At 61.5% G+C, this 57,671-nt stretch carries 45 protein-coding genes and 1 tRNA gene (2 of these 46 running past the window's edge); 18 read left to right on the forward strand and 28 right to left on the reverse strand.

The features are described from left to right. The 4 genes from J2Z31_RS09980 to J2Z31_RS09995 form a co-directional block, all read right to left on the reverse strand. Positions 1-1,027 carry the 5' portion of a tripartite tricarboxylate transporter permease gene (locus tag J2Z31_RS09980; RefSeq protein ID WP_209601734.1) on the reverse strand. Its footprint begins 479 nt before the window's first position, so only the first 1,027 of its 1,506 coding nucleotides appear in the window; it begins with the start codon at positions 1,025-1,027; its stop codon lies beyond the left edge, outside the window. Positions 1,028-1,036: 9 nt separating this feature from the next. After that, on the reverse strand, positions 1,037-1,537 hold the full coding sequence (locus J2Z31_RS09985) for a tripartite tricarboxylate transporter TctB family protein (RefSeq protein WP_209601735.1): 501 nt from the start codon (positions 1,535-1,537) through the stop codon (positions 1,037-1,039). 220 nt (positions 1,538-1,757) lie between these two features. Then, positions 1,758-2,864, reverse strand: coding sequence for an AbrB family transcriptional regulator (locus J2Z31_RS29755; protein ID WP_209601736.1), 1,107 nt, complete (start codon positions 2,862-2,864; stop codon positions 1,758-1,760). A gap of 66 nt (positions 2,865-2,930) precedes the next feature. Continuing rightward, on the reverse strand, positions 2,931-3,836 hold the full coding sequence (locus J2Z31_RS09995; RefSeq protein WP_209601737.1) for an alpha/beta fold hydrolase: 906 nt from the start codon (positions 3,834-3,836) through the stop codon (positions 2,931-2,933). A 171-nt stretch (positions 3,837-4,007) separates the two neighbouring features. Here J2Z31_RS09995 and J2Z31_RS10000 point away from each other — a divergent pair, with 171 nt between their 5' ends. Both J2Z31_RS10000 and J2Z31_RS10005 read left to right on the forward strand, forming a co-directional pair. Continuing rightward, positions 4,008-5,987 carry a 3-hydroxyacyl-CoA dehydrogenase NAD-binding domain-containing protein gene (locus J2Z31_RS10000; RefSeq protein WP_209601738.1) on the forward strand — a complete coding sequence of 660 codons (1,980 nt, stop codon included), beginning with the start codon at positions 4,008-4,010 and terminating at the stop codon, positions 5,985-5,987. A 96-nt stretch (positions 5,988-6,083) separates the two neighbouring features. Continuing rightward, positions 6,084-6,818, forward strand: coding sequence for an alpha/beta fold hydrolase (locus J2Z31_RS10005; protein WP_209601739.1), 735 nt, complete (start codon positions 6,084-6,086; stop codon positions 6,816-6,818). A gap of 783 nt (positions 6,819-7,601) precedes the next feature. Here the strand turns inward: J2Z31_RS10005 and J2Z31_RS10010 are convergent. From J2Z31_RS10010 to J2Z31_RS10020, 3 genes are read right to left on the reverse strand one after another with little or no spacing between them, the layout of a single operon-like run. Next, positions 7,602-8,747, reverse strand: a complete 1,146-nt coding sequence (locus J2Z31_RS10010) for an L-idonate 5-dehydrogenase (protein WP_209601740.1) — start codon at positions 8,745-8,747, stop codon at positions 7,602-7,604. A gap of 12 nt (positions 8,748-8,759) precedes the next feature. After that, entirely contained in the window at positions 8,760-9,527 is a 768-nt protein-coding gene (locus J2Z31_RS10015) for an SDR family oxidoreductase (protein WP_209601741.1), read from the reverse strand. A 12-nt stretch (positions 9,528-9,539) separates the two neighbouring features. Next, positions 9,540-10,739, reverse strand: a complete 1,200-nt coding sequence (locus J2Z31_RS10020; RefSeq protein WP_209601742.1) for a mandelate racemase/muconate lactonizing enzyme family protein — start codon at positions 10,737-10,739, stop codon at positions 9,540-9,542. 140 nt (positions 10,740-10,879) lie between these two features. Between J2Z31_RS10020 and J2Z31_RS10025 the strand changes: the two genes are divergently transcribed. From J2Z31_RS10025 to J2Z31_RS10040, 4 genes are all read left to right on the forward strand, one after another. Then, the gene (locus tag J2Z31_RS10025; RefSeq protein ID WP_234939351.1) at positions 10,880-11,710 is read left to right on the forward strand and encodes a GntR family transcriptional regulator; all 831 of its coding nucleotides are present in this window, start codon (positions 10,880-10,882) and stop codon (positions 11,708-11,710) included. Between the two features lie 39 nt (positions 11,711-11,749). Further along, complete coding sequence (locus tag J2Z31_RS10030) at positions 11,750-12,769, forward strand: TRAP transporter substrate-binding protein (protein ID WP_234939352.1); 1,020 nt, start codon at positions 11,750-11,752, stop codon at positions 12,767-12,769. 62 nt (positions 12,770-12,831) lie between these two features. Next, positions 12,832-13,410: a TRAP transporter small permease subunit gene (locus J2Z31_RS10035; protein ID WP_209601745.1), complete on the forward strand. Its 579-nt coding sequence runs from the start codon at positions 12,832-12,834 to the stop codon at positions 13,408-13,410. Positions 13,411-13,413: 3 nt separating this feature from the next. Next, positions 13,414-14,742, forward strand: coding sequence for a TRAP transporter large permease (locus tag J2Z31_RS10040; RefSeq protein WP_209601746.1), 1,329 nt, complete (start codon positions 13,414-13,416; stop codon positions 14,740-14,742). A 777-nt stretch (positions 14,743-15,519) separates the two neighbouring features. On the opposite strand, the gene J2Z31_RS10045 is transcribed toward J2Z31_RS10040, so the two are convergent. Together J2Z31_RS10045 and J2Z31_RS10050 are read right to left on the reverse strand one after the other, a co-directional pair. Further along, complete coding sequence (locus J2Z31_RS10045; protein WP_209601747.1) at positions 15,520-15,885, reverse strand: hypothetical protein; 366 nt, start codon at positions 15,883-15,885, stop codon at positions 15,520-15,522. Positions 15,886-15,970: 85 nt separating this feature from the next. After that, positions 15,971-17,110: a fumarylacetoacetate hydrolase family protein gene (locus tag J2Z31_RS10050; protein WP_209601748.1), complete on the reverse strand. Its 1,140-nt coding sequence runs from the start codon at positions 17,108-17,110 to the stop codon at positions 15,971-15,973. A gap of 264 nt (positions 17,111-17,374) precedes the next feature. On the opposite strand from J2Z31_RS10050, the gene J2Z31_RS10055 reads away from it, so the two are divergent. Then, complete coding sequence (locus J2Z31_RS10055; protein ID WP_209601749.1) at positions 17,375-17,683, forward strand: hypothetical protein; 309 nt, start codon at positions 17,375-17,377, stop codon at positions 17,681-17,683. An 83-nt stretch (positions 17,684-17,766) separates the two neighbouring features. Next, complete coding sequence (locus tag J2Z31_RS10060) at positions 17,767-18,324, forward strand: MgtC/SapB family protein (protein WP_209601750.1); 558 nt, start codon at positions 17,767-17,769, stop codon at positions 18,322-18,324. A 108-nt stretch (positions 18,325-18,432) separates the two neighbouring features. Here J2Z31_RS10060 and J2Z31_RS10065 read toward each other — a convergent pair whose 3' ends face one another. The 3 genes from J2Z31_RS10065 to J2Z31_RS10075 all read right to left on the reverse strand — a co-directional run bounded on the left by J2Z31_RS10065 (position 18,433) and on the right by J2Z31_RS10075 (position 20,606). Next, positions 18,433-18,699 carry a hypothetical protein gene (locus tag J2Z31_RS10065; protein WP_209601751.1) on the reverse strand — a complete coding sequence of 89 codons (267 nt, stop codon included), beginning with the start codon at positions 18,697-18,699 and terminating at the stop codon, positions 18,433-18,435. Positions 18,700-18,939: 240 nt separating this feature from the next. Beyond that, positions 18,940-20,193, reverse strand: coding sequence for an NAD(P)/FAD-dependent oxidoreductase (locus tag J2Z31_RS10070; RefSeq protein ID WP_209601752.1), 1,254 nt, complete (start codon positions 20,191-20,193; stop codon positions 18,940-18,942). A gap of 248 nt (positions 20,194-20,441) precedes the next feature. Further along, a complete protein-coding gene (locus J2Z31_RS10075; protein ID WP_069459427.1) occupies positions 20,442-20,606 on the reverse strand; it encodes a DUF1328 domain-containing protein in 165 nt (54 codons plus the stop codon). A gap of 209 nt (positions 20,607-20,815) precedes the next feature. Between J2Z31_RS10075 and J2Z31_RS10080 the strand changes: the two genes are divergently transcribed. Then, on the forward strand, positions 20,816-21,010 hold the full coding sequence (locus tag J2Z31_RS10080; RefSeq protein WP_209601753.1) for a hypothetical protein: 195 nt from the start codon (positions 20,816-20,818) through the stop codon (positions 21,008-21,010). Positions 21,011-21,335: 325 nt separating this feature from the next. Next, complete coding sequence (locus tag J2Z31_RS10085; RefSeq protein WP_209601754.1) at positions 21,336-21,584, forward strand: glycine zipper domain-containing protein; 249 nt, start codon at positions 21,336-21,338, stop codon at positions 21,582-21,584. Between the two features lie 122 nt (positions 21,585-21,706). Here J2Z31_RS10085 and J2Z31_RS10090 read toward each other — a convergent pair whose 3' ends face one another. Beyond that, positions 21,707-21,901 (reverse strand): NepR family anti-sigma factor, encoded by a 195-nt coding sequence (locus tag J2Z31_RS10090; RefSeq protein WP_209601755.1) that lies wholly within the window; start codon positions 21,899-21,901, stop codon positions 21,707-21,709. Positions 21,902-22,082: 181 nt separating this feature from the next. Between J2Z31_RS10090 and J2Z31_RS10095 the strand changes: the two genes are divergently transcribed. Next, the gene (locus tag J2Z31_RS10095; protein ID WP_209601756.1) at positions 22,083-22,880 is read left to right on the forward strand and encodes a response regulator; all 798 of its coding nucleotides are present in this window, start codon (positions 22,083-22,085) and stop codon (positions 22,878-22,880) included. A gap of 138 nt (positions 22,881-23,018) precedes the next feature. Here the strand turns inward: J2Z31_RS10095 and J2Z31_RS10100 are convergent, their stop codons facing one another. From J2Z31_RS10100 to rirA, 8 genes are all read right to left on the reverse strand, one after another. Beyond that, a complete protein-coding gene (locus J2Z31_RS10100; protein WP_209601757.1) occupies positions 23,019-24,149 on the reverse strand; it encodes an AI-2E family transporter in 1,131 nt (376 codons plus the stop codon). 350 nt (positions 24,150-24,499) lie between these two features. Beyond that, entirely contained in the window at positions 24,500-24,844 is a 345-nt protein-coding gene (locus tag J2Z31_RS10105; RefSeq protein ID WP_209601758.1) for a RidA family protein, read from the reverse strand. Positions 24,845-25,022: 178 nt separating this feature from the next. Continuing rightward, on the reverse strand, positions 25,023-25,850 hold the full coding sequence (locus J2Z31_RS10110; protein ID WP_209601759.1) for a dipeptide ABC transporter ATP-binding protein: 828 nt from the start codon (positions 25,848-25,850) through the stop codon (positions 25,023-25,025). After that, positions 25,847-26,701: an ABC transporter ATP-binding protein gene (locus tag J2Z31_RS10115; protein WP_209601760.1), complete on the reverse strand. Its 855-nt coding sequence runs from the start codon at positions 26,699-26,701 to the stop codon at positions 25,847-25,849. Before J2Z31_RS10115 ends, J2Z31_RS10110 begins: the two co-directional genes overlap by 4 nt. Before the next feature lies 1 nt (position 26,702). Further along, positions 26,703-27,611 (reverse strand): ABC transporter permease subunit, encoded by a 909-nt coding sequence (locus tag J2Z31_RS10120; RefSeq protein WP_209601761.1) that lies wholly within the window; start codon positions 27,609-27,611, stop codon positions 26,703-26,705. Between the two features lie 10 nt (positions 27,612-27,621). After that, on the reverse strand, positions 27,622-28,626 hold the full coding sequence (locus tag J2Z31_RS10125) for an ABC transporter permease subunit (RefSeq protein WP_209601762.1): 1,005 nt from the start codon (positions 28,624-28,626) through the stop codon (positions 27,622-27,624). Positions 28,627-28,731: 105 nt separating this feature from the next. Next, complete coding sequence (locus J2Z31_RS10130; RefSeq protein ID WP_209601763.1) at positions 28,732-30,327, reverse strand: ABC transporter substrate-binding protein; 1,596 nt, start codon at positions 30,325-30,327, stop codon at positions 28,732-28,734. A 441-nt stretch (positions 30,328-30,768) separates the two neighbouring features. Next, positions 30,769-31,233 (reverse strand): iron-responsive transcriptional regulator RirA, encoded by a 465-nt coding sequence (gene rirA, locus J2Z31_RS10135; protein ID WP_209601764.1) that lies wholly within the window; start codon positions 31,231-31,233, stop codon positions 30,769-30,771. 192 nt (positions 31,234-31,425) lie between these two features. Here rirA and J2Z31_RS10140 point away from each other — a divergent pair, with 192 nt between their 5' ends. Together J2Z31_RS10140 and J2Z31_RS10145 are read left to right on the forward strand one after the other, a co-directional pair. Further along, positions 31,426-32,466 carry a Fe(3+) ABC transporter substrate-binding protein gene (locus J2Z31_RS10140; RefSeq protein ID WP_209601765.1) on the forward strand — a complete coding sequence of 347 codons (1,041 nt, stop codon included), beginning with the start codon at positions 31,426-31,428 and terminating at the stop codon, positions 32,464-32,466. 213 nt (positions 32,467-32,679) lie between these two features. Continuing rightward, entirely contained in the window at positions 32,680-33,150 is a 471-nt protein-coding gene (locus J2Z31_RS10145) for an acyl-CoA thioesterase (RefSeq protein ID WP_209602289.1), read from the forward strand. 6 nt (positions 33,151-33,156) lie between these two features. On the opposite strand, the gene J2Z31_RS10150 is transcribed toward J2Z31_RS10145, so the two are convergent. The 3 genes from J2Z31_RS10150 to J2Z31_RS10160 form a co-directional block, all read right to left on the reverse strand. Then, positions 33,157-34,212, reverse strand: a complete 1,056-nt coding sequence (locus J2Z31_RS10150; RefSeq protein ID WP_209601766.1) for a M48 family metallopeptidase — start codon at positions 34,210-34,212, stop codon at positions 33,157-33,159. Further along, complete coding sequence (locus J2Z31_RS10155; protein WP_209601767.1) at positions 34,202-35,320, reverse strand: YjgN family protein; 1,119 nt, start codon at positions 35,318-35,320, stop codon at positions 34,202-34,204. The genes J2Z31_RS10150 and J2Z31_RS10155 overlap by 11 nt, the downstream gene beginning before the upstream one ends. A 199-nt stretch (positions 35,321-35,519) precedes the next feature. Beyond that, positions 35,520-37,016, reverse strand: a complete 1,497-nt coding sequence (locus J2Z31_RS10160) for a CoA-acylating methylmalonate-semialdehyde dehydrogenase (protein ID WP_209601768.1) — start codon at positions 37,014-37,016, stop codon at positions 35,520-35,522. A gap of 125 nt (positions 37,017-37,141) precedes the next feature. On the opposite strand from J2Z31_RS10160, the gene J2Z31_RS10165 reads away from it, so the two are divergent. From J2Z31_RS10165 to J2Z31_RS10175, 3 genes are all read left to right on the forward strand, one after another. Next, positions 37,142-38,023: a LysR family transcriptional regulator gene (locus tag J2Z31_RS10165; RefSeq protein ID WP_209601769.1), complete on the forward strand. Its 882-nt coding sequence runs from the start codon at positions 37,142-37,144 to the stop codon at positions 38,021-38,023. A 222-nt stretch (positions 38,024-38,245) separates the two neighbouring features. Next, positions 38,246-40,306 (forward strand): O-linked N-acetylglucosamine transferase, SPINDLY family protein, encoded by a 2,061-nt coding sequence (locus J2Z31_RS10170; protein WP_209601770.1) that lies wholly within the window; start codon positions 38,246-38,248, stop codon positions 40,304-40,306. Next, positions 40,303-41,484 (forward strand): UDP-galactopyranose/dTDP-fucopyranose mutase family protein, encoded by a 1,182-nt coding sequence (locus J2Z31_RS10175; RefSeq protein WP_234939353.1) that lies wholly within the window; start codon positions 40,303-40,305, stop codon positions 41,482-41,484. Before J2Z31_RS10170 ends, J2Z31_RS10175 begins: the two co-directional genes overlap by 4 nt. Before the next feature lie 225 nt (positions 41,485-41,709). Here the strand turns inward: J2Z31_RS10175 and J2Z31_RS10180 are convergent, their stop codons facing one another. From J2Z31_RS10180 to J2Z31_RS10190, 3 genes are all read right to left on the reverse strand, one after another. After that, positions 41,710-49,017: a beta strand repeat-containing protein gene (locus J2Z31_RS10180; RefSeq protein ID WP_209601771.1), complete on the reverse strand. Its 7,308-nt coding sequence runs from the start codon at positions 49,015-49,017 to the stop codon at positions 41,710-41,712. A 286-nt stretch (positions 49,018-49,303) separates the two neighbouring features. Then, positions 49,304-49,380, reverse strand: a tRNA-His gene (locus J2Z31_RS10185). A 160-nt stretch (positions 49,381-49,540) separates the two neighbouring features. Continuing rightward, positions 49,541-49,987: a phasin gene (locus J2Z31_RS10190; RefSeq protein ID WP_209601772.1), complete on the reverse strand. Its 447-nt coding sequence runs from the start codon at positions 49,985-49,987 to the stop codon at positions 49,541-49,543. Positions 49,988-50,215: 228 nt separating this feature from the next. Between J2Z31_RS10190 and J2Z31_RS10195 the strand changes: the two genes are divergently transcribed. Together J2Z31_RS10195 and J2Z31_RS10200 are read left to right on the forward strand one after the other, a co-directional pair. After that, a complete protein-coding gene (locus J2Z31_RS10195; protein ID WP_209601773.1) occupies positions 50,216-53,611 on the forward strand; it encodes a PAS domain S-box protein in 3,396 nt (1,131 codons plus the stop codon). Positions 53,612-53,691: 80 nt separating this feature from the next. Then, the gene (locus J2Z31_RS10200; RefSeq protein ID WP_209601774.1) at positions 53,692-55,374 is read left to right on the forward strand and encodes an ABC transporter permease; all 1,683 of its coding nucleotides are present in this window, start codon (positions 53,692-53,694) and stop codon (positions 55,372-55,374) included. A 386-nt stretch (positions 55,375-55,760) separates the two neighbouring features. Here the strand turns inward: J2Z31_RS10200 and J2Z31_RS10205 are convergent, their stop codons facing one another. Beyond that, positions 55,761-57,671 carry the 3' portion of an acetoacetate--CoA ligase gene (locus tag J2Z31_RS10205; protein ID WP_209601775.1) on the reverse strand. It continues 42 nt past the right edge of the window, so 1,911 of the gene's 1,953 nt are visible here — the last part of the coding sequence; its start codon lies beyond the right edge, outside the window; the stop codon is at positions 55,761-55,763.

Raw genomic sequence — 57,671 nt, forward strand, 5'->3', positions numbered from 1 at the left:
GCCCCGGCTGAATGCCCTGGATCATCAGGGCGCCGATCATCACCGCCGTCGTCGGGGAACCGGGAATGCCGAGCGCAAGCAAAGGTGCCATCGCACCGGAGACGGCAGCGTTGTTCGCCGCTTCCGAGGCCGCGACACCCTCGATAGATCCCTTGCCAAATCGCTCCGGAGTCTTGGAAGTTTTCTTGGCCACCGCATAGGCAATAAAGGAGGCAATGGACGCGCCCGCACCGGGAATGATGCCGATGATGTAGCCGAGCACCGAGCTTCTAAAGACGACGCCGTTGAGCGACCATAGGCCCTTCCAGTTCCAGGTGCGCCAGCCGCCAAGCGGCGCGCTCTTGATCTTGGCTGTCACGCCCTCTTCGACGAGGAAGAGGACCTCCGAAAGCGCATAAAGCCCCAGCAGCACCGGCACGAGGGGCAGTCCCTCGAAGAGCTCTACCGACGCGGCAAAACGTGGCGTGCCGGTCTGCGTATCCAGCCCGACCGTCGCGAGCGCGAGACCGATGCCCATCGCGACCGCGCCCTTGACAACCGAGCCCTCCGCAAGGCCGACCACCAGGCTGAGCCCGACAAGCGCCAGAGCGAAGTATTCACCGGGTCCGAACCGCAATGCGAATTCCGAGAGCGGAACGGCGGTAAACAGCAGGAACAGGGCACTGATGAAGATACCGATGCCGGATGTGACGATCGACACCAGGAGGGCTTCGCCCGCCTTTCCCTGCTGGCTCAGCGGATAGCCGTCCCAAGCCGTCGCGACTGCGGCCGACGTGCCGGGCGAGTTGATGAGAATGGCGGTGATCGCGCCGCCATATTCTGCCGCGGCATACAAGGCCACCAGGCCAACGATCGAGACGACGGGGTCAAGCCCGTAGGTGAATGGGATGAGCAATGCGACGCCGAGACTGGGGCCGAGACCAGGAATCGCCCCGATGAGATAACCGACGAGCGAGCCGAAGATGAGGCTCAGCCACACCAGCGGATCGCCGAACGCCGAGAAGCCTGAGAGAAGGTTTTCAATCATGGCAGCCCCTCAAGGAAAGACAACGTTCAACGCAAGCGCGAACACAACATAGATGAATGCGACCAAGCCGATGGACACGCCCAGCACATGCAGGATGCGGCGCTCGCCAGCCGCCACCATGATCGCAGCGGAGAAGAGCGCGGTGCAGAGATAGACACCCAGCGTTTCAAAGGTCACGGCCTGACCGACAAGGAGTAGAGCGACGGTCAGAACAAAAAGCGGTCGCCGCCAACGGCTGTCGGCTTTCCCCATCTTGCCCATATGCCGCGCGACCGCGAGACCGATCATCGATAAGGTTGCAATACCAGTCCCGAAGGCAACGAGAAGCGGGAAGCCGCCTGCGCCGACATCCGTTGAATTGAACGGCTTCGGCAAGTGGTACGCCTCGACGACGTACCAGGAGAGAATCGCGAGCACGATCAGGCCAGTCGCGATTTCTAGTATCGACAAAGGTATGCGGACATAGCCCTGCACGGGCTCCTCGCCCTTGTTGAGAGCCTCATTCTCCATTGGTCTCCTCCTTGCTGCCGTCTTTCGGCAAGTGCCGCGCGACAGCCATATCCTCCAGCGCCGTTCGATGTGTTGTGAGATGACGGCGCAAAGAGGCACGCCCTGCGGCACGGCCTCGATCTTCGTTATGGGCAATGAGAGCAGTGAATTGAACTGAGTATATATTGGGCAGAATGTTCATTCGCTTTGGTCAAGCTGGCCACGCACGCGAAGGCGGACGTCACGGCCGCCGATCCGAACCGTTGCGGCCGTCGCGGCAATTTCGGCGACGCTCAAATCTGTGGATCATCCGGATGATCCAGGGAATGTTCGGCATCAGGATGAAGATGCGGGTCAAATGAAAGGCTGTGATCAGCGCGACATCCTGGCCCAGAAACTTCGCTGTCAGCGCCATCTCGGTGACGCCGCCCGGTGCAGTGCCCAGCACCATCAGCTCCCAGCTCAGTCCGGCCATCCTGGAGACGATGACGGCGATCATCGCCGTAAGAGCGAGCATGAGAAGCGTCGTGCCGATGGAAGCCGTGACGAGTCGCCCGGCCGCAGCGAAGAGTGATCTGCGGAAGGTCGAGCCAAGCCAGACGCCAAGAATGATCTGCGCGCCGGAAAGAACGACTGACGGATAGAAGGACGGGGCAACGCCAAGCGCCGAAATGGCCGAGGAGGCAGCCAAGGGACCAAGGAAGAAGGGATTGGGCACACGACATGCTCGGGCCAGCAACGCCCCGGCCATTCCTATACCGGCGAGAAGGACAACACCAATTGCCTCGAGCTCGGGCGTTGTCCGCACCATGTCGCGAGTTGGCCATCCATCGATTATGTAGATGGCGACGGGAACCAGGACCACAACGGACGCGATCCGCACGGTCTGCGAGAGTATGACCGGTCCCGGATTGCATTTGTAGCGTTCGGCCATCACGGCTGCCTCCACCGGACTTGTCGGCAAAGAGGAGAGAAAGGCTGCGGTCAGATTCAGATTGGCCACACGCGTGAGCAAGAGAGCGACCACGAGCGCGCAGCATGCCGTGGCGAGTGCCATCCCGATCAGGAGCGGTGCGAAAGCCAGGAGCATGGCGAATGCGGCGGGTGAGAAATACACGCCCACCTGCGACGCAATGACGATCTGGCCGATCGGCCGTGTCTTGACGGGTATGGTGATGTCGACCACGCCCGTCAGGTAGAGCGATGCCGTGGCAAGCAGCGGTCCGATCATCCATGGCAGCGGCGAACCGATCCATGCCGCAAACGCCCCAGCGCCAGCACCGAACAGGTACACAGCGACAAGGCGCGCCAGAAGCTGGCGGTCGGCGGTTTCACCCGATGGCGGCACGCGCGTGGCCCCCGCTCGACAGGTCTTCGCTGTTCCGCACCGCGCAGCATAGGCATCGAGATGACGTCATTTCGCCTGCCATTGCGTACCGAATTGCCACGCGGGGCCTCGTTCTCGCGCGGACAGGAAGTCGACTACCGCGGCGTCGAACTCTTGTGGACGTTCGATATTGATCGAATGTCCGCCTTCGATGTCGATGATGGCGATGTGGGGATGCGCCTCGGATAACCAATTCCGGGCAGGCTGGAATTGGTTTTCCCAGCGGCCGTTAATGAGAAGCGTCGGGGTGCGCAGATCGCCGAGTCGTCCACGTACCGAAAGCACCGGTGTCGCCTGTTCGAGAAGCAGGGCAATTCCTGTAGCATCCGTCGCGTCTGCATCCTTGCTGAGCATGTCGCGAACGTCCGGCGGAAACCGCTTGGCATGGCATGGGTGATAGGTCATCCGGCGCATGGCGGCATGTCCATTCCTGCGGATGTCTTCGATAGATGCCCGATTGCGCTGGTCGTCCGTTTGCGTCCAGTCGGCACGCAAGGCGCCGTTTGCATTCGTGAAGATCTGCGCGAGGACGCGCTTGGGGTACGTCAGGGCATAGCGCAACGTCAGTGCCGCACCGAAACTCTGACCGCAGATATGCCACTTGTCGATCTGCAGACGCTCGCGAACCGCATCGATCGCCTTCACGACCGCCTCCGGGGTTGCGGCGCTCGGCTCGCCTGGAGTGGGTGAAAGCCCATGAGCGGGCAAATCAATTCGGACGCGCCGGAAATGCTTGGCGAGTTCCAGATTCGGAATCCAATGGTTCCGGCTCGACAACAGGCCGTGAACCAGCAGCAGCGGCGGTTGCCCGCGGTCAGGATCAGCTTCAAAATAGAGTTTCATGGAGTGCCGATGTTTCCCCGCTCCAGCCGAGAACTTACCGGTTAAAGCGGCGGAGTTGCACCTGCGTATTGGCAAGTCCAGATCAAACAATTGGTTATGTTACTGCCCATTCATTCCTCGCTATAGACGCAGTTCACAAGGCGCATGCTGTCGGGCCGCAAAAGTGGCGCCCGAAATTTGCCGGTCCCGCGGCTCCGCGGTTGTGGCGGTACACCGCCCTAGAGAGCGGCAGCGCCATCCTTGATTGGAAGTGGAGGACTTATGACATCCTTTGTCAGCTACGAATGCCGCGACGGGCTCGCGATCGTCACCATCGACAATCCGCCGGTCAACGCGTTGAGCCACGTCGTCAGGGCGGGTCTCATCGATGCGGTGCACGCAGTGGAAGAGGATGCGGCCGTCAGAGCCGTGGTTCTGCGATGCGCCGGTCGAACCTTCGTGGCCGGCGCCGACATTCGCGAACTGGGGCAGCCGCCGCAGGCGCCGATCCTGCCGGAAGTGATAGAGGCGATCGAAGGCGCGCGCGTGCCGTGGATTGCAGCAATTCATGGAACGGCCCTCGGCGGAGGATTGGAGTTGGCGCTCGGCTGCCACGTAAGGATCGCCGACCCAGGAACGAAGCTCGGTTTGCCCGAGGTGAGCTTGGGCACGATCCCCGGCGCTGGCGGTACCGTGCGCCTATCGAGACTGGTGCCGATCGCTGATGCCGTCGAACTCGTGACGAGCGGCAAGCCAATTGATGCCGATCGGGCCCTGAAGATCGGGCTCGTCGATCGCATCGCCGAAGGTGATCTGCTGGAAGCTGCAGAAGCGCTCGCGCGCGAGCTGCTGACCCACCCCATGCCTGCACCCTTGGTCGATCGGCCCTGCCCGGATGCGGAGACGGTCGATTGGAATTCGACCGCGACGGCGCTCGCCCGAAAGGCGAGAGGTGCGCAGGCGCCACTGGAAGCCTTGGAGGCCGTTCGCGAGAGTATTTCCCTCTCGGGCCGCGACGCCTTGAGGAAGGAAAGGGAGCGTTTCCTGAGGCTCGTTGCTTCCGAGGAGGCCGCGGCTCTTCGCTACGCCTTCTTCTCGGAACGGAATGCGGGCAAGAGCCTTGCAGCCATCAAGGCCGAACCAGCGGATCTTTCTCACGTGGGTGTCGTTGGCGGCGGCACCATGGGAGCCGGCATCGCGGTCGCGCTGCTCTTGTCAGGCACCGCCGTAAGCTTGCTCGAGCGGGACGAGGCTACAGTTGCGGCGGCGCGGCAGCGGGTTCTCGAGACCCTGCAGGCAAGCGCTGCGCGGGGCGCGATCACGCTGACGCAGGCAGACGACGCTCTCGAACGGCTGACGGCGACACACGATTACGTCTCGCTGTCCGCCTGCCCCCTCGTGATCGAGGCGGTGTTTGAGGATGTCGACGTCAAGAAACAGGTGTTCGCTCAACTTGATGCGGTCATGCCGCCCGAGGCAGTTCTGGCGACCAACACGTCCTACCTCGACGTCGACGCCTTGGCAGAAACGACGGCCGACCCAGCCAGGGTGCTTGGTCTGCACTTTTTCGCACCCGCCCACGTCATGAAGCTGTTGGAAATCGTCCGCGGCAAGCGCACGATTGATCGCGCTCTGGCGACCGGCTCGGCTCTTGCCAAGCGGCTGAAAAAAATTGCGGTGGTGTCGGGCGTCTGCCATGGCTTCATCGGCAACCGGATCCTGGCCGCCTATCGGCGGGACTGCGAGTTCATGCTTCTCGAGGGGGCTTTACCGGCACAGATCGATAGCGCCATGAAAGCGTTCGGTTTCCCCATGGGCATCTTCGCGGTCCAGGACCTGAGCGGACTTGATATTGCCTGGGCGCAGCGCAGGGCCGCTCGCGCGACGCGAGACAGGTCGCAGCCGTACTGCCACATATCAGACAGGCTGTGCGAGCTTGGACGATTGGGACGTAAGGCGACGAAAGGCTGGTACGATTACAGTACAGGCGAGCCCCAAACCGATCCGGCAGTCACGCGCATCATCGAGGACGAGAGGGTAAGGACAGCTTCGACCGTCCGGGGATTTTCGGACGGGGAGATCATTCGGCGGATCATCAGAGTGATGCAGCAGGAGGGCGAGGCGCTTCTTGCCGAAGGAATTGCCGAAAGCGCTGCCGATATCGATGTTGTGATGGTCTCAGGCTATGGCTTTCCCCGCCATCGCGGCGGGCCCATGTACATGTCGGGAAGCAAAGCACTGCAAGCGGCTGATGCTCCATAAGTATCCAGCCACTCCGTTTCAGCGTTGTTTCGATCTTGGCACACCCTCGCGCGCGAAGGTTCACTCACGATTGCTTCCCAAGGCGGAGATCAAACCATGACAACAATCGTAACCATTCCGGGCATCATGTCTGATGCTCGCACCTGGAGCACCATCGCGGATGCGTTGAAATGCGAGGGAACAACCGTGCATGTGGCCGATACAAGCAGCGATATGACGTTGGAAGGGGTGGCAGCACGCGCGCTGTCTGAAGCACACGGCGAGTTGATTGTCCTGGCACATTCGATGGGTGGTCGCGTAGCCATGGAAATGGGCCGCCAAGCACCAAAACGTATCCGGGCCATGGTTCTCGCCAGTACGAATGCCGAAGGCCCAGATGTACATGAAGCCCCTCAGCGCGAGGCCCGCATCGCAGAAGCGAATGCCGACATGATTGCCTACGCGCGTGGTTGGATTCCGAAAGTGATCTCGGCTGCAAGTATGCGGAACGCGGACTTGGTGTCTCGTATTCAAGAGGTGGTCGAAGATTGTCCGCCTGAGGTGCACGAGCGGCAGAACCGTGCACTGCTCGTGAGACCCGATGCTACTACATACTTAGGCACGTTCGAGTTTCCGGTGTTGCTGATTACCGGTTCAGAAGATCGTTTGTCGACAGCCGTCGCGCACGATGCCATCGCAGGGATGCTGCAGGACGCCGAATCCGTGATCATAGAAGATGCTGGTCATCTGCTTCCCCTCGAACAGCCACGAAGAGTTTTCGAGACCATCAAAGACTGGCTTTCCCGCAAGGCCTTGCACCGACCTGAGTACAGTACTCGAAAGATACGCTAAGAATCAGGCCATGCCGGCGGTGAACACCTGCTGGATTTCTGGTAGCAATCCGGCACACCCTGATCCAAGAGGCTGCGTCGCCTTCGAACCGCGACGCCCTTCGGAGCGCCCTGGTTGCCGACCGGGCGATACTGGACTGCGACGTTCTCAAACGCCAGCCAGTGTGTTGAGACTGAGCAGAAATCGCGGGCTGTGCGGCGCGCAAATGCGCCCGTTTCGGGCTCGACCGCAATGGCTTCCGCGCGCATTGCCGTCACTCAGCAGTTGGCTGTCCAAGCTCGCGCTTAGGCCCCAGAAGCGGAAATTATTGCCGCTCGCCCGCCCTGTTGACTGAGGCCCAAAGCCAGGGCACAAAGATGGCATCCACGGTCGCTCGCGATGGGAAAACGTAGGGAATTTCAAGGCTTTTCCGCTAAGCCTTTGAAATCATGTGAGAATCCAAGGTCCCCAGGCAGGCAAAATTTACGCCTGTAGCACCTCGTTCTCATCTGCCGATCGTCCGAAAAAATTCCGCAGGTTTTACAGCTACATGCTCCCTTTTCCGCGCTGGTAGCTGCAGCTTCCCGCTACGCCGATGTCGCAATCTACGATCGCACGAAAACTGGCTGGGGACCCAAATTTGTCAGGGGCAAATTCTTCCGCTTTGCGCCTAGGAGCTGTCATCTGCCGCCCCGTCGGCGCTGGCACGTTTCGACCCAATGCTGTCACTCAAGGATAGCGGTCGGAGTTTCCGGTGTCAGCTTCAAAAGCGGGCACCCAGTTGTGCTCGCTGGATCTGCTCTCTCAGTTTGCCCCTGCTGGGCCACTGAACTTCCGGGGAATGAGTTTTGGTGCGGAGACACGAATGCGATCGTCGCCAGAACGGTCTCGCTGGAGAGCTGATCTCTGCTGCGTGGCGAAATTCAACTGAACCTTCATAGCGCTCCGGCGATCTCCAGCGAGATCGAAGGCAGCGATCGCCTCATCGACGGGCAAGCTGTGGCTGATCAATTCTGACAGGTCCACTTTGCCGCGGGAGATGAGATCGACAGCTTGGCCAAACTCCTCATCGAAGCGGAAACTGCCGATTACTTCGATTTCCTTGGTGACGACCGAAGGTAGCGCAAATTGCATTGGCCCGCCCAGGCCGACGGCGACCAGCCGACCCCGCGGCCGCAAGCAGTCCAAAGCCGTTGCAATTGCAGATGGATGACCGGAGCAGTCGAAAGCCACGTCGATTTTACCCTTGCCGGCCTTGTAGCGATCGAGACCGCTCGCATCGGGGGCCACCACGACAAGCTCGTCAGCGCCGAGACTCGCGGCCACCGCAAGCGGCTCCTGGACGACATCGCATGCGATGATGTAGGAGGCGCCGGCATGGCGCGCCGCCGCAACGGTCAAACAACCGATCGGCCCGCAACCGGATACCAGAACCGTTGCCCCGAGCAGCGGGCCCGCGCGCTTGACCGCGTGCAGGCAAACGGCAAAGGGCTCCGCGAGCGCGGCAGGGCCGGCATCAGTGCCGGGACCAACAGGAAACACCCGTTTCTCGGGAACGATGATGCTGTCACGGAACATGCCCTGTGCATGCGGAAAACGCATGGCGCTACCGCTGAACACCATGTCGTGGCACTCGTTGCGGAGACCTCGGCGGCATTCTTCGCATTTGCCGCAGGGCATGGATGGGTTGATCGCGGCGAGATCACCCGGCCCGACGCGCGTCACGCCTTTGCCGACCGCCGTGATCACCGCGGACACCTCGTGGCCGAGGATCATCGGCTCCCTGAGGCGTACGGTGCCAAAGCCGCCGTGATGATAGTAATGCAGGTCCGATCCGCAGATTCCGCCTGCGACGACGCGAACGAGTACCTCTCCTTCGCCAGGATCGGCGACCTCCGGTAGCCGTTCCAGACGGAGGTCATGGGGAGCGTGAGCGACGACAGCGCGCATGAATGTACCTCCTTAAAGCACGGACAGCATGCCGCCGTCGACGTAGATGATTTGGCCGTTGACATAGTCGGATGCCGAGGAAGCAAGGAAAACCGCCGTGCCGACGAGTTCTTGCGGCTCACCCCAGCGGCCGGCCGGCGTGCGGCTCTTCACCCAGCCATCGAACTGCGGATTGTTGACAAGCGCCTCGTTCATGTCGGTCAGCATGTAGCCGGGCCCGATGGCATTTGCCTGAATGCCGAACTTGGCCCATTCGGCCGCCATCCCCTTCGTCAGCAGTTTCACGCCGCCCTTTGCCGCGGTATAGGGAACGACCGTAGCGCGCGCGACTTCGCTCGTCAGCGAGCCGATATTGATGATCTTGCCGTGGCCACGGGGGATCATCCGACGCGCCGCCTCCCGGCCGACGAGGAAAGCGCTGGTCAGATTGGTGTCGATGACGCGCTGCCAATCGGCAAATGAAAGCTCGACAATCGGCTGCCGGTGCTGAATGCCGGCATTGTTGACGAGGATGTCGACCTCCAGGCCTTCGCCGTCGAGCCGTTCAAAGGCGTTCCTGACGGCCGCCTCACTTGTCACGTCGAAGGCCGCCTCCGATACCTGGTATCCCGCCTTCCGCATTTCTTCCGCGACGGTCGCCACGGGCTTTTCGGTTCGGCCGTTGAGGACGAGCCTGGCGCCGGCGTCGCCGAGGCCCTGCGCGATGGCGCGGCCTAGTCCGCGCGACGATCCGGTCACCAAAGCCGTGCGGCCCGTAAGGTCGAAGAGTTTGCTGGTCATCGGGTATCTCCCTCAAAGCTCCGAGCGGCGGCAGATCAGATCCGGACGCTGATAGACCTCGGGCAGCAGATCCGTGCCGAGCCCCGGACCTTCCATCGGCAGGACGTAACCGTCCGTGATCGTCGGCACGACGGTCACGAGTTCCTTGTACCAACCGGTATAGAAAGCCCGGACCGACTCCTGGATCAGCGTGTTCGGCTGGCTGAAAGAGGCATGGATTGCCGCTGCAAAACCGACGGGGCCGGTGCAATCATGCGGCGCGAAGGGGCGATGATAGGTGTCGGCAAGAGAAGCGATCTTGCGCCCCTCGGTCAGGCCGCCCGTCCAGCAGAGATCGACCATCACCACGTGGGTGGCGTTCCGGTCCAACATGTCCTTATAGGGGAAGCGCGATCCGAGGGTCTCGCTCGCACAGACCCAGACATCCGTTGCCGCCGCATATTCGGCCAGCGCCTGCGGTGAGTTCATGCGGATCGGGTCCTCGTACCACGTCGGGGCGTAGGGCTCCAGTGCCCGGGCGATCTTCTTGGCAGTGGGAAGATTCCATAGCGAATGGAACTCCACCATGACTTCCATCTTGTCACCGACGGTCTTGCGGATCTTCTCGAAGGGCTCGGTCGCCTTCTTCATTTGCTCCGCTGTGATGAAGAGGCCCCTGTTTTCTTGTGCCGGCGGGTCGAACGGCCAGATCTTCATTGCCGAAATGCCGCTTTCAAGCAGATTCTCGGCGAGCGCACCGGCGTCGCCCATGAAGCCGGCCAGATCTTCATAGGGTCCCTCGCCGGCGCCGATGTTCCAGGTGTCCACCGGGCGGATATTGTGGCTGCGGACATAACCGTAACCGGCACAGGTGTTGTAAACGCGCAGCTTGTCAGCGGCCAATCCGCCGAGCATCTGGTGTACCGGCTGACCGCACACCTTGCCGAAGAGATCCCAGAGCGCGATGTCGATCGCAGAAGCGGCCCGATATTCAACGCCCGTCGAAGCCTGCGCCATCGGGAGGTCCGTCATAACCCGATTGAGCGCCTCGATGCGTAACGGGTTCTGGCCGAGCAAGCGGCTTGCCAGCGTGTCGTGAATATGGGCCTCGACGGCACCGGCACCGTAGAAGGTCTCTCCGAGGCCAATCGTCCCCTCATCGGTGTGAACGCGGACCCAGAGAACGTTCGAAAACTCTTCCGTTCTCAGCGTCTCCAGTGCGGTGATCCTCATGCGCTCCTCCCTTTGGCAGTCTGAACCCCGCTCCGGCCTGCCGGCCTGGCCTCCGCTCAGGAACGCCGGATGGGAATTGACATATCATGATATTCTGTGAAATATCACATGCGAATTGCAATACGTGTTCGGAGCGAATTTTGCAAGAGAGACCACTCAAGGAGAGGAGCAAAGTCGCCAAGCCTTCGGCAACTGCCGAGGTTGAAGGCGTTTGGCCGCTCGAGCATGGGCGCGATCTGACCGCGCTCGCCTACGATCGGATAGAGGCGCTGTTCGTTTCCATGCGCATCGCGCCGGGCGCGGAAATCCGCACGCAGGACCTTCAGGCAATGGTTGGCATCGGCCGCACGCCGGTGCATCAGGCCGTACGCAGGCTCGCGGCCGAAACGCTTCTGGAAATTCGCCCGCGCAACGGCCTTCGTGTTGCGCCGATCGACCTCTCTCGGGAAAAGCGCCTTGCGGAACTCAGACGCGATCTCGACCGCTTCGTCACGGCGGCCGCCATTCGCAACATGACCTCCAATGATCGGGCCGCCCTTCATCACCTGAAGAGGAAGCTCGAAGCCGAGGGGCCGGCGATGACGGTCGACAGTTTCAATTTCATCGATAAATCGTTCGACGACCTCCTGATCCGAGCGTCGGGTGAGCGATTTCTTGAACGGATACTGAGCCCGCTTCACGCCATCGGCCGGCGTAGCGGCTACCTGCATCTGACCCATATAAGTGGACACGACGGCCTGTCGCGTACCGTCGAGCGCCACATTGCCATCATGAAAGCCGTGCTTGCGGGCGATGCGGAGAGAGCCTGCCAGGCATCCGACGAATTGATCCAGTTCAGCATATCCATGCTCGTCGAACTCGAGGAACAGGTAGATCCGGCCCTGCTGGACATCCGCTTCTCCACCACGAGCAGCCTTGCCGGGGTGATTGCGCCCGCCAAGACAGGGAATTCGGCGCCCCAAGATAAATAAACCCGTACCCACCGCAGATCATCCAAGGGAGGAGAGATGATGACACGCTTTCTGTTCAATACCGCAGCCACCGTCGTGGCGGTGCTTGGCCTGGCCGGCGCGGCCAGCGCACAGGAGTATTCGTTCCGATTCCAATCGTCGGACCCGGCCGGCAATCCCAATTTTGAATACCAGAAAGGCTGGACGGACCTCGTTGCCGAGCGATCCGGAGGCAAGGTGAAAATCGAGCTTCTGCCGGTTGGCTCGGTCGTCGAGTACAACGAGACCCTTGACGCCGTTGCAGGCGGCATTCTGGATGGACAGATCTGCGATTCTTCCTATTGGGCCGGCAAGGACCCGGCATTCGGCCTGATCTCAAATCCGGTTGGCGCCTGGTCCGACCCCGCCCAAATGATCGATTTCGTCGAAAACGGCGGCGGCAAGGAAATCATGACAGAGTTGCTCGGATCGTATGGCCTGCATTTCATCGGTGTTTCGACCCCCGGCCTCGAAGCCTTCGTATCCCGCGTGCCGCTTGACGGCGTCGACGACCTTAAGGGGGTCAAGGTACGCTCGCCCGAAGGCCCGATTGCAAACGTCTTCGCCGCGGCCGGCGCGGCCCCCGTCAACCTCCCGGCATCCGAGGTTTACACGTCTATCGACAAAGGCGTGGTGGACGCTGCCGATTATTCGGTGTTTTCGGTCAACCAGCAGCAGGGCTTGAACAAGGCGGCGCCGCACCCGGTCTATCCAGGCTTTCACTCCTTACCGCTCGTCGAAGTGTCGATGAACAAGGCGAAATGGGACGAATTGCCCGACGATATCAAGAAGATGATGGAGGAAACGGTCAAGGAATTCCAGCAGACCCAGATCGAGGGGCTGAAGAAGGCCGATGGGGCCGCGCTCGAACAAGCGAAGGCTGACGGATCCATAACCGTGCACGACTGGTCAGCGGAAGAGCGCGCCAAGTTCCGCAAGATCGCCGTTGCGGAATGGGAACGCGTCGCCAAGACTTCGCCGATGGCGCAGAAGGTCTTCGATACCCTGACTGCCTACCTCAAGGAAAAGGGCCTGTTGTAACAGGCTATGGGCGGCCCACCCGCTGGGCCGCCTTCACTTCGATATGGCTAGGGAGAGAAGCCATGAGCGATCATCCCCGCACGAGGGAAGAGATAGACCTGGCGGCGACAAGCGAAGGCATCGGCGCCCCGGTTCCTGAATCCGGTCTCATGGGACGGATCGTGGATAAGGCCGGATATATCTTCGCCGCCGGGATCGTCGTCGCCGCACTTATCCTCCTGACAGAGGTTTTCCTGCGCTATGTCCTCAACAGCCCCACCATCTGGGCACATGAGACGACGGTCTTCCTTTGCGGATCCGCCTTTGTCTTCGGAGGGCTCTATTGTACCTGCCGAGACAGCCATATTCGGGTGGTTCTGATATATGATCACTTGTCCCCACACGCGAGACGGATCGCAGATATTGTCATCTCGCTGGTTTGTGCGCTTGCAAGCGGCTTTTTCGCTTATGCCGCCTACCACATGGTGACGCGCGCGGTCTTCACCCCATCGGGCGAAATACGCCTCGAAACGACCGGAAGCGCGTGGAGCGCACCAACCCCGGCTCTGATCAAGATCTTTATCTTCATCACGATGGTCCTGCTGGTCCTGCAATTCTTGATCCTGGCTTTCAACTACGCACGCAGCGGGCAGAGAGATTAGTCAATGGCAGATTTCCTCGACGTCGGCCTCAACCTCCAGTCGCTTGGGATTGGGTGGGGCACCATAGTGATGTTCGTGCTGATGGTCGGCTTGCTTTTGACCGGCATGCCTCTGGCCTTCGTGACGCTGCTGGTGGCGCTGATATTTGCCCTCGGCTGGTTCGGCCCGATGTCGATCCCGCTGATCACCAGCCGCGTCTACTCCTTCGTCATGAACTTCGTGTTCGTCTCCGTGCCGATGTTCGTGCTGATGGCGGCAATTCTCGACCGTTCCGGGATCGCGCGCGACCTGTTCGATGCGATGAAGCTCTTCGCCGGCCGCATCCGCGGCGGTGTCGCCGTGCAGACGGTCTTCGTGTCTGTCATTCTGGCGGCGATGAGTGGCATCATTGGCGGTGAGATCGTCTTGCTCGGTCTGATCGCCCTGCCCCAGATGTTGCGCCTCGGCTATGACCGGAGCTTGGCCATCGGTGTCGTCTGTGCTGGTGGTTCGCTCGGTACGATGATCCCGCCATCGATCGTTCTGATCATCTACGGCCTGACTGCCAACGTTTCGATCGGAGAGTTGTTCACGGCCGCATTCATACCCGGCTTCATGCTGGCCATGTTCTACGTGGTCTACATCCTGGCGCGGGCCTATTTCACGCCACATGTGGTACCGCCAGCGGATCCGACACCGATCCCCACCGCCGAGAAACTCCGCCTCCTCAAGGGATTGGCTCTGCCGATCCTTGTGGTATTCATCGTCCTCGGCTCAATCTATGGCGGCATTGCGTCGGTGACCGAGGCTTCCGCTATCGGCGTCGGCGGCGTGGTGCTGTCGACAATCCTGCGCGGCGAGTTCTCCTTTGCATTGCTGCGCGACGCGGCCATGCAGACACTGGCAACGGTCGGCATGATCGTCTGGATCGGCATCGGTGCGACAGCGATTGTCGGCGTTTACAACCTGATGGGTGGCGTCAACTTCGTGTCCGGTCTCATCACCGGCATTTCCGACAATCCGACAGTCATCATTCTCTTCATGATGCTCATTCTCTTCGTGTTGGGCGCCTTCCTTGACTGGGTCGGCATCGCTCTGCTCACGATGCCGATCTTCGTGCCCATCATCAAATCGCTTGGCATGGACCCGGTCTGGTTCGGCGTACTCTTCTGCATGAACATGCAGGTATCTTTCCTCTCCCCGCCATTCGGCCCCGCCGCGTTTTACCTCAAGTCGGTTGCCCCGCCCGGCATCACCCTCGGCGTTATCTTTAAATCGTTGATACCATTCATCATGCTTCAGATGCTTGGGATTGCGGTGCTCATAGCTTTTCCAGGGATAACCGGACGGTAAGCACGATGCCGAAGCGCCAATCCAAAAGAAGCGCCGGCCGTCGCTGCGAGGCCGCGCTTGCCAGTATTTGGCACGAACGCCTTGATCTGCTCCCATTGGTCGTCGCGAAGAACCTCCCCTTCAAAATCTGACGCCCAAAGGCCAGCTCTGATGCTGATGACGCAGTTGGAAATCTCACCCCGTTCGCGCGCTGGCGTGAGCCCGAACGGTTCGGTCCCAAATAGATAGTCGCTCCGTGAACTGTCCGCACGTCACTGGCAATGCTCTGTAACATCCGCTTTCCGATGAGGGCGATCCCTTGGGCAGCGTGTAAAATCCGCAGTGAGTAGATAACTGCAGCCAAGGAGCCCATGATGAAGCTATAAAGCACGGAGTCGCTGTTCCTCTCGAGCTCCTATAGGGCGGGAATTATGGAGATGTCGGCTTCTCACGCGCATTACTGTCACTGGTAGGGTGGCTCTCCAACTTCCGCCCTCCACCCATCTCTGCTGATGCTGACCCGCTAGCGAAGGCGCGCTTAGGCCCCAGAAGCGGAAATTATTGCCGCTCGCCCGCCCTGTTGACTGAGGCCCAAAGCCAGGGCACAAAGGTGGCATCTACGGTCGCTCGCGGCGGGAAAATATAGGGAATTCAAAGGCGATTTCGCTAAGCCTTTGAAATTATGTGAGAATCCAGGTTCCCCAGCCAATTCTCGCCAAATCTTGCTTTGGTTTCTCTGACGTGTTCGCCGTTTGGCGTTATGGACGTCCCTGCCCTGCGCTCGACCTTCATCGCCCCTCACTCCGCCGAATTAAACTGCAGCGTAAACACGACCCCCGCGATCTCCTCGGCCACCGCCTCCGAGAACTCGAGCGGCATGCAGCCCTCGAGTGCCGAGCTCGCGGCCGCGACGAACGCCTTGCGTTGTGCCTCGTCGCCAGTCACGCGGATTGCCGTCGGCTGCGGCGGGCCCATCAAGGTGCCGTTGGCTCGGAAGGCGAATTTCAGCGTTACGAAGGAGTTCTTGATGCCGACGGGCGGGGTCCAGCATCGGCCGAGGGCGTCATTGACCTCGCCGAGGCTCCGCAGGGGTTCGGCCAGCAACCGACTCGGTTGCAAGAGGAAAAGCACGCCGGCCATGGCGCACGCGGCGAGGAATTGCATCTTTTCAGCCCGGTTCCGATCACACCCACTGCATTCGAGATAGCGTCGAATCGCGCGCGGACGCAACCGCCCGTTCAAAGCGCTGCTACAGGAGCCCACGCTTCGCCAGGTTGCGCATCAGCGCAGCCGTGCCGAAGGTCCAGGGCGGGCAATCGGTCGAAAGCCGCACGGTGTTGACGAGGCTGCCGAGCGCCGGGCTCGAGATCGTCACCACGTCGCCGATCCTGTGGGTGAAACCCTGGCCCGGCTCGCCGCGGTCCTCGACCGGGGCGAAGAGCGTTCCCATGAAGAGCATCAGCCCATCAGGATATTGATGGTGTGGACCGATCGTCTGGGCGACGAGGTCGAGCGGGTCGCGGCTGATCTCGCGCATGGTGCTCGAGCCCTGGAGGCGGAAACCGTCCGGCCCCTCGACCAGGAGATCGAGATCGGCGTTGCGTACGTCATCGATTGAATAGGTTTCGTCGAAGAGGCGGATGAAGGGGCCCATGGCGCAGGAGGCATTGTTGTCCTTGGCCTTGCCGAGAAGCAGTGCCGAGCGGCCTTCGACGTCGCGGAGGTTCACGTCGTTGCCGAGGGTGGCGCCCTTCACGCGGCCGTCAGCGGAGACTGCGAGCACGATTTCCGGCTCCGGATTGTTCCAGCGCGAAATCGGGTGCAGCCCGACGGCCGCACCCCAGCCGACTGCCGAGAGGGGTTGCCCCTTGGTGAAGACCTCGGCATCCGGGCCGATGCCGACCTCCAGATATTGCGACCAGACGCCCTCCTCGATCAGCGCCGCCTTGACGCGCGCAGCTTCGGGCGAGCCAGCCTTCAAGTCCCTGAGGCTGTCGCCGATGATCGCCGTCATCCGCGCGCGGATCGCCTCGGCGCGGGCCGCGTCGCCGGCGGCGCGCTCCTCGATGACCCGCTCGATCATCGAGCGCGCGAAGGTGACGCCGCAAGCCTTGATGGCCTGGAGGTCCGGCGGGGCGAGGAGATGGAGGTTGCGGCTCGCGCGATCCCCGGCGGCCATGACATCAGCAATGGAAGCCAGCGCTTCACCGGTGGCGGAGCGGACGTGGGCCACAGGATCGTCAAGGTTGAGCAGATCGCGCATGGTCGGCGCGGCCCTCGAAGTGATATCGATCAACTCACCGTCACGGATGGCCATAAGGCTCGGCCCCTCCACATCCGGGCGCCAGGCGCGCCCGACAAAGGTGCCGGTTTCATAAGCCATGGTCATCGTTCTCCTCCACTCGCACTGTTTCCGCCTCTTCACAGGTTTTCGCAGTCGAACCGCCTGTCTGTAAAGACCTTCGCGCAGCAACCGCATGTTGCAGGGCCTCGGGGAACCCTCCAATAGCTGGGGCGTTAACCGTTCGGCCGCCTGCCACAGGCGCCGCGAGCATGTTTCGATGGTCGATCACCTCGGTAAGCCATCGCTGAAATGGTTTTGGCGCGAGAATACCCGTTGCCACCCGGCGATCGCCAGAAAGGATGTAACGCCATGGTCCAAGAAGAACAATACAGGGATAGGCCTCCGGAAGATCCGAAGCACCCGCCGCCACCCCTGCCCGAAGAACGGGACACGAGTTTCCGGCGCAGCACATGGCTGCTGCTTTCGATCCTGCTCGTCGGCCTCGTGATCGCGCTGATCGCCTGGCTGCCTGCGGAGCTGACCAGAGACGCCGAAGACACACCGACGACCACCTCGTCCACAACCACGGCGCCTGCCGAGCCCGGCCAAGCCGCTCCTCCGGCCGCCGAACCGGCGCCGGCGCCGGCAGCACCGCAGAGCCAGCCGCCGGCTCAGTAGGCCATCGGAAATGGCGGCCCAGGACGGCTGAACGGGTCGGCCCGCCCTAACGCTTCGAGGAACCGCCAGGTATCGTGCCTCCCATGAACGAGATCGTTGCCGATATCCTTGTTGCGACGCATACGCCCTATCAGGTGATTCTCGCGCGGCTCAGCGGGGCTATACTTCTTGGCGCCCTGATCGGCATCGAGAGGGAGAAGCGGCAGCGCCCTGCGGGTCTCAGGACACATATCCTCGTCAGCCTCGCATCTGCGGTGTTCGCCGTCATTGCCGTCGAAAGCGTGCATATGACGAGCCTGTCTGGTCCCGAAGTTCGGATCGATCCGATCCGCGTCGTGGAAGCGGTAACGGCTGGCGTGGCTTTCCTCGCCGCGGGCATGATCGTGTTCTCGAAGGGCGAGGTCAAAGGCCTGACCACCGGCGCCGGCATGTGGCTCGCCGGTGCAGTCGGGCTTTCCATCGGCTTTGGCTTCTGGTGGATTGCGGCCTTCGGTGCCCTTGCGAGCCTCGTCGTTCTCTTCGTTCTCGGACGGCTGGAGCTGGCCCTGAATTGGAAGTCGCCGGAAGAACTGGCTGGAACGGCGGAGGGGCAGCCGCATGACCGAAAGAATGCCGCATCCGGCGATCGCCGGGACACTTAGCGCATGGGTCCATGGGTCCAAAAGCGTTCTGATGCGTCCTGAAGCGCACACGGCGCTGGGACGCAGTGCAAAGCGTCCAGCCGCTGCTCGATCCGAATCCGACCTATTTTATCCGAGGTCTGGCGTCTGGAACGACCCCTCAGCCACGCCCCGCTCGAGGCGCCGGATCGGCCTCGACCCCGCGCGCATAACCGGCTGTCGGTGGCGCAGCCCATGCAGTACAGCGATCGCCCGTACCGCATCCTCCGACTTCTCGAATGTAATGCCGTCCAGCGACCAAACGCTGTATTTGACCGCAATGAAACGCAGTCGTCCATTGTCAGGCATGAGCGCGCCGACGGCCTCGCCGCCGTATTCGATCGTCTGCTTGCGCATGCGTGGAATCTCCTCCCTGACCGCCCGCGAACGCGTACGGCTGACTGCCGGACAGAGTTCGCCCCCGCGCCCTACCGCCGGCGACAATAGAACACTTCATCTCTGTGCTTGGTTCCACCCCCCGCGAAATAATTTCTGTCCCCTTCGAGGTGCGGCAGGTCTCCCAAATCGACGTCGATCTCAGGAGAAAGACATCGCGCGTCTGATAGGATGCACGGTCTGTAGCGGACTCGCGACGATTCAGGCGAGGAACCGCTCGGGACGATAGGGTGCGATGTCGATGACGGTTTTTTCGCCGGTCATGGCCTCTGCCAAAGCGCGGCCAGTTACCGGGCCGAGGGTCATGCCGTGATGGGCGTGTCCGAAGGCGAACCATAGCCCCTCGTGGCGCGGCGCCTTGCCGATGATCGGCATCATGTCCGGCGTGCAGGGGCGGGCACCCATCCAAGGCTCCTCGTCGCGCCGCTCGGCGAGCGGAAAGAACTGGCGCGCAACCCGTTCGGCCCGGGTCAACTGCACGGGTGTCTTCGGGGCGTCGCGAAGCGCAAATTCGGCGCCCGTCGTCAAACGGATGCCGCGCAGCATCGGCGCCAGGAAATAACCCTTCTCCTCGTCCAGCACCCAGTTGTTGAGTACAGCGCCGTCCCTGGTGGCGTAATGCATGTGGTAACCGCGCTTGACCGCAAGCGGGAAATGATAGCCGAGCTTGCGGGTAACGGTGTCGGCCCAGGGACCGAGGGCGACGACCACCTCGCGCGTCTCCAGCTGGCCCTCCGGCGTGGCGATCCGCCAACCGGCGCCTTCGAGAATGTGCTCTAGGGTTGCGGCGTCGCCCGAAACCAGGCGGCCGCCGAGCGACTGAAAATAGGCGAGGTAAGCTTTGTTCAGGCTGTGCGGGTCGCGGATCGACCATGGATCTGTCCAGCGCAGGCCGCCGGCGAGATCCACCTGAATGAATGGTTCCACGGCTTTCATCTCGCTGCTCGAAAGCTTCTGATGGTTGACGCCGAATGCGGCGGAAAGCCGTTCGGCATCCTTATAGGCGGCATCGCGCTCCTTCTCCGAGCGGAACACCTTCATCCAGCCGTTCTTGCAAATGAGATCGCCGGCGCCGGAGGCCGCGATCAGATCCTCATGTTCGGCGATCGAATGCTCGATAAGCGGAGCATAAAGACGAGCTATCCGCTGATGCTGGGTGAAGCCGGAATGCCACCAGTAGCGCGCCAGGAAAGGCACGAGACTCGGCAGTGCGCGGAAGTGATAGCTGGCATCGATAGTGTTGTTCAGCGCGTAGCGGAACAGCGCGCCGAAATCATGCGGGAAGCCGTAGGGAAACACGCCTTCGCGCTGGATGAGGCCGGCGTTTCCATAGGAGGTCTCCTCGCCGGGGCCTCGTCGGTCGACGAGCACGACCCCCTTTCCCCGCCGCGCCAGATGAATGGCGGCGGAGATACCGACGATGCCGCCGCCGAGAACCATTGCGTCAATCTTCACCGAAATGCCCTGCCACCCAACTTGACGTTTCGACGCCTACTTCTTCAACTTACCCATAATCTGCCCTGGCGACCACGGGAGCAGCGTGGAATCCACAAGACGATTCAGAGCAAGGGAACAAAGTACCTCAAGCGACTAGGGGCAAGCCGCGAACTCGCCCCTTCAACGCAAGCATGTCTGGACTAAGCACATCTTTTGAATGCGCCAATCGACCCTGGGACGGTCGCATCTCGTCGAGTGGGCGCCCTTCAGGTTCGGCGAATGAAGCCGGCAACGAGCGAAATAACCAGAAGCACGAGAAACAGAAAGAATAGAACCTGGGCTATACCAGCCGAAGCGCCGGCAATCCCGCCAAAGCCGAGTACACCGGCAATGATGGCGATGACTAGAAAGATAAGCGCATAATAGAGCATCTTCTATCTCCTTGGCTGCGTCTGCCTGGACCGAAAACGCCCGGCCTCTCACCTTTGTTCCCATTCTCCACGGCCTGGAATTTGCGGATCGGGGCTAGCTCACTACAACAGGAAGGGGATTCCCGCCCCCGGCGAAAAGGGCGGTCGTGCCGCAGGAACCTTCGACAAAGCGCGGCGTTTTGCGTCTGAATGGATCTTTGGGGAATAAAATGGCAATCCTGACGCGCCAAATCTGGAAGACGATAAACTCGATTCCCGGGCAAAGGTCAGAATTGCGCAAATACAATTTGCATATCGGCAGAACGATTCGTGACCTCGAGATGCATACCGAAGAAAAGCCCCACCAAGGCCTCAAGGATCTTCTTCAAAAGCTTGAGCAGGCCGAGCGGAAAAAGCGCAACTAGGCCAGGCCAACCTTAAGTCTCGGCCCCAGGCCAGTTCGCAACAGTTATGCGCCATCTCTGCCGAGCACGCGGAACAAAACACGCCAACCGGCGTTTGGGCGATGATAACACGCGCCGTGGCGGCGCATGGGAGATGGGAATGCGAGCCTTCGTTGCGCCTTCGTGTCGTCCGGGCACTCGCACACGGGCAGTCATGTTACCGGAGCGGCCGGGTTCGACCCGTTGCCTTGCTCGCCAGTCCCATTCCAGCCCGCCAGCAAGTCAACAAGGGCGCGCGCTAGTCAGCATCTCCTGAAAGTCAACCACGATCGGATAGGAACGCACCATGAAGAAGATACTGATTGTCGCAAGCCTGATCCTGCCATTGGCAGCCTGCACGCAAACCGAGAGGGGTGCAGCGATCGGCGCCACCTCCGGCGCGATCATTGGCGGAGCAGTTACGAACGATGTCGAAGGTGCCGCGGTCGGCGCTGCAGTTGGCGGAGTTGCGGGCGCTTTGATCGGTCGCGCCAGCGAACCTGGGTACTGCATCTATCGCGACCGGTTCGGCCGCCGCTATACGGCGCGTTGCTGATTGGCAATCGTTCGCAACGATCTAGATCGGATCGACTTACGCGCGGGAAAGGGCGAAAGCCGCACGTGCTATTCCTTGTCCCGCGCGAGGTCCGATTGAGCCTTGGCCGCCGTTCACCCTTCCTAACAGTCGTGCGATTGCGCTTCCTCGGCCTCGTCAAGCCGCCGCAGAAGATCGATGAAATGACGCGGCACGGGCTCGTTTTCCACCGCTTGGTAAAGCGCTTTCAACTTCGAGGCAATCTGATTATTGGTAACGTCTTTTTCGAGCCGGCGGGCAGTGTCTCGCACGCTGCCTCCCTTTGAGGAGTCCTTCATCGTCAGTTTCCGCGCGCCAAATGATCGAGCTTTCCGGTCGCTTTCCCGGCATGGGCTATCATCAGTAACTCAAATCTTTCTATAATTTCAAAAGACGTGCCCAAGACATTCGCGTATCCTGCTGCACGTCACCGTCCGTAAGACCGGGACCGTAACGCAACAATAGTTTAGGAAGGTCTAAATGTCACTTTCCACGAGAATTGCGCCCCATCTCAGCTACCTGCGACGCTACGCCCGCGCTGTGACCGGGTCGCAAGCGGCCGGCGACGCCTATGTCGCCGCCGTCCTGGAATCACTAATCGAAGACATCAACCTCTTCCCGGCGGCTTCGAACGACCGCATCAGCCTCTATAAACTGTTTTGCTCGCTGTTCGACAAACTGAAGGTGGACCGAACTCAACTGACCTCGCCCTTCGCCTGGGAACGAAAGGCCGCGGCCAATCTGTCGCTGATGGCACCGGCGCCGCGGCAAGCATTCCTGCTCGTCTCCGTCGAGGGCTTTTCGATAAGCGAGGCCGCCGAGATCATGGGTCTCGAACCGGGCGCTTTCTCCGGGTTGCTCGCACAGGCATCGGCGGAGATTTCGAGCCAGGTGGCGACCGACATCATGATCATCGAGGACGAGCCGCTGATCGCCATGGACATCGAAGACATGGTGACAAGCCTTGGCCATCGGGTGACCGGGATCGCCCGCACGCACAAAGAGGCACTCGACCTCTATCGCAAGACGTCGCCGAAGATGGTCCTGGCGGACATCCAGCTTGCCGATGGCAGTTCCGGCATCGACGCGGTCAACGAGATCCTCACGGAAGCGGCCGTTCCGGTCGTCTTCATCACCGCTTTCCCGGAACGGCTCCTGACCGGCAATAAGCCGGAACCGGCCTTTCTGGTAACGAAGCCTTTCAATCCGGAAATGGTGAAGGCGCTGATCAGCCAAGCCTTGTTCTTCGACGAACAGGCGCACGCCGCCAACCGCTGAAATCGGCGGCTACCGCATGTCCTTGCATCGACCTCGATCTAAGGACAAAGACAGAGCGTCCAAAGGTTAGAGCGAACTTTGCGCGTCCGATGAGAGGTGCGCCGCTGTGGCAGTGCGGGCTGCGTGCCCGCGCCGGACCTATCCCGGCAGTTGCGGCTCCGGCGAGGATTCGCGCACCTGTTCGAAGATCGTCATCGCTATCAGCGCAAGCGGCATTGCCAGGATCGCCCCGACTGCCCCCCACATCCAGGTCCAGAATATGATTGCGACGAAGATAAGGAACGGATTGATCTCGAATCGCTGACCGAGAATCGCCGGGACCAGCAGGTTTTCCATCACGAGGTGAACGATCGTGAAGACGATCACCGGCGCAAGGGCGACCAGGAGCGCGTCATGAGTCATCAATCCGCCGAGGAGAAGAGACAGGGTCATGAGGGTGACGCCGACATAGGGAATATAGCTGGAGACGAAGGCGAAGAGTCCCCACAGCGGCGGCATCGGCAATCCGCCAACAAGCGCAATGACCATGGTAAAAGCACCGAGCGCCATATATGTCAGGCTTGTCGTCGAAAAATAGCGCGTTAGAGCATCCTCGATCGCGTTCATGACACGAATTGCCCGAAGGCGCCCCTCGCGGCTCGGGAAGGCAAGAATGATCGTACTGCGCACTCGAACGCGGCTGAGCAGGAAAAGCAGGAGCGCCGCCAAAAAGATCAGTGTCTGAATGAGGGCCGGCGTGAGGCTGGCAGCGAAGGTGCCCAGCAAGGGTCCAGCATTCTCGACTATGGCGTTGGCAAGTGCCTCCTCACTGGCATTGCGGGCGAGTGCCAGCCGAAGCCAGCTGAACTGATTGACGAACGGCAGAATTCGCTCGATGAGCCGCTCCGCCAGCCGCGGTGCCTCGCCTGCTACTTCGGTAACTGCCACGAGTAGCGCGTTGACCAGGAAAAACAAGCCGACGATGAAGCAGAGGGCCAGCAGCAGGCCGCCGACAAGCGGCGGCAAGCCGAACCGCGTCAATTCATCAGCAGCCCTGCCGAGCACAATACCAACGATGATCGCGAAGGTGATCGGCGTCAGCACCGCCGCCAACGCGTAAACGGCGGCCGACGAGGCGACGATAAACAAACCAACAATGCTGCAAGCGACCAGAAGATCAATGCCGCCGCGTTCCGGCGCCACCATCGGCGATGCGTCGACCAAGGCCATTTCCATCTGCGCGTCGCGCTTGCGTCGACGCAGCGCTGCCTCGTTCCGAGCCTTGTCCATCGCTACCTTCTACAAATCGGCACCAGCGACGGATCCGCCTCGGTGGGGCTTCACCGATCGTGCATGGTGCACCCCAGCCACACTCTCTTTTCCGGGCGGGAATTTGTGGGTCTAACCCAATTGTCAATCGGCCCAGCGCCCCTCCTGCTCGCGGAGTCGCTCATAAACGCGTTAGTGGAAAAATCGTTCCTGTTCGAAACTGGACGGGAAGACAACCGCAAAACGCCGCCGAGGGTGGCCACCGGCGGCGTCCTATGCGGCAGCGCCGCATGTCTTCGTCCCCAGATCTGAGTCGATCTATTCGACCCACAGCAGGCGCATGATACTGCTGGGCGTAAGGCGCGGCAGGCTCAGAGAGCTGCCGTGACGATCACTTCGACGAGATATTCGGGCGCCGCGAGCTTGGCTTCACCGGTGGCACGGGCCGGCGTGTGGCCCTGCGGTACCCAGGTGTCCCAAACGGAATTCATCTTGGCGAAATCGGCCATGTCCGCGAGCCAGATCGTTGCCGAGAGAATCCGGGCTTTGTCCGTACCAGCCAGCGCAAGCAGACGGTCGACCTCGGCGAGCGCCTGCTTCGTCTGGGTGGCGACGTCGTCTCCGGCATTGCCGACCTGGCCGGCCAGATAAACCGTGTTGTTGTAAACCACGGCCTGGCTCATCCGCGGACCGGTTTCGAAGCGCTTGATTTCCATAATCGTCATCCTGATGTTGGGCCGAGCAAGCCGGCCGATAACGGCTGCCAACCGCTGCTTGATAGCGGGCCGGGAAGCTCTACACGATCGGGATGGCAACTCCAAGAACGCCCCACGCCTGCCCACATGAGAGTTGTGTGCCGCCGATGAAAGATGCGGCGGCATGGGGAAGAGAAGTTCATGCGGCATCCTTGCTCGCCAACCGCGCCTTGATGCTGGCGACGTCGGCACGCGGCGTCGCCGCAAACAATGTCTTCGTATAGCTGTGCTGCGGATCTGAAAACACCTCGTCGCGGCTGCCGTACTCGACCGCCTCGCCGTAATACATCACCATGACGTCGTTCGCGATGTAACGCACCACCGAGAGGTCGTGGCTGATGAAGACATAGGTAAGCTTGAATTCGTCCTGCAGATCCGCGAGCAAGTTCAGAACCTGCGCCTGGACCGAGAGATCGAGCGCCGAAACCGGTTCGTCCAGCACCAGGAGCTTGGGATTGAGCATCAGCGCGCGGGCAATCGCGATGCGCTGCCGCTGGCCGCCGGAAAACATATGCGGGTAGCGGTTATAATGCTTCTCCTCGAGGCCGACCTTCTTCAGCATGGCCATGGCCCGGTCGCGACGCTCGGCGGCCGGCACTTCGGTGTTTATGACGAGCGGTTCGGCCAGGATATCGCCGATCTTCTGGCGCGGATTGAGCGAGCCATAGGGATTCTGGAAGACGATCTGTACCTTGCGGCGCATCTCCGGCGTCAACCGCTCCGTGGCGATGTCGACCTTGCGGCCGTCGATCAGGAGTTCTCCTGACGTCGCCGGGTCGATGAGCGTCAGAATGCGCCCAAGCGTCGACTTGCCGCAGCCGCTTTCGCCTACGATCGCAAGCGTCTTGCCCTCGTCGAGCTTGAAGCTGACGCCCTTCAGCGCGTGCACGGTGCGCGCTTTTCGGAAGAGACTTCCCGGCACATGATAGTCGCGCATGAGGTTCCGGGCTTCGAGAACATGGGTCATCGAGAGGCTCCCTCGAGGATCTGCTGGTCATTGAACAGTTCGGAGATCGTCGGGAGCCGGTCGCCCGTCGCGTTCTCCGGAAGGGCCGCAAGCAGCGCACGCGTATAGTTGCTCTTCGGCGATTCGAACAGCGACAGGACGTCCGCCTCTTCGATCTTACGCCCCTTATATTGGACCACGACGCGATCCGCCGTCTCGGCGACGACGCCCATATTGTGGGTGATCATGATGAGGCCCATGCCGTGCTCCGCCTGAAGCTTCATCAACAGGTCGAGGATCTGCTTCTGAATCGTCACGTCCAGCGCCGTTGTCGGCTCGTCGGCTATCAGGAGCTTCGGATTGCAGGCAAGGGCGATCGCGATCATCACGCGCTGGCACTGCCCGCCCGACATCTGATGCGGGAAATGGCGGAGGCGTTCGGCCGGGTCCGGAATGCCAACGGCCTCGAAGAGCTCGATGGCTCTTTTGCGCCGCGCCGACCGATCGAGACGCAAGTGGACGCGCAGCACCTCCTCGATCTGGAAGCCGACCGTGAAGCACGGGTTTAGGCTCGCAATCGGCTCCTGGAAGATCATCGCGATCTCCTTGCCGACAATCTTGCGCCGGTCGGCGGCCGACATGGTCAGAAGATTGCGTCCGTCGAAGGTGAGCCTGTCCGCGGTCACATTTGCGGTCCAGGGCAGAAGCCCCATTGCTGCCAGCATCGAGACGGACTTGCCTGATCCCGACTCTCCGACGATCGCCAGAACCTCTCCCTTGTTCACGTTGAGCGATACGCCGTCGACCGCCCGGAAGGGGCCCGAGGCCGTCTGAAATTCGACGACCAGGTTTTCGATTTCGAGCAGCGCCATATCAGGACCTCTTCAGCTTCGGATCGAGAGCATCACGCAGGCCGTCGCCCATGAGATTGATTGCGAGAACCGTCAACAGAATCGCAAGGCCGGGAAGCGTGACGACCCACCAGGCCCGCAGGATGAACTCTCGCGCTTCCGCCAGCATTGTGCCCCATTCGGGTGTCGGCGGCTGGGCGCCCATGCCGAGGAAGCCGAGCGCCGCGGCATCGAGAATGGCGCTGGAGAAGGAGAGCGTCGCCTGGACGATCAGCGGCGCCATGCAATTTGGCAGGATCGTCCTGAACATCAGTCTCAGATTCCCTGCACCGGCGACCTTCGCTGCTACGACGTAATCGCGGGTCTTCTCAGCCATCACGGCCGCGCGGGTCAGGCGGACGAAGTGCGGCTGGTAGACGAGGGCGATTGCGATCATCGCATTGGTAAGCCCCGGCCCCAGCACCGCCACCAGCACAAGCGCCAGCAGCAGCGAAGGGAAGGCCAGGATGATATCCATGATCCGCATTATGAAGGTGTCGATCCAGCCGCGGAAATAACCGGCGACAACGCCGACGAGAATGCCGCCGACAAGGGCCAGCGTCGTCACGATGACGCCGACGAAGAGCGAGAAGCGGGTGCCGTAGATCAGGCGCGAGAGCATGTCCCTGCCGACGGCATCGGTCCCGAGAAGGAACTGGAGTTGCCCTCCCTCCTGCCAGAAGGGCGGCACCAGGACCGACTCGCGGAACTGGATCGCCGGATCGTGGGGTGCAACAAGCGGTGCGCACAGCGCAAGCAACACCAAGAACGAGAAGAAGACGAGCCCGATGACGGCGCCACGGTTCTCCGAAAAATAGTACCAGAATTCAGCGAGCCGAGCCCGCCGGGACGGGTCGGTCGATATGGGGCTCACAGCAGTGACTTCGGTCATATCGCCCTCCTCAATGCCGGATGCGCGGATTGATCAGGCCGTAGAGCAGGTCCACGGCGAGGTTCACGAGCATGATGATGCCGGCAATGATCAGGAGTCCGCCCTGAATGACGGCATAGTCGCGCCGGAACACGGAATCGACCAGCCATTTGCCAATACCCGGCCAGGAAAAGATCGTTTCCGTCAGGATGGCGCCGGCCAGCATCACGCCAACCTGAAGGCCGATGGTGGTGACGACCGGGATCATTGCATTGCGAAGCGCGTGAATGCCGACCACGCGGAAAGTGGAAAGGCCCTTGGCGCGGGCGGTGCGGACATAGTCCTCGGAGAGCACCTCCAGCATGGCCGAACGCGTCTGACGCGCAATGACGGCAAGCGGGATGGTGCCGAGCACGATCGTCGGCAGAATGAGGTGATTGAAGGCCGACCGGAACGCGCCTTCCTGCCCCGACAACAGGGAATCGACCAGCATGAAACCGGTCACCGAGGGAAAGAAGAACATGAGCGAGATACGTCCGGACACTGGAGTCCACTGCAAAATTCCGGAAACCACGATGATCAGCAGCAGGCCCCACCAGAAAATCGGCATCGAAAAGCCAACGAGCGCGGTGCCCATGAGGATCTGATCGATGACGGAGCCTCGCTTGAGCGCCGCAATCACGCCCGCCGGGATGCCGAGGACAATGGCGAAGGCGATGGCGCAAAGCGAGAGTTCGAGCGTCGCCGGGAAGAGCTCGAAAAACTGGTCGATCACCGGCCTCTTGGTGACGATCGACAAGCCGAAATCGCCCCGCAGGACGCCCCACAGATAATCGAGATACTGCACGACGATCGGGCGATCGAAGCCGAGCTGATGGGATATCTCGGCGTGCCGCTCCGGTGACATCACCCGTTCACCGGAAAGCAGCGCAACGGGGTCGCCCGGAAGCAGCCGGATGAAGGAAAAGGCGATGATGGACACCCCGATAAAGGTCGGGATCAGCACCGCCAGTCGCCCCAGGAAGAATCGGAACATAGTCAAACCTCATGCCGACGTGGCCACGCATCCTGCGGGCACCGGCAAAAAGGAAGAGGGGCGCTCGCCCAGCGGCAAACGCCCCCTTCGGGTCAGTTGTCAAGATTACTCTACAATATCAACGCCGTCGAAAGCAAAGTCGCCGAGCGGGCTCTGCACGAAGCCTTCGACGTTCTTGCGCATTGGCACGATCGACAGCGAATGGTCGAGCGTCGCCCAGGGCGCTTCGCGCTTGAATACGACCTGAGCCTCTTCGTAGAGCTTGGTGCGCTCTTCGACGCTGCTGGCTTCCTTCGCCTTCGTCACCAGATCGTCGAATTCCTTGTTGCACCACTGTGCGCGGTTGTTGCCGCCGACCGCATCGCAGCCAAGCAGCGTGTCGAGGAAGTTGTCCGGATCGCCATTATCGCCCGTCCACCCGAGGATCACCGCACCATCGCGATCCTTCGCCTTCGATCTTTCGAGATATTCGGCCCATTCATAGGTGACGATCTCGACATTGACGCCGATCTTGGCAAAGTCGGCCTGGATCAGTTCGGCGGCCCGACGTGCGTTCAGCATATACGGCCGTGCCACTGGCATCGCCCACACCTTCATCGAAAGGTTGGTGACACCAGCATCCTCGAGCATCTTCTTCGCCACTTCCGGCTCGTAGGTGTCGTCCTCGATATTGTCGTTATAGGACCACATCGTCGGCGGGATCGGGTTGGTGGCCGGTGTCGCCTGTCCCTGGAAAACCGCGTCTACGATTGCCTGCTTGTTGATCGCCTTGTTCAAGGCCTTGCGGACCTCGACCTTGTCAAAGGGCGCCTGGGTGGTGTTGTAGGCGAGATAGGCGACGTTAAGACCGGCCTGCTCCATGACCTTCAGGTTCGGGTCAGCCTTCATGGATTCGACGTCCGCCGCGTTCGGATAGGGCATCAGGTGGCACTCGCCAGCCTTAAGCTTCTGATAGCGGACCGCGGCATCGGTTGTGATCGAGAAAACCAGGTCATCTATCTTCTGCTTGCCGGCCCAGTAGTCCGGATGGGCCTTGTAACGGATGACGGCATCCTGCTGGTAACCCACGAAGGCAAACGGGCCGGTGCCCAACGGCATCTGGTTGAGCTGGTTCATCTTGCCATCGGCTTGAAGCTTGTCGGCATATTCCTTCGACATGATCGAAGCGAAGGGCATCGCAAGGTTGGCAAGGAACGGCGCTTCCCTGCGTTTCAGCTTGATCTTGACGGTCATGTCGTCAACCTTCTCGAGCGAGTCGATCAGATCGGGCATGCCCATGCCGGAAAAGTATTCCCACGAAGCACCGGTCACATAGCCATGCCACGGGTGATCCGATTTCCATTGGCGCTCGAGCGAGAAGATCACATCGTCGGCGTTCAGTTCCCGGGTCGGGGTGAAGAACTCAGTCGTCTGAAACTTGACGCCCGGGCGAAGCTTGAACGTGTATTCGAGGCCGTCATCGGAGATCGTCCAGCTTTCGGCAAGACCGGGCTCGGTCTCCGTGGTTCCCTTCTTGAATTCCAGCAGGCGGCTGTAAACCGTATGCGCCGAAGCATCGAAAGTCGTACCGGCCGTATAGAGGCCGGGGTCAAAACCCTCCGGCGAACCTTCCGAGCAGTAGACGAACGTTTTCGACCAGGCAGAACCGGCCATCAGCGTGGCGAGCGCCGTCGCTGCGAAAAGAGTCGTGAGCTTTTTCATGAGCTTGCTTCCCAGTTTTGCTTTTTTGTTCTCGTATTTTCGACGCGGCAAGAAATTTTCCATCCGGTCAAGAACGGATGGAACGACATTTGGCGTCGCAATGCAATAAGTCACTTCAGAAATTTGTCTAGGCGAAAAATTCTTCCACAAATAGTGGCAGCGGGCAACATGCGATTTCTGCATGCGACGAGTCGCAGGCCGAAGCAGGACCGAGGATGGGAGCGCCGTGGAGTGGCGGGAATAAGTTGCGCACCACCTCGCCATGCGTCTTTTCAGACGCACGACGGACCTGCAGCGACTTGCAGCATGTTCCTGTCCTTGAGCCGCTTACGAGTTAAGGACACATACAGGGTGCGCCCGCCGCAACTTGGCGGCGTGGGCCTGGCGGCGTGGGGCTGAAAGAGACGGCCGAAGCCGCATCCTCACTCATCCATTGGAAAATTACGCCGCCGAAATCTGCCGGCGACCTGACTCCTCGATGCCGAGGAGGAAATTGATTTGCGGCCGGGCCTTCACCAGGTCGTCGATCGTATAGCCCTGGAGGACCTCGAAGAAGGCGTTCAGCGCCTTGCGCAAGGCGGTATTGAGGCCGCAGCTATCGACCAGCGGACATTCGATCTCGCCGGCCTCGAAACACTCGGCCATGGCGAAGCTGTCCTCCGTGACCTTGACGACATCGTAGAGGCTGATCTCGGAGGCTGGCTTCGGCAGTCTTACGCCGCCATTACGTCCCCGCACGGTCTCAACCAGGCCCGCCTTCGTCAGCGGCTGCAAGATCTTGAACAGAAACAGCTCGGAGACGCCGTAAGCCTTGGCGATCTCGGGAATGCGGCTGAGCTTCTCGCCATTCGCAGCGCAGTACATCAGCATGCGAACCGCATAGTTTGTTTGCTTCGTCAGACGCATCGTTCACTCCGGAATCGAAAAAAACGTTCTCCACTCATATAGGACGGATTCCAGTTTGGAACAATTCCAAAAAACCGGAAAAACATACGAGCGCAGTCAACTTCACTCTTTCCCAGTTGACTGCCTGAGCGGGCGCAGTAAGAAATATGACCGGCTTAGTTAAGTTTATTAGCGAGAAATGGAGAGAACACGATGCACGTCTCAAGAGCGCTGATCGGCACCCTTTCGGTGGCCGCCTTCGTCGCCTTCTCGGCACCGGCGCGCGCCGATGGTGAGGTCAATATCTATTCTTACCGGCAGCCCGACCTGATCAAGCCGCTGCTCGACGCCTTCACCAAGGAGACCGGTATTGCGACCAACGTGCTCTTCCTCGACAAAGGCCTGGTCGAGCGCATCCAGGCTGAAGGCGCAAACTCGCCGGCGGATGTCATCCTCACCGTCGACATCAGCCGCCTGACCGAGGCGAAGGAAGGGGGCGTTACCCAACCGGTCGTCAGCGAGACGATCAACAAGGATGTTCCGGCGCATTTCCGCGATCCGGATGGCAATTGGTTCGGCCTCACGACGCGCGGCCGTGTGGTCTATGCGTCCAAGGACCGCGTCGCCCAGAACGACATCACCTACGAGGAACTTGCCGATCCGAAATGGAAGGGCAAAATCTGCACGCGTGACGGCCAGCACTCCTACAATGTCGGCCTCTTCGCCTCCATGATCGCGCATCACGGCGAAGCGGAGACGGAAAAGTGGCTGACCGGACTCAGGGACAATCTTGGCAAGAAGCCTGATGGCGGCGACCGCGACCAGGCGAAAGCCATTTTTGCAGGCGAATGCGATCTCGCGATCGGCAACAGCTATTACGTCGGTCTGATGCTGACCAACGAGAAGGAGCCGGAGCAGAAAGAATGGGCCTCCGCCATCAAGGTCCTGTTCCCGAACGCGAATGACCGCGGCACACATGTGAACATCTCCGGTATGGCGCTCGCAAATAACGCGCCGAACAAGGAGAACGCCATCAAGCTGATGGAATTCCTTTCTTCGGGCGAAGCGCAGAAAATCTATGCCGAGCAGGTCTTCGAGTATCCGGTACTACCGGGCGTGGATCCCTCTGACGTTGTCAAATCCTTCGGGTCGATCAAGCCGGATACGCTGCCGCTTGCCGAGATCGCGTCGAACCGCAAGAAGGCCTCGGAACTGGTCGACAAGGTCGGCTACAACAACGGTCCGCAGGACTGAGACGGATCGCGACAGCGCTGCGCCTCCTTCAAGTCGCATGACATCAGCAGCGGGCGAAAGCCCGCTGTTTTCGTTGCACGATTGACCGAACGCCCGGAGGGTAGGATTCTCTGACTGCTGCAGAGGCAGCGGTGGCCTTCGGCCCGCCCGTTTGAAACGCGATTCTGACCGGAGGCGAAAGTGGACGAGACGCACGATACCAGCCAACTCGAAATGGTCGTTCTGATGACGCCCGACATGGCGAACTTCAGCGGCAAGGTCCATGGCGGAGCACTTCTCAACCTGCTCGACCGGGTCGCCTTTTCCTGCGCCTCGCGCTATTCGCAGCAATATGCCGTCACCCTCTCGGTCGACCAGGTCGTCTTCCGTCAGCCGATCCATGTCGGCGAACTGGTGCACTTCCGCGCCTCGATCAACTATGCAGGGCGCACGTCGATGGAGGTCGGAATTCGCGTCGAGGCGGAAAATATCCGCACCGGTACGCGACGGCATACGAATTCCTGTTATTTCACGATGGTCGCCGTCGACGCGGACGGACGGCCGACGAGCGTGCCGCCCTATACGCCCAAGCCCGGTATCGGAGAGCGCCGCTATCGGGCGGCCGAAGTCAGGCGGGAGCTGCGCCGGGAGTTCGAGGAGCGCTTCCGAGCGGCGGGTTCCGGGGGCGGAGCCTCCGATGGATAGGACCTTTCAATCTCTCCGTGTTGCGGCGATCAAGTCCATGATCGCCTTGCGCCGCTCCGGCGTGCCGGGATGGGTGGAGAAGATGCTGGTTTTTGAACGGTCGTGAAGCTTCGCCTCGAGGAGTTCGAAGAAGCGGGCGATTGCGGTCGGATCCAGACCAGCCTTGATCATCAGTTCGACGGAATGCCTATCGGCCTCTGCCTCGGCAGCGCGCGAGTGGGAGAGCGCAAGCAGACCTCCCCCCTGCACCAGCACGTCCTCGGCGCCTGAACCGATATCGCCGGCGATCAGCATGATGAGGGCGGCGACGCCCGCGGCACGATAGATCTGCCGGAGGCTATGCTTGTGCTCGACATGGCCGATTTCGTGCGCCAGCACGCCGACGATCATCTCCGTGTCGCCGTCAGCGAGGTCAACCAGTTCATCGGTGAGGATCAGCGTGCCGTCGGGCAGCGCAAAGGCATTGGGTCCAACGGGGCCGCCCTCGCGGAAGTTGAGCGTGTAGGCCGCCTCGCCACCCTCGGAAAGCGCCGCGATGCGACGGAAGCCGTTGAGAATTCGGCCGCGGAGCGCCTCCTCGAGCTTGGACGGGCCGAGAACCGTCCGGTCCATGGTCTCAAGCGTGCTTGCCGACATGATCTGCGGCAAGATCGGGGGCGTGACGGCGACGGCCACCTCCACGAGCGCAGGCAGCGCAACGCGGTAAACCAGCACACCGAGCAGGAGGGTCGCGGCGACGAAGGCGATCAACCGCGGATGGAATCGCTCCAGCCGATGGACAATTCCCTCCCTGCCCCGGCCCTTATGGGCGAGAAACCGGTCTATCGCATCGTTTTCGCCCGTCTCGAAGAGGGACCCGTCCGGAAAGGTGATCCGCCGCGGAATGCGACCGACGCGGGCGGAAATCTCGACCGACGACAGGCTGCCGCCCGCCAGCTCGGCGCGCGCGTCGTCGCAGACGACGAGGCGCCCGCCATCTTCGACCAGGCGACAGGGCACGGAGCGGCTCGATCCTGCAGGGTGCCAATTGCCGACGGCAATGGCTGGATGGTCAGAAGCCAAAGTCGAAGCCTTCGATATCCATGAACTCGGCGCTGACCGCCGAGCCTTCCTGGGCGATGGCCGAGAAGATCTCGCCGACATCGCCGTCGAAGCGAACGCCCGTATGCTCATTGACGTAGCGCGCCATGCGAACGGCTGCCCAAGGCCGCATCAGTCCGAGTGTAACAAGCGTGACGACGAAGTTCGAGATGCCGATCCAGGCGTAGCGCGGGCGTGAAAGGTCGCTCAGAAGCCGGTGCTTGCCGTCAAAGGTGGCGGCCGACCAGGCCACGTTGCGGACCCCGGCACGATAAACGAGCGCCGCAACGCCAAAAATCGCGAAGAACAGGACGTAACCGATCGCCATCAGCACGACGAGCGATGCCTGCATCTCGGCAGGAAGCAAATCAGGGCTCTCCATCGCCGTCACCACAATCGCGACGTTGAGGAAAGCGACGAAGCCGATGATCAACAGCCCGAGAATGATGATCGCCGCCGAGATCGCCCAGGATTTGTAGATCGTGCCGATGGAGGGATCGGTCGAAAAGGCCTTCTTCCCGTAACGCAGGTTATTACCGATGTAGCGGTAGACCCAGCGGCTGGCGAGCGGCACCAGTATGCCAAGTGTCAGCGAGGCGAGGACCGGCCCGACGATGAAAGCGAGAAAGGCACCGCCGGCGCGACCGACGAAATCGAAGCGGACATTTCGGTAGCTTGTCACCCGCGCGCTGAAGCGCAAGCCGCGGGCGACGAGCCACGGAACGAAGCAGAGGAGCAGCAAGAGCAGCGCCATGCCGGCAAGCGGTACGAAAGTGAGGAGAACGTTGTAGAGGATCAGATAGGCAAAGACGATGAGACGGCCGATCAGGATCTGACCGCCCGTGGCGTGATACTCGAAGCCGCGGCCGAGCAGGACGGTGTTGCCGTAGAAATAGCGGTTGCGGCGAACCTTGGCCCAGGCCGAATAGATGCCAAGGGTGACGATCGTCAGAAGGATATTGACGATCCAGATCCCGAAGTACTCGCTGCCGCTACCGGTGAAGGAGAGGCGTTGAACGTTCCCCTGAGCCGCGCGCCCGAAACTGTCCTGCCCGATCCCCTGTGCCGGCAACGATTCAACCAAAGCCATGATGCATCCCCCGAACGAAAAGCGCAAAGCCGTAAAGCCGACCGCATCATCCCGTCAGCGGTCGGCCCATACGGATGCAAGGTATGCGCGAATCATTGCCAATGCACCCGTCAATCAAGACGTTAGTTGTACCGCCACAGCCGACGCAACAAAAAAGAGCCTCCCGAAGGAGGCTCCAATGGAGGAGTAGATTGATGCCTTACCGCATCGTCGGGATCGAGAACTCGGCACCATCCTTGATGCCCGACGGCCAGCGCGAGGTGATGGTCTTGGTCCTGGTCCAGAACTTGATCGAGTCCGGCCCATGCTGGTTGAGATCGCCGAAGGAAGAGGCCTTCCAGCCGCCGAAGGAGTGATAGGCGAGCGGCACCGGGATGGGAACGTTGACGCCGACCATGCCGATATTGATGCGGGAGGCGAAGTCGCGGGCCGCATCGCCGTCGCGGGTATAGATGGCGACACCATTGCCGTATTCGTGCTTCATCGGCAGCGACAGGGCATCCTCGTAGTTCTTGGCGCGAACAACCGAGAGAACGGGTCCGAAAATTTCGGTTTTGTAGATGTCCATGTCCGGCGTCACGTGGTCGAACAGGCAGCCGCCAATGAAGTGGCCGTCCTCATACCCCTGCAGCTTGAAATCGCGCCCGTCGACGACGAGCTTCGCGCCCTGCTCGATGCCGCTGTCGATCAGGCTCCTGATGCGCTGCTCGGCCTCCTTGGTCACGACCGGGCCCATGTCGGCCTTTTCGTCCGTATAAGGACCGATCCGGAGACTCTCGACCATCGGCACCAGCTTATCGATCAGGCGGTTCGCGGTTTCCTCGCCGACCGGAACGGCGACCGAGATCGCCATGCAGCGCTCGCCGGCCGAGCCGTAGCCGGCGCCGATCAGCGCGTTGGCTGCCTGGTCGAGATCGGCATCGGGCATGATGATCATGTGGTTCTTGGCGCCCCCGAAGCACTGCGCGCGCTTGCCGTTCATCGCCGCCGTACCATAGACATAGCGGGCGATCGGCGTCGAGCCGACGAAGGAGACCGCTCCGATATCGGGATGCGTCAGGATCGCGTCGACCGCGTTCTTGTCACCGTTGACGACATTGAGGACGCCCGCCGGCAGGCCAGCCTCGATCATCAGCTCGGCGAGGCGGATCGGTACGGACGGATCGCGTTCGGACGGCTTCAAGATGAAGGCATTGCCGCAGGCGATCGCCGGGGCGAACATCCACATCGGGATCATTGCGGGGAAGTTGAACGGCGTGATGCCGGCGCCGATGCCGACCGGCTGGCGCATCGAATACATGTCGATGCCGGGACCGGCGCCTTCGGTGAACTCGCTCTTCTGCAGATGCGGAATGCCGATGACGAATTCGCAGACTTCGAGGCCGCGAACGACATCGCCCTTGGCGTCGTCGATCGTCTTGCCATGCTCGCGGGAGAGCAATTCGGCGAGTTCGTTCATGTTCTCGTTCAGGAGTTGCACGAACTTCATGAAGACGCGGGCGCGGCGCTGCGGATTGGTGGCGGCCCACTTCGGCTGCGCGACCTTGGCGCTTTCGACGGCGGCGGAGAGCTCCGCGGCGCTCGCGAGCGCCACGGTGCCCTGAACTTCGCCCGTTGCCGGGTTGAAGATGTTGCTGACGCGGCCGCTGGTGCCGGCGACACGCTCGCCGTCGATGAAATGTCCGATTTCATACATGGGTGTTCCTCCTGGTCTTGATCTCGGGCGCATGATGGCACTACGATTTCAACAATTCAATTTCCGAATTTCAGTAACCGTTGTGCAAAAATTGAAGCTTCCCCTCTTACAGTTAGGAGCGACATGTGGACTGGGACGACGTCAGAGTGTTTCTCGCCGTGGCGCGGACGGGCCAGATCCTCGCCGCTTCCAAAAGACTCGGCATCAACCACGCGACGCTCAGCCGGCGCGTGACGGCGCTCGAGGAAACGCTGAAGACGCGGCTCCTCGTGCGGCGCCCGAACGGCTGCGAACTCACGGCCGAGGGCGAGGTCTTCCTGGCGGCGGCCGAGCGCATGGAGACCGAAATGCTCGCGGCGCAATCGCAGATCGGCCGCATCGATACGGCGATCGCCGGCACTGTGCGCATCGGCGCGCCGGACGGCTTCGGCGTCTCTTTCCTGGCACCGCGCCTGGGGCGGCTGACGGCGCGCTATCCCGAGCTCAAGCTGCAGCTCGTGCCGGTGCCGCGCTCCTTCTCGCTGTCGCAACGCGAGGCCGACATCGCGATCACCATAGAGCGTCCGGAACAGGGGCGTCTGGTTTCGTCCAAGCTTACCGATTATACACTGGGGCTCTATGCATCGGCGGATTATCTTGCCGGTCACGGCGCACCGAAAACGGTCGACGAACTCAAAAACCATCCCAGGATCGGCTATGTCGAGGATCTGATCTTCACCCCCTCGCTGAATTTCTCCGCCGAGATCATGCGCAGCTGGGACGCTTCCTTCGAAATCTCGAGCGCCACCGGCCAGACCGAGGCGGTCCGCTCCAGCGCCGGCATCGGCATCCTGCACAACTACATCGCGCGGCAATATCCGGAACTCGTTCGCCTCCTCCCCGACACGGCGATCCACCGCGCCTACTGGACGACCTATCACGAGAGCGCGCGTGAGTTGGTGCGCGTGCGCACCGTCGTCTCGTTCCTACAGGAACTGGTGGCGGCGGAGCATCAGATCTTCGTGTGAAAAAATGGGATCACGATGATCTTAGGTCGGCCAGCCGAAATCATGAGGCGTGTGCAAGGTTAGGAGCGCCTCCGGGCGGAAAACCGCGCACACTTTTCCGCATCCCGCGCCAGCCATCCTTAACGCCGCCAATTCCCCGTCAGGGCGCACCGGGCAAAATTATCCGGTGGAAATCAATGGCGAACAGTTGAAACGGTGGCTGCCAGGCCGCCAACTCCCGCCATGTTCACAGCGATCAACGATGCATCAGGCCCAAGTCCCTTTCCGCCCCTCGCCGGGATACTGGACCTTGCGCGCGCTCAGCGCCTATCCATAACCGAGTTGTTCCAGCTTGCGGAAGCGCGCAGCGCAGCAGGGAAGAGGATCGAAGCGGTCGAGATTTACAAAGTCTGGATTGCCTTCAACGAAGCTCATCCATTCCTGCATCTCGTCTATTTCAACTACTCGGTCACGCTCCGCCAGCTAGGCGACATAGCGGATTCGATCCACGCGCTGCGCGCCTGCCTGAAGCTCGAGCCACGCTTCGCACAGGCCCATATCAACCTTGGTCGCGCCTTCGAAGATAGCGGGCTTGCCACGCAAGCCGTTCAGCAATGGCGCAGTTTCGTCGAGTTGACCGCGGAGAGCACGGCCGACCGGATGGCGCATCGCCTGATGGCGCTTCAGCACATCGGCCGGGTCATGGAAAATGCAGGCCTGCTCGAGGACGCGGAGGCTGCCTTGTGGGAGGCAATCGAATTGCGGCCCGACAAGACCGAGGCGGGGCAACATTGGAGCGCGCTCAGGCAACGCCAGTGCAAATGGCCGCTCCTGGTCCCTTCGGAGCATGTCTCGATGCGGCAACTCCTCGATGCAATGTCGCCGCTGGCGCTTGCCTGCTATTCCGACGATCCGCTGTTCCAGCTCGCCAAGGCCTATCGGTACAACAAGTCCTTTGTCGGGCGCCCCGATACGAGCGGCATTGCGCGCAAGGCACCGAAACGGAAGACGGGAACCGGCGAGCGCCTCCGCGTCGGCTATGTTTCCTCGGATCTGCGCGACCATGCCGTCGGTTTCGCGCTCCGGGAAGTGTTGGAACTGCACGACAAGAAGAGCGTCGAGATCTACGCCTATTATTGCGGCGAGCCGGTTGCGAACGACGCGACGCAGACGAGGATCAAGAATGCCGTCGACCGCTGGCGCGACATCGCGACACTCGACGATGCGGAAGCGGCAAGGCAGATCGCCGGCGACGGCATCGACATTCTGATCGATGTCAACGGCTACACGAAGCATGCGAGAACGAAGATCTTCGCCTATCGGCCGGCGCCAGTCATCGTCAATTTCTGTGGCTACCCGGGCTCCATGGGCAGCCCGTTCCACCAATACATGATCACGGACGAGCGCATCGTCCCGCCTGAAAACGAGATCTATTATTCCGAAAAAGTGCTGCGAATCCCGTGCAGCCAGCCCATCGACCGCAAGAGGGTGGTCGCCGAGAAGCCCTCAAGGACGGAAGCGGGGCTACCCGAAGCCGTTTTCGTCTTTGCCTGCTTCAACGGCATGCAGAAGATCACCGAGGCAAGTTTCGGGCATTGGATGACGATCCTGAACGCCGCGCCCGGCAGCGTGCTCTGGCTGCTCACCGGAGGTGACGCCGTCGACCACCGCCTGCGCCAGGCTGCCGAAAAGGCCGGTGTGGCGCCCGACAGACTGATTTTCGCGCCCAAGGCACCGAACGACAAACATCTCGCGCGGATCGCTCTTGCCGATCTTTTCCTGGATACCTACCCCTACGGAGCCCACTCGACCGCGGCCGATGCGCTGACCATGGGACTGCCCGTCCTCACATTCCCCGGCAAGAGTTTCGCGGCACGATTCTGCCACAGCATCGTTGCCGCCACTGGCGTTCCAGAGCTGATTTGCAGCGGCCCCGGGGAATATATGGAGAAGGCTATCGCCTTTGCCAACGCGCCCGAGGAGCTCGCGACGATCCGAGAGTCGCTTCAGGCCAAGCGGGAATCGAGCGTCTTGCGCGACGTTCCGGCCCTAACCCGTGAGCTCGAGCAGCTGTTCTGGCAGATGCAGGCCGAATGCGAGCGCGGTGAAACACCGGTTCCGGACCTTCGCAATCTCGACCTCTATTACGAGGTGGGGGCCGAATGCGTGGACAACAACATCGTGTTCTCGGACGATCGAACCTACCGGCAGCGCTATCTGGAAAGGCTGGCGGCCTGGAACGATTACGCGCCGATCCCGCTCGACAACCGCCTGTGGACTGCAGCAGTAGCTTCAGCGACATGAACAAGATCAGGACCGGGAAAATCGCAGTGGTCGGCGCGGGTCTTTCGGGTGCGGTGATCGGACGCGAACTCGCGGACGCGGGGCACAAGATCGAAGTCTTCGACACCCGCAACCATGTTGCAGGGAACTGCCACACCGAGCGCGACAGGGAAACCGGTGTGATGGTCCATGTCTACGGGCCGCATATCTTCCACACGGATGACCGGGAAATCTGGGATTACGTGAATCGCTTCGAGCGGTTCATGCCCTACAAGAACCGCGTGAAGACGACGAGTAATGGGCAAGTCTATTCCCTGCCCATCAACCTGCACACGATCAATCAGTTTTTCGGCAAGGCGTTACGGCCCGACGAGGCGCGTGCCTTTATCGAAGATCTGTCCGACAAGGCGATCGAAGATCCGAGGACCTTCGAAGAACAGGCGCTGCGCTTCATCGGCAGAGAGCTCTACGAAGCGTTCTTCAGAGGATACACGCAGAAGCAATGGGGCTGCAACCCGACGGAGCTACCAGCATCCATCCTGAAGCGGCTTCCGGTGCGGTTCAACTACGACGACAACTACTTCTTTCACCAATACCAGGGCATGCCGGAAAACGGCTATACCGAGATGGTCCGGCGAATTCTCGACCACGCGAACATAACGGTCCATCTCCAAACGCGCTTCCACCGCAGCTGGAACGGTGACTTCACGCATACATTCTACTCCGGTCCGCTCGACGGCTATTTCGACTTCGAAAACGGCCGTTTGGGATATCGTACGCTGGATTTCGAACGCTTCACCTATGAGGGGGACTATCAGGGTTGCGCCGTGATGAACTACGGGGATGCTTCTGTTCCCTTTACCCGCGTGACCGAGCACAAGCATTTCTCACCGTGGGAGGAGCATACCGGGTCCGTCTGCTATCGCGAGTATTCCCGCGCCTGCGGCCCGGACGACATTCCCTATTATCCGATCCGCCTGGTCGAGGATAAGGCACAGCTCGCGCAATACGCCGCCCGAGCCGCACAGGAGACGTCCGTCACCTTTGTCGGGCGGCTCGGAACATACCGCTATCTCGACATGGACATGACGATACGCGAGGCACTGGACACAGCCCGGCTGTATCTCTTCGGGACCGCCGGCACCGCGTCCATTCCCGCGTCCGCCGATCTGCAGCGCCGGGCGCCAAGCTTCGCCTAGCATGTGTCCCTAAATCGACCTCGATTTAAGGACACAGACATGCGGCAATTCAAAGTGCTACAGCGACCTTTGCGCGTCCGATAAGACGCGCGGCGCTGTAGTGCATGTCTCCTTAAATCGACCTCGATCTAAGGACAAAGGCATGCGGCAATTCAAAGTGCTACAGCGACCTTTGCGCGTCCGATAAGACGCGCGGCGCTGTAGTGCATGTCTCCTCAAGTCGACTTAGCTAAAGGCCAGATAAGCTTCAATGACGGCAGCGATCTGATCCGAATTCAGCGACCCCATCTGCGACTCCATCAAAGCATTGAGCTGGGCGCTGGTCAGGTTTGAAATGTCTTCCGTTGAAAGCCCCGCCACACCGGTCGAACTGAAGGACCCGACATCTTCCGTCGAGAAGGTGGCCAGATCCTCCGTGGTCAACGCGGCAACCTGTGCCGACGTCAGGGCGCTGACCTGTCCCGAAGTCAAGGCCTCGGCCTGCGCCGTCGTCAGGGCAGCGATGACTGCGGTGTTCAATCCGGATACGGCGCCAGTGCTCAAGGCGACGATATCATCCGTGGAAAACTGGGCGATATCGTCCGCACCAAGTGCTGCGGCCTGTATGGCATTAAAGGCGGCGATCTGCGATGTTGACAGCGCCGCAACCTGGCCGGTGCTCATCGCCGCAACCTGGTTGTAGCTCAGCGAAGCGATCTGACTCGTCGTCAAGGCGGCGATCTGGTCGGTGGCGAGCGCCGCGACGAAACTCGTGATTAGTCCCTTTATCGCCGACGCGCCGATTGCCGCGAGTTCCGCCGTCGAGAACGTTGCCAAGTCGTCCGTCGAAAGGCCCGCGAGCCCAGCCGTACTCAAGGCGGCAATCTGGACGGTGGAAAGCGCATCGATCTGCTCAGCGCTCAGCGCCGCGACCTGGGTGCTGCTCAGCCCGGCAATGGCGGCCGTGCCCAAAGCCGCAATCTCCGAGGTGGAGAGCGTGGCGATGAAGTCGGTAGACAATCCCGAAATGGCCTTCGAACTGATCGCCGCCAGTTCCTCGGCCGAGAAGGTGGCGAGATCGTCTGCGGAGAGCCCGGCAAGTCCATCCGCGGTCAACGCGCCGATCTGACTGATGGAAAGTGCATCGATCTGCTCGGCGCTGAGCGCTGCCACCTGAGCGCCGGCCAGACCCGCAATACCGGCCGTGCTCAAGGCCGCAATCTGGCTCGTCGAGAGGGCCGCCATGTCATCGGTCCCGAGGACCGCCACCTGATTGGAGCCGAGAGCGGCGATCTGGGTCGTGGTCAGTGCCCCCACCTGATCGGTGCTCAAGGCCGCGATCTGCGCGGTGGAAAGGCCAGAAACGCCGGCCGTACCCAAGGCGGCGATCTGGCTCGTCGCGAGGGCCGCGATCGTGCTTGTCGATAGACCCGTTATGGCGCTTGCGCTGATCGCCGCTATATCAGCCGTCGAGAACGTCTCGAGGTCGTCTGTCCCGAGCGCGGCGATCTGTTGCGAACTCAGCGCTGCCACCTGACGAGGGGCCAAGGCCTCGACCTGGTCGATGCTCAACGCCGCGATCTGACCGGTGGAAAGACCTGCGATGCCGGCCGTGCCGAAGGCGGCTATCTGCTCGGTCGACAAGGCGGCAATCGTGCTCGTCGACAGGCCCGATATGGCGCTCGAACTGATGGCCGCGATTTCGGCGGTCGAGAACACGTTCAGGTCGTCCAGACCCAGTGCGGCAATCTGCATAGCGGTAAGCGACGCCACCTGGAGAGAGGTCAAGGCCTCAACCTGGTCGATGCTGAGGGCAGCGATCTGGTCGGTGGAAAGCCCGGCAATTGCTGCCGTTCCGATGGCCGCGATCTGGCTTGTCGAAAGGGCTGCCAGGTCGGCCGGGCCGAGGGCCGTAATCTGCTTCGAGCCGAGTGCGCCGAGCTGGACCGCGGTCAGGGCCTCGACCTGCCCGGTGGTCAAGGCGGCGATCTGGCCGGTGGAAAGACCCGCGATTCCGGCCGCGCTCAAGGCGGCGATCTGCTCGGTCGATAACGCGGCCATCGTATTCGTAGCCAGACCCGATATGGCGCTGGAACCGATCGCCGCGATGTCGGCGGTCGAGAAGGCCTCCAGATCGTCCGTGCCTAAAGCCGCAATCTGGGCCGAACTCAACATTGCCACCTGCACGGAGGTCAGAGCCTCGATCTGATCGGCGCCCAGGGCAGCGATCTGGTCGGTGGAAAGACCCTTGATGCCGGTTGCGCCCAGGGCGGCAATCTGGCTCGGAGAAAGGGCTGCTATGCCGCCGGTGCCCAGCGCCGCAACCTGCTTGGAGCCAAGGGCGCTGGCCTGCCTCGTCGAGAGCGCCTCGATCTGGTTCGTGGTCAATGCAGCGAGCTGGCCGGCCGATAGGCCCGCAATGCCGGCCGTGCTCAGAGCGGCGATCGTTTCGGTCGAAAGCGCTGCGATCGTGTCGGTGGACAGGCCCGCAACCGCACTCGAACCGAGTGCCCCGATCTCGGCGGCCGAGAACGCCGCCAGATCGTCCGGGCCGAGGGCTGCGACCTGGGTGGAGGTCAGAGCACCCACTTGAAGCGTGTTCAAGGCCTCGATCTGGTCGCCGCTCAAGGCAAAGATCTGTCCCGTGCTCAATCCGGCGATGCCCGCTGTACTCAAGGCAGCGATCTGGGCGGTCGAGAGAGCCGCCACGCCATCAGTGCCAAGTGCCGTGACCTGCTTTGAACCCAAAGCGGCGACCTGGTTCGTCATCAAAGCCTGGAGCTGCGCACTGGTCAGCGCAGCGGTCTGGCTGCTGGAGAGGCCGGCAATGGCCGCCGTGCTCAGGCCTGCGATCTGATCCGTCGAGAGGGCGGCGATCTTATCGCTGGACAGTCCGGCCACGGCACTCGAAGTGATTGCCGCGATATCGGCGGTCGAGAAGGTCGCCAAGTCGTCCGTGCTCAAGACGGCCATTTGCTGGGAACTGAGGGCACCGATCTGAGCGGCTGTCAGGGCCTCTATCTGGACATTGCTCATCGCGGCAATATGCGTGGTCGTCAGTCCCGCTATGGCCGCCGTGCTCAGGGCGGCGATCTGATCGGTCGTGAGAGCCGCTATATAGTCGGTGCCAAGGGACGAGACGGAACCGAGAGCGCTGATCTGGGTGGTGGTCAAGGCAGCCAGCTGATCGGTGCTCAAGGCAGCGATCTGCTTAGCCGTCAGCCCCGCAATGGCCGCGGTGCCCAAAGCGACGACCTGATCGGTCGAAAGCGCCGCGACCACGGCGGTCGACAGGCCGGATATCGCAGCCGCGCCGATCGCCGCGATATCGTTGGTGGAGAAGGTGGCTACGTCATCGGTACCGAAGGCCGCGAGCTGCGCGGCACTGAGCGTGCCGACCTGGGCGCTGGTCAAGGCCTCGGCCTGGCGGGTGCTCAGGGCAGCGATCTGCCTGGTCGAAAGGCCCGCGATGGCGACCGCGCCCAGCGCGTCGATCTGGTCCGTCGAGAGGGCAGCCACGACCGCCGTGGTCAAACCCGCTATGGCGCCCGATCCGATGGCCGCAATGTCCTTGAGCGAGAAGGTCGCGATGTCGTCCGCCTCAAGGACCGCGAGTTGCGCAGAACTGAGCGCGGCGACCTGAGTCGGGGTCAGGGCCTCCACCTGATCGCTGCTCAGGGCAACCATCTGACCGGTGGAGAGTCCCGCAAGGCCAGCCGTGCTCAGAGCGGTAATCTGTGCCGCCGAGAGAGCCGCTAGACCGCCAGTGCCCAACGCACTCACTTGCGCCGAAGTGAAGGCAGCAAGCTGCAGGAGACCGAGGACTGCAATCTGATCGGTCGTCAAGGCGGCAATCTGGGCGGTCGAAAGACCTGCAAGGCCGGCCGTGCTCAGGGCGGCTATCTGGTCGGTGGAGAGCGCTGCCAAGGCGGCTGTCGTCAGGCCTGACATGGCGCTCGAACCGATTGCCGCAATGTCCTTGGTGGAAAAAGTAGCTATGTTGTCCGCTCCCAGCAGCGCCAGCTGCGCGGAGCTCAAACCGCCGACCTGCACGGTGGTGAGGGCCCGGGCCTGCTCCGTACTCAGGGCAGCGATCTGTTTGGTGGAGAGACCCGCGATGCCTGACGTACTCAGGGCGGCAATCTGACCGGCCGTAAGGGACGCTATATCGTCGGTGGCAAGCGCCGAGACCTGCACCGAAGTCAGCGCCGCCACCTGTCCAGTCGTGAGAGCCTTGATCTGGCCGGTGCTCACCGCCTCGAGCTGCTTGGTGGAGAGCCCGGCAATGGCAGCCGTGCTCAGGGCAGCGATCTGGTCGGTCGAGAGCGCCGCTATAGCAGATGTCGTCAGGCCCGAAACGGCACTTGAACCGATCGCAGCAATGTCCTTCGTCGAGAAGGTTGCTATGTCGTCCGCACCGATGACCCCGAGCTGCGTGGAAGTGAGCGCAGCGACCTGGACCGTGGTCAAAGCCTCCGTCTGCGCGGTGCTGAGCGCAACGAGCTGACTGGTGGAAAGTCCGGCTATCCCGGCCGTGCTCAATGCAGCGATCTGGCCGGTCGAAAGCGACGCCAGGACGGTCGTAGTCAGGCCGGAAATGGCGCTTGAGCCGATGGCTCCTATGTCCTTGATCGAGAATGTTGCCAGGTCGTCCGTTTCCAGCACCGCGAGCTGTGCAGCGCTGAGCGCGGCGACCTGAGTTGGGGTGAGGGCCTCGATCTGAACGGTGCTCAGAGCGATGATCTGCTTGGTGGAGAGGCCGGCAATGCCAGCCGGTTTAAGAGCGGCGATCTGGTCGTTCGACAGGACCGATATGTTGCTCGTGCCGAGCGCCGCAACCTGTGTCGAACTCAGCACCGCGAACTGCCTGGTGCTCAGAGCGGCAAGCTGTTCGGTGGCGAGTGCGGCGATCTGACCGGTGCCGAGCCCACTGATGCCAGCTGCACTCAGGGCGGCGATCTGTTCGGAGGACAAGACCGCTATACTGTCCGTTCCAAGCGCTGCAACCTGCGTGGGACTAAGCACCGAAATCTGGTCGGTCCCCAAGGCGGCAATCTGAGCGGTACTCATCGCCTCGATCTGATTGGCGCTCAGGCCCCTGATGGCGGCCGTGCTCAGAGCCGCGATCTTTTCGGCGGAAAGCGCCGCTATGGTTTCGGTGGAAAGGCCCGATATGGCACTGGAACCGATCGCCGCGATCTCCGCGGTCGAGAAAGTTGTCACATCGTCGGCGTCCAGCGCTGCAAGCTGTGCGGAGCTCAGAACACCGACCTGCACAGAGGAAAAGGCCTCAACCTGGGCGGTGGACAAGGCCTCGATCTGATCCGTGCTCAGACCGGGGATACCCTTCGTGCTGAGGGCGGCAATCTGTCCCGTGGTAAGGGCAGCGACAGTATCGGTGGAAAGGCCCGATATGGCACTGGAACCGATCGCCGCGATATCCGCGGTCGAGAAGGTTGCTATGTCCTGCGCGTCGAACGCCGCGAGCTGTATCGAGCTGAAGGCGCCGACCTGCGTGGAAGACAGCGCTTCGACCTGAAGGGTGGACAAGGCCACGACTTGATCCGTGGTCAGGCCGGCGACACCCTTGGCACTCAGGGCGGCAACCTGGTCCGTGGATAGAGCGGCGACATTGTCCGTGCTCAAGGCGGCGACCTGAGTCGAACTCAAGGTCCTGATTTGCGCCGTGGACAGTGCAGCAGACTGAAGGGTGGAGAGGATACCGATCTGCGTTGGCGTGAGGCTGGCGACCGCGCTCGTGCTCATGGCGGCGACCTGACCGGTCGAAAGCGCCGCCACCGTGCCCGTGGTGAGGCCGGCTACCGCTTTATCGCTGATTGCCGCGATATCAGCGGTCGAGAATGTTCCGATATCGTCTGTCCCAAGCGCGGAAAGCTGTTTAGAACTAAGCGCCCTTACCTGCGACGCTGCGAGCGCTTCGGTCTGGCTGGTAGACAGGGCGGAAATCTGCGCCGTCGTCAGGCCCGCAATACCCTTCGTGGAGAGGGCGGCAATCTGGTCCGTGGTCAGGACCGCGACATTTCCCGTGCTCAAGGCCGCCACTTGCGTCGCACTCAAGGTCCTCACGTCTAACGCCGCCGTCTGGGCGGTCGACAAGGCGCCGATCTGTGCGGCAGTCAGGCTCGCGATTGCACTGGTGGTCAATGCGGCAATCTGATTGGTGGAAAGGACCGCAATAGCCTCAGTAGACAGGCCGGCGACGGCCTTGCTGGTGATCGCTGCGATATCGGCGGTGGAGAATACCGCTATGTCGTCGGTCCCGAGCGCCGCAAGCTGCCTCGAACTCAGCACCTTCACCTGTGCAACAGAGAGTGCCTCGGCTTGGAGCGGCGACAGAGCGGCGATCTGCGCCGTCGTCAGGCCAGAGACGGCCATTGTGTTCAGGGCAGCAACCTGATCCGTGGTGAGCGCCGCGATCGCCGCCGTGGAGAGGCCAGCTACGGCTCTGTCGGTGATCGCCGCTATGTCGAGGGTCGAAAACGTCGCGATCTCGTCCGTTCCGAATGCCGCAAGCTGCCGTGAGCTCAGCGCCTTTATCTGCAGGGCGGTCAGCGCTTCTGCCTGGGCGGTCGAAAGCGCATCGATCTGCACGGTCGTCAAACCCGTGACGCTCGTCGTGCTCAGGGCCGCGATCTGATCAGTCGACAAGACAGCGATATTGCCCGCGCCCAGGGCGGCGACCTGCACCGAACTCAACGTTCTGACCTGTCCGATCGACAGTGCCGCAGCTTGTCCGGTGGAGAGAACGCCGATCTGTTTGACCGTCAGGCTCGCGACCGCACTGGTGCTGAGGGCGGCAAGCTGAAGAGTGGAAAACGATGCGAGGGCTTCCGTGGACAGACCCCCTATGGCTTTGTTGCTGATCGCCGCAACGTCGCCGGTGGAGAATGCCGCGACGTCGTCCGTACCGAGCACCGCGAGCTGCCTCGAGCTCAACGCGCTGATCTGAAAGGAAGACAGTGCCTCGACCTGGGCGGTCGACAAGACCGCAATCTGTGCGGTCGTAAGCCCCGCGACCGCACTGGTGCTCAAGGCGGCGATCTGCTCGGTGGCAAGCGTTGCGATGACGCTCGTGGCAAGACCGGATACAGCCTTCCCGCCGATCGCCGCGATGTCGGCAGTCGAGAATGTTGCCAGGTTCTCGGGGCCGAGGGCCGAGAGTTGCAATGCGCTGAGGGCGCCTACCTGGGACGACTGCAGGGCCTCCGCCTGGACAGTCGTGAAGCTGCTGATCTGTACAGCGGTAAGCCCAGCGATCTGACCCGTGCCCAGGCTTTCAACGTCGAATTTGTCGAGGACTGCCAATTGATCGAGCGTCAGACCGACTATGGCGCTGCGTGAGATGGCGCCGAGCTGCTGACTGCTGAGGGTATCGACATCCTCCGTATCAAGCGCCGCGATCTGCGCCGAAGAAAGTACGCTGATCTGCTTCGTCGTGAGCGACGCCACATCTTCCGTCGTCCAGGCAGCAACGGCCGCAGTCGAGAGCGCTCGGATCTGGCTGGTGCTCAGGGAAGAAATGGTCGAGGTCATGCGTGAAAACCTTTGAGGTTTAATCGAGTTTTATGCAGGCCATCGCACGATCAGCCACGGTCGGCCGCTGACGAGTTCCCGCCGGCCCGGCGACCGATGGCGGGCCTCTTTCCTGGCGACCACTGAAATCTCCACGCGGTACGGGCCATTCGCCTATACGCGAATTGGCTTGCCCGGGCCTGAAGCCGGTTCCGGAAACTGGAAAATAATCTGAACCGCCAAAACACGAGAGAGGACTCTCGCGCTGTCAGTTGGCGCAGTAATAATGCTTACTGTTGAGGAGAAATGGTACGGTTGGGTGGTCTCGAACCACCGACCTCAGGTGCCACAAACCTGCGCTCTAACCAACTGAGCTACAACCGCACTCGGGGAGCGACCCTGAATTGCTTGGGTCGTCGCTTGGCGGCTCACATACGGTCACTCACACCGATTTGCAAGCCTTAAGTTCAGATTATCCAGCAAAAAGACCGGATGGCAAGCCACCCGGTCTTCGCAAATGACGTCGCTGGAAAAGCTCGACCGATCAGGCGCGCTTGAAGTTGGACATCGCCTTTTCGGCTGCGTCCTTGCCGGGTTTCACAACGTTTTCGGCGATCTTGCGGGTTGCTTCCTGCATCGTCTTAGCCTGCTCGACGGTGAGTTCGGCCTGCTTGCGGATGTAGGACGTCTGCAGCTCAACGAGCTCGGAAACCGACTTCACGCCGAGCAGCTTCTCCATGTGCGAGAGCGAGTTTTCGGCATGGGTGCGCAGGGCGTCGATGGCCTTGAGGCCGAGCTCTACGGAGCCCGACTGGGCATTCTCAAAGGTCGCCTCGACGGTCTTCGTCGCTTCTTCGGCAGCGACCTTCATCTTGGCATAAGCCTCTTTCGACTGTGCTGCACCCTTCTCGGCGAAATCGCGGAAGGTATCGGCGAACTTGGACGGGTCAAAGGAAAGGGAAAAGGCGTCTTCCGTCTTTCTGGTAGCCATGGCATGCGCTCCTTGGTGTGGCCCTCTTGAGAGGCGCCTTGGTGAGTGGTGCCGATCTTATAGTCGATTTTTTTGTGCATTGCAACATCTTTGTGCAGTGCACAATCGGCGCCGTTAACCCTCTAATGGGAAAGAGATCGCCGGAGGGGCGCCGTTGCTGGACCCCCGCCGAACGGCCGGGTATTAATAGAGTGTTAACGCGCAAGCGACCCGTGAATAGGCCTGCCCATGCCCGCGAGACATTACCCCTTCATCGACATTGCCGTGCATCAACGGGTGCGGGAGCATTTTGCCCGGGGCGATGCGTGCGTCCTGTTTTCAAAGGACCTCGCACGGGTGCTCTGGGCCAATGACCAGGGCGCGAAGCTGTTCGACATGGCCTCGGTCTACGACTTCATCGACGCCGCGCTCGATATGAACGACCTCTCGCTACGCCAATTGCGCGCGGCCGCGGCGCAGCTTGCCACCATCGGCGATCGCCGCCAGCTCCTGATCCGGATCTCGGCAGGCTTCCGCCGACTGCCGCTCAACGCAACAGTAGAGCTGATCCGCATCCAGGCAGGCGAGGACGCCGTTCTCTTTACCGCGCCGCATAACGGCAAAACGCTTTCGACCAAGGACCGCGCCGCTGCCATGATCGCCGGTCTCGACGGGCCGGACACGCACATGGCCGTGCTCGACGACGAGGGCGAGGTCATTGCGCAATCGATCGGCTTCGAGCGTCTGGGGCTATCGGCGCCGGTTCGCCGGACACTCGTCTCGGCGGTCGCGCGTGACAAGGACCGTCTGATCAAGCGTCCCGTAGCGACAGAAAAGGGGCAATTGCCGGCCGCCATCGGCAGGATTTCGGATTACCCGGCGCTCCATCTCTTGTTCGCCGTGGAAGCTGCGCTGGAAGGCACAGACGTCGAGCACGAGGCTCAAGGCCAGAACGACTCGATCGAAGTGGAAATCTTACCGCCGGTAACGTCGGATGAAGCATCGCCGCCCGGGGCGGAAGAGCCCAGGGAAGCAGCGGAAGAGGACGTTTCCGGAACATCCTCGACTGGGGAGGCGACGGAAGAGGCCGGCGAACCCATCGGCGAAGGCGAAGCAGTTAAGACGCAGGAGGAACTGGATTTCGAGCCTGCTGGAGGTGTCGAGCAAGAGAAGACCGGAGAACAGGTCCTGCCGCTGGACCCTCTGAAGGCCACGAGGGGTGATCGTGAAAGAGAGGCCCTCCCTCCCGATTTCGTCTTCAACCCGGCCGGGAGGGCGGTCCGCTTCGTGTGGAAGATCGATGCGGAGGGGCGATTCAGCGAAATTTCGGAAGAGTTTGCCTCCGCTGTTGGTCCGAATGCGGCCGACGTGATAGGTGTGACTTTCGAAGAGCTTGCCGCCCGCTACGATCTCGATCCGGACAACAAGATCAACGAACTGCTGCATCGCCGCGACACCTGGTCCGGCAAGACGATCCTCTGGCCAGTCGAAGGCACGGCACTCAAGGTTCCGGTCGATCTCGCAGCCCTCCCTACCTATTCCAGGACGCGGGAATTCGACGGCTTCCGTGGCTTCGGTATCGTCCGTGTCGCCGATGCGGTACCGGACGAGAAAGCGAGCGGCCGATCCCTCGGGCGCACGAGCGATGAGCGGACGGAACCGCAGGGCCGGGGAGAAGCAGCAGAGCAAATCACGGACGCGCCGGAGTTGGGCGAGCCCCAATCCGATGCTGCGAGTGCCGAGGGTGCTCGCGTCGTCCCTGCGCCGGGCTCCGGCCCTGAAGACAAGAGGGCGGAGAGAGTTGCCGCTGCGGACGACCCCTTCAGCGGCGAGCGACCCGCCCTGCACATCGTAGATACGCCCGAGCGGCCGTCATCGGACAAGATCATCGACCTTGACGAGCGCCGTCCGGCGGGAGGCGCGGCTCTGACACGCGGCGAGCAGGCGGCCTTTCGCGAAATCGCGCGGCAGCTCGCTGCGCGTTTCGATGCGCCAGGGGATATTGCAAGCGAGGACAAGGTCCAATCGGCGACGGAAGGGCGTCTCGCCCAAGAGGAGACGTCCGTTCCTGCAGCGACCGAGAGAACGGGCTCGCGGTCCGAGACGGCTGCAGAGGACCGCCCGCCTCCCGCGGCCGGCGCCGTCGCCGGCCCTGCCGAGCGTATCGGCGTTGTGTTGAGCAGCGAAATCCTCGATGGCCTGCCGGTCGCGCTGCTCATCCACTGTGGTGACGAACTGCTGCACGCCAATCCGGCATTCCTGCGGCTCTCCGGATATCACGATCTTCAATCCTTCGGGCGCGAGGGCGGCCTTGCGGCACTCTTCGCACATAGCGGAGAACATGCACCCGAGGCGGACGGCACAATGACTCTCGTCCGCGCAAGCGGCGAACTCGTGCAGGTGAGCGCCTATTTGCATTCGATCCGCTGGGAGGGCCGAAGCGCACTCATGCTCGCATTGAGCCCCTCGCCCATGCCGGGCGATGCAGCGAAAGAGGGCGAAGCCGCCGTCACGGTGGAAGCGCGCCTGCGGATGGAGATCGAGGAGCTCCGCTCGATTCTCGAAACCGCCACCGATGGCGTAGTCGTGCTCGGCCAGGATGGCGATATCCGCACCATGAACCGCTCGGCAAGCGCCCTCTTCAACTATGATGAGGATGAAATGCGCGGCAAACCCTTTGCCGCCCTCTTCGCCCATGAGAGCCAGAAGGCGGTGATCGACTATCTGCAGGGTCTTTCCGGCCATGGCGTCGCGAGCGTGCTGAACGACGGCCGCGAAGTGATCGGCCGCGAGGCGGGCGGCGGCTTCATCCCGCTGTTCATGACGATTGGCCGACTCGCCTCCTCGAACGGCTATTGCGCGGTCATCCGCGACATCACCCAATGGAAACGCACCGAGGAGGAATTGCGCAATGCCAAGCGGGCGGCCGAAACCGCGAACGCACACAAGACTGAGTTCCTGGCAAGGGTCAGCCATGAGATCCGTACACCGCTCAACGCTATCATCGGCTTTTCAGACATGATGGCGAGCGAGCATTTCGGACCGGTCGGCCATCCGCGCTACATCGAATATGCCGGCGACATCGGCCGCTCCGGGCGGCATGTGCTCGACATCGTCAACGACCTGCTCGACATTTCGAAGATTGAAGCGGGCGAAATGGAGCTCGAATTCAGCGCCGTAGACCTCAACGAGGCGATCTCCGAAGCGGTTTCCCTGGTCCAGCCCCAGGCCAACAGCCAGCGCGTGATCATCCGCACGTCACTCTCGGCCTCCGTGCCCGAGGTCGTGGCCGACGGCCGGTCGATCAAACAGATTGCGCTGAACATTCTCGCCAATGCCATACGCTTCACACCGTCGGGTGGCCAGATCGTCGTATCGACCGCATACGAGGCCAATGGCAGCGTCATCCTGCGGATACGCGACACCGGGATCGGCATGAGCCGCAACGAGCTGGACCAGGCGATGAAGCCGTTCAGGCAGGTGACGACCGGCGGGCGCAAGCGCGGCGACGGCACCGGACTTGGACTGCCGCTTACGAAGGCCATGGCCGAGGCCAATCGCGCCCAATTCTCGATCAACTCGGCGCCGAACGAGGGTACCCTCGTTGAGATTGCCTTCCCATCACAACGCGTCTTGGCGAACTGAGCCCCGATGCTGTAAGGAAATGTTGACCTGCAGGAGCCAGTTTGTTGGCTGCTGCCGGCGCGTTGCCTTGGAATCGATCGTTGCAGTTCACCGCCAAAAGCTTCAGACGGCGCTATGCCAGTTCCGGTACGGGCCTGTCGCACCGGACGCTTGCGACCGTGGCAGGTCTTGCCTCCAGTATCGTGCTGATGCCGATCCTGGCAATTGCGTGGCTAGCCGTCTCCGGCGGGCACGCGGATTGGCCGCATCTGATCGAACACGTCATCCCGCGCGCGACCGGGCGGACGCTGCTGCTCGTTTCGATGACCGGCGCCGCAACGGCTGTTATCGGTGTCGTCACGGCGTGGCTGGTGGCGACATGCGAGTTTCCGCTGCGCCGCTTCCTGTCCGCCGCGCTCGTTCTGCCGCTTGCGATCCCCACCTATCTCGCGGCCTACGCCTTCGGTGAGTTCTTGACCTATACGGGTCCGGTGCAGGAGCTGGTCCGGGCGCTATTCGGTTTCCGAACGAGCCGGGATTACTGGTTCCCGGACGTGCGTTCCCTTGGCGGCGCTGTGCTTGTGATGAGCTCGGTGCTCTACCCCTACATCTATCTCGCCTGCCGCTCGATGTTCCTGATGCAGGGGCGTGCGGCGGCGGATGTGGCGCGCACCCTCGGCGCGGGGCCGGTCAGGGTATTCCTGCGCATCCAGATTCCGATGGCGCGGCCGGCGATCATGATCGGCCTTACGCTCGTCGCCATGGAGACGCTGAACGACATCGGCGCGGTCGAGTTTCTCGGTGTCCAGACCCTCACCTTCTCCATATTCGACACTTGGCTAAATCGCGGCAGCCTTGCGGGAGCTGCTCAGATCGCCTGTATCATGCTCGTCATCGTCGTGGGGCTGATGATGATCGAGCGCGTGGCGCGGCGCAGACAGCGCTTTTCCAGCCAGAAGACGACGGCCTCCGTCCATGACGTCGTGAGGCTTAAGCTCACCGGCTGGAAGAAGCTCGCGGCAACTGCGGCGTGCCTGCTCCCTGTGCTCTCGGGCTTCGCCATTCCCGTCCTCGTGCTCGGCAATTTCGCCCTGAAGCGCATCGACCAGTTTCTCGCCCCGCGCCTCATCGATGCGTTCATGCACAGCGTGCTCGTATCCGGCTCGACTGCAGTTACGGCAGTGTTTCTGGGCTTCGTTCTCGCCTATGCGGCACGAACCGGTCGCTCCCCGATCACGGACGTCGCCGGGCGACTGGCCTCGTTCGGCTATGGAGTGCCGGGTACGGTGCTTGCGATCGGCGTGCTTTTCCCGCTTGCTGCGATCGACAACGCCATAGACGCCGGATTGCGCGACATCTTTGGTGTTTCCACCGGCCTTCTCCTGAGCGGGACCAGCATTGCGATCGTCTACGCCTGCACCGTGCGCTTTCTCACCATGGCCGAGGGTACCCTCGATGCCGGCTTCCATAAGCTCTCGCCGCATCTCGACATGGCTGCCCGGGCACTCGGACGGACAAGTGCCCAGACCTTGCGCAGCGTGCTGCTACCGATGATGCGGCCGGCGGTTTTGACCGCCGCGCTGCTCGTGTTCATCGAGACGATGAAGGAACTCTCGGCGACGATCATGTTGCGCCCCTTCAACTTCAATACGCTCGCCACCCTCGTTTACGAGGATGCTTCGCGTGCACGGGTGGAGGACGCGTCCGTAGCGGCGATCATCATTGTCGTCGCCGGCATGATCCCGGTCATCCTGGTCTCACGTTCGCTCGATGATCGGTCGTAAAAAAGAGGCAGCCCGAGGCTGCCTCTGAGTCAATGCTAACCAACAAAATGCTCGAGAACCCGCGACTTCACGTCGTCCTCAGCTTCTGCTGCGGCACCGGCCGTGGATCGGTCGGCTCAAGTTAGCCCGACCATGCCCCTGGAAATGTAAACAAGTCCTTACCTGCCAATCCACCAATTTTAGAGGTTCCGCTGCAACTCGGCGCTGTTGGTTAATTCCGCAGGCCGAAACAGGTTAACGGGGCTACTGACCGCCTGCCGCACCGCAATCCATCATGTTTGTCCTCAACTGAAACAATCTTGATCAACTACCGCTCATCCTCTCAGCCGGAGCGAGAAGACGCCTCATTCGTCCGCGAGCCGACGCGTGTTCCAAAAGAGCACGCTTCAGTTCTTCAGCTCTTCCAGTCCCGCGAAGAGATCGAGGGCTTCGGGATTAGCCAGCGCTTCCTTGTTCTTGACGGGGCGGCCGTGTACGACGTCGCGAACCGCAAGCTCGACGATCTTGCCTGATTTGGTCCGCGGAATGTCCGCGACTGCGATGACTTTTGCGGGCACGTGGCGTGGCGATGCACCGGAGCGGATGCGGTTCTTGATCGCCTGCGTCAGCTCGTCGGTCAGTTCTACCCCTGCTGCCAGCCGAACGAAGAGGACGACACGAACGTCGTCCAGCCAATCCTGGCCGATGCAGAGCGCCTCGGCGACCTCGGGCATCTGCTCTACCTGATTGTAGATTTCCGCTGTGCCTATGCGCACCCCGCCCGGGTTGAGCGTCGCGTCGGAGCGACCATGGATGATGATGCCGCCATGCGCCGTCCACTCGGCAAAATCGCCGTGGCACCACACATTGTCAAAGCGCTCGAAATAGGCGGCGCGGTATTTCGCACCGTCGGGATCGTTCCAGAACATCATCGGCATCGACGGAAACGCCTTGGTACAGACGAGCTCGCCCTTCTCACATTGCACCGGCTTGCCCTCGTCGTTCCAGACGTCGACCGCGAGGCCGAGGCCCGGCCCCTGGATCTCACCGCGCCAAACCGGCTTCATGGGGTTGCCGAGCACGAAACAGGAGACGATGTCGGTGCCACCGGAGATAGAGGCAAGCTGGACGTCCGCTTTGATACCCTCATAGACGAAAGAGAAGCCCTCCGGCGACAGCGGCGAGCCGGTCGAAGTGACGAGGCGAAGGGCGGAAAGATCATGGGTCGTCACCGGCGTGAAGCCACCCTTGCGCACCGCGTCGATGTATTTCGCCGATGTCCCGAAAACAGCGAAGCGTTCATCGGCCGCGTAGTCGAAGAGCACGTTGCCATCGGGATAGAACGGGGATCCGTCATAAAGGCAGAGTGTTGCCCCGACCGCGGGGCCGGAAGCAAGCCAGTTCCACATCATCCAGCCGCAGGTGGTGAAGTAGAAGAGTCGTTCGCCTTGCCTGAGCCCGCAATGGAATCGATGCTCCTTCAGGTGCTGAAGCAGGGTTCCGCCGGCCGAATGCACGATGCATTTCGGCACTCCAGTCGTGCCGGAGGAAAAGAGAATGTAGAGCGGATGAGCGAAGGGCAAGCGCTCGAAGGTGAGCGGCTTTGCTTCGAAGCCGGCCATAAAATCGGCGAGCGCCACACCCCCTTCGATCGATGCCGCAAGGGTGGCGCTGTCACCTGCATAGGGAACGATGAGCGTCGGAACGCCGAGCCTCGCAGAAACCGCACGCACCTTTAAGCCGACGTCCTGGCGCTTGCCGTTGTACCAGTAGCCGTCGCAGGCGATGAACAGTTTGGGGCCGACCTGGCCGAAGCGGTCAAGTACGCCCTGCTCTCCGAAATCGGGGGAACAGGACGACCAAATCGCTCCGACGGACGCCGTAGCGAGCATCAGCGCGATTGTTTCCGGCAGGTTCGGCATCATCGCGACAACACGATCGCCGACGCCCACTCCTCGCGACTTCAACGCCTGCTGCAGTCGCGATACCAGGCTTAGCAGCTCGTCCCAGGAGAGCCGATAACGCACCCTGTCCTCGCCACGGAAAATCAGTGCATCGGTATTGCCGCTCTGGCGCAGGAGGTTTTCGGCAAAGTTGAGTTTCGCGTCGGGGAAGAAGCGGGCCTCCAGCATGCGTTCGCCGTTGACCAAAGCCCTTTCGCCGCGCTCGCCTATCACGCCGCAATGCTCCCACACGGCGGTCCAGAAATCCCCGCGCTCGGCAATCGACCAGCCGTGAAAGGCGTCATAGTCGGCAAACGTACGGCCGAAACGCTGCCCACACCAGGCGATGAACTCGGCCATGGGGCTTCTCTCGAG

Origin of the sequence: Sinorhizobium kostiense (assembly GCF_017874595.1) — a bacterium.
In the GTDB taxonomy this organism is placed as follows: domain Bacteria; phylum Pseudomonadota; class Alphaproteobacteria; order Rhizobiales; family Rhizobiaceae; genus Sinorhizobium; species Sinorhizobium kostiense.

What these genes read in the sequence shown, in the direction of transcription:
- J2Z31_RS10155 (WP_209601767.1), bottom strand. Translation starts at nt 35,320, where the DNA reads ATGGCTTTGGTTGAATCGTTGCCGGCACAGGGGATCGGGCAGGACAGT.
- J2Z31_RS10160 (WP_209601768.1), bottom strand. Translation starts at nt 37,016, where the DNA reads ATGTATGAAATCGGACATTTCATCGACGGCGAGCGTGTCGCCGGCACC.
- J2Z31_RS10125 (WP_209601762.1), bottom strand. Translation starts at nt 28,626, where the DNA reads ATGTTCCGATTCTTCCTGGGGCGACTGGCGGTGCTGATCCCGACCTTT.
- J2Z31_RS10035 (WP_209601745.1), top strand. Translation starts at nt 12,832, where the DNA reads ATGAGCGATCATCCCCGCACGAGGGAAGAGATAGACCTGGCGGCGACA.
- J2Z31_RS10095 (WP_209601756.1), top strand. Translation starts at nt 22,083, where the DNA reads ATGTCACTTTCCACGAGAATTGCGCCCCATCTCAGCTACCTGCGACGC.
- J2Z31_RS10170 (WP_209601770.1), top strand. Translation starts at nt 38,246, where the DNA reads ATGTTCACAGCGATCAACGATGCATCAGGCCCAAGTCCCTTTCCGCCC.
- J2Z31_RS10180 (WP_209601771.1), bottom strand. Translation starts at nt 49,017, where the DNA reads ATGACCTCGACCATTTCTTCCCTGAGCACCAGCCAGATCCGAGCGCTC.
- J2Z31_RS10010 (WP_209601740.1), bottom strand. Translation starts at nt 8,747, where the DNA reads ATGCGCGCTGTCGTCGCTCACGCTCCCCATGACCTCCGTCTGGAACGG.
- J2Z31_RS10055 (WP_209601749.1), top strand. Translation starts at nt 17,375, where the DNA reads ATGGTCCAAGAAGAACAATACAGGGATAGGCCTCCGGAAGATCCGAAG.
- J2Z31_RS10090 (WP_209601755.1), bottom strand. Translation starts at nt 21,901, where the DNA reads ATGAAGGACTCCTCAAAGGGAGGCAGCGTGCGAGACACTGCCCGCCGG.
- J2Z31_RS10195 (WP_209601773.1), top strand. Translation starts at nt 50,216, where the DNA reads ATGCCCGCGAGACATTACCCCTTCATCGACATTGCCGTGCATCAACGG.
- J2Z31_RS10120 (WP_209601761.1), bottom strand. Translation starts at nt 27,611, where the DNA reads ATGACCGAAGTCACTGCTGTGAGCCCCATATCGACCGACCCGTCCCGG.
- J2Z31_RS10105 (WP_209601758.1), bottom strand. Translation starts at nt 24,844, where the DNA reads ATGGAAATCAAGCGCTTCGAAACCGGTCCGCGGATGAGCCAGGCCGTG.
- J2Z31_RS10110 (WP_209601759.1), bottom strand. Translation starts at nt 25,850, where the DNA reads ATGACCCATGTTCTCGAAGCCCGGAACCTCATGCGCGACTATCATGTG.
- J2Z31_RS10050 (WP_209601748.1), bottom strand. Translation starts at nt 17,110, where the DNA reads ATGACCATGGCTTATGAAACCGGCACCTTTGTCGGGCGCGCCTGGCGC.
- J2Z31_RS10130 (WP_209601763.1), bottom strand. Translation starts at nt 30,327, where the DNA reads ATGAAAAAGCTCACGACTCTTTTCGCAGCGACGGCGCTCGCCACGCTG.
- J2Z31_RS10015 (WP_209601741.1), bottom strand. Translation starts at nt 9,527, where the DNA reads ATGACCAGCAAACTCTTCGACCTTACGGGCCGCACGGCTTTGGTGACC.
- J2Z31_RS10175 (WP_234939353.1), top strand. Translation starts at nt 40,303, where the DNA reads ATGAACAAGATCAGGACCGGGAAAATCGCAGTGGTCGGCGCGGGTCTT.
- J2Z31_RS10080 (WP_209601753.1), top strand. Translation starts at nt 20,816, where the DNA reads ATGGCAATCCTGACGCGCCAAATCTGGAAGACGATAAACTCGATTCCC.
- J2Z31_RS10045 (WP_209601747.1), bottom strand. Translation starts at nt 15,885, where the DNA reads ATGCAATTCCTCGCCGCGTGCGCCATGGCCGGCGTGCTTTTCCTCTTG.
- J2Z31_RS09985 (WP_209601735.1), bottom strand. Translation starts at nt 1,537, where the DNA reads ATGGAGAATGAGGCTCTCAACAAGGGCGAGGAGCCCGTGCAGGGCTAT.
- J2Z31_RS10030 (WP_234939352.1), top strand. Translation starts at nt 11,750, where the DNA reads ATGACACGCTTTCTGTTCAATACCGCAGCCACCGTCGTGGCGGTGCTT.
- J2Z31_RS10060 (WP_209601750.1), top strand. Translation starts at nt 17,767, where the DNA reads ATGAACGAGATCGTTGCCGATATCCTTGTTGCGACGCATACGCCCTAT.
- J2Z31_RS10100 (WP_209601757.1), bottom strand. Translation starts at nt 24,149, where the DNA reads ATGGACAAGGCTCGGAACGAGGCAGCGCTGCGTCGACGCAAGCGCGAC.
- J2Z31_RS10020 (WP_209601742.1), bottom strand. Translation starts at nt 10,739, where the DNA reads ATGAGGATCACCGCACTGGAGACGCTGAGAACGGAAGAGTTTTCGAAC.
- rirA (WP_209601764.1), bottom strand. Translation starts at nt 31,233, where the DNA reads ATGCGTCTGACGAAGCAAACAAACTATGCGGTTCGCATGCTGATGTAC.
- J2Z31_RS10005 (WP_209601739.1), top strand. Translation starts at nt 6,084, where the DNA reads ATGACAACAATCGTAACCATTCCGGGCATCATGTCTGATGCTCGCACC.
- J2Z31_RS10075 (WP_069459427.1), bottom strand. Translation starts at nt 20,606, where the DNA reads ATGCTCTATTATGCGCTTATCTTTCTAGTCATCGCCATCATTGCCGGT.
- J2Z31_RS10065 (WP_209601751.1), bottom strand. Translation starts at nt 18,699, where the DNA reads ATGCGCAAGCAGACGATCGAATACGGCGGCGAGGCCGTCGGCGCGCTC.
- J2Z31_RS10115 (WP_209601760.1), bottom strand. Translation starts at nt 26,701, where the DNA reads ATGGCGCTGCTCGAAATCGAAAACCTGGTCGTCGAATTTCAGACGGCC.
- J2Z31_RS10140 (WP_209601765.1), top strand. Translation starts at nt 31,426, where the DNA reads ATGCACGTCTCAAGAGCGCTGATCGGCACCCTTTCGGTGGCCGCCTTC.
- J2Z31_RS10145 (WP_209602289.1), top strand. Translation starts at nt 32,680, where the DNA reads ATGGTCGTTCTGATGACGCCCGACATGGCGAACTTCAGCGGCAAGGTC.
- J2Z31_RS10085 (WP_209601754.1), top strand. Translation starts at nt 21,336, where the DNA reads ATGAAGAAGATACTGATTGTCGCAAGCCTGATCCTGCCATTGGCAGCC.
- J2Z31_RS10040 (WP_209601746.1), top strand. Translation starts at nt 13,414, where the DNA reads ATGGCAGATTTCCTCGACGTCGGCCTCAACCTCCAGTCGCTTGGGATT.
- J2Z31_RS10190 (WP_209601772.1), bottom strand. Translation starts at nt 49,987, where the DNA reads ATGGCTACCAGAAAGACGGAAGACGCCTTTTCCCTTTCCTTTGACCCG.
- J2Z31_RS10000 (WP_209601738.1), top strand. Translation starts at nt 4,008, where the DNA reads ATGACATCCTTTGTCAGCTACGAATGCCGCGACGGGCTCGCGATCGTC.